Origin of the sequence: Teredinibacter franksiae (assembly GCF_014218805.1) — a bacterium.
GTDB lineage: Bacteria > Pseudomonadota > Gammaproteobacteria > Pseudomonadales > Cellvibrionaceae > Teredinibacter > Teredinibacter franksiae.
This window is the reverse complement of sequence record NZ_JACJUV010000004.1, coordinates 1-57,671: the sequence shown is the minus strand read 5'-3', so window position 1 is coordinate 57,671 and position 57,671 is coordinate 1. Positions and strand designations below refer to the sequence as shown.

53 protein-coding genes, 1 pseudogene and 1 riboswitch (1 of these 55 running past the window's edge) are annotated in these 57,671 nt (G+C 47.4%); of the genes and pseudogenes, 24 read left to right on the top strand and 30 right to left on the bottom strand.

Annotated elements, in window-relative coordinates:
• The 5 genes from H5336_RS19155 to H5336_RS19135 form a co-directional block, all read right to left on the bottom strand.
• Positions 1–525 carry the 5' portion of a response regulator gene (locus H5336_RS19155; RefSeq protein ID WP_185236078.1) on the bottom strand. It extends 129 nt beyond the left edge of the window, so only the first 525 of its 654 coding nucleotides appear in the window; it begins with the start codon at positions 523–525; its stop codon lies beyond the left edge, outside the window.
• A 275-nt stretch (positions 526–800) separates the two neighbouring features.
• Positions 801–1,466: an alpha-ketoglutarate-dependent dioxygenase AlkB family protein gene (locus tag H5336_RS19150; RefSeq protein WP_185236077.1), complete on the bottom strand. Its 666-nt coding sequence runs from the start codon at positions 1,464–1,466 to the stop codon at positions 801–803.
• Complete coding sequence (locus tag H5336_RS19145; protein WP_185236076.1) at positions 1,466–1,696, bottom strand: glutaredoxin family protein; 231 nt, start codon at positions 1,694–1,696, stop codon at positions 1,466–1,468. The genes H5336_RS19150 and H5336_RS19145 overlap by 1 nt, the downstream gene beginning before the upstream one ends.
• Before the next feature lie 63 nt (positions 1,697–1,759).
• Entirely contained in the window at positions 1,760–3,208 is a 1,449-nt protein-coding gene (locus H5336_RS19140; RefSeq protein WP_185236075.1) for a DUF5610 domain-containing protein, read from the bottom strand.
• 176 nt (positions 3,209–3,384) lie between these two features.
• Positions 3,385–4,278, bottom strand: coding sequence for an FHA domain-containing protein (locus H5336_RS19135; RefSeq protein WP_185236074.1), 894 nt, complete (start codon positions 4,276–4,278; stop codon positions 3,385–3,387).
• A 245-nt stretch (positions 4,279–4,523) separates the two neighbouring features.
• On the opposite strand from H5336_RS19135, the gene H5336_RS19130 reads away from it, so the two are divergent.
• The 19 genes from H5336_RS19130 to H5336_RS19040 all read left to right on the top strand — a co-directional run bounded on the left by H5336_RS19130 (position 4,524) and on the right by H5336_RS19040 (position 25,436).
• On the top strand, positions 4,524–5,417 hold the full coding sequence (locus H5336_RS19130) for a PP2C family protein-serine/threonine phosphatase (RefSeq protein WP_313557983.1): 894 nt from the start codon (positions 4,524–4,526) through the stop codon (positions 5,415–5,417).
• A gap of 97 nt (positions 5,418–5,514) precedes the next feature.
• On the top strand, positions 5,515–6,411 hold the full coding sequence (locus H5336_RS19125; protein WP_185236073.1) for a lysylphosphatidylglycerol synthase transmembrane domain-containing protein: 897 nt from the start codon (positions 5,515–5,517) through the stop codon (positions 6,409–6,411).
• Positions 6,412–6,436: 25 nt separating this feature from the next.
• Positions 6,437–7,441 carry a glycosyltransferase family 2 protein gene (locus H5336_RS19120; RefSeq protein ID WP_185236072.1) on the top strand — a complete coding sequence of 335 codons (1,005 nt, stop codon included), beginning with the start codon at positions 6,437–6,439 and terminating at the stop codon, positions 7,439–7,441.
• 28 nt (positions 7,442–7,469) lie between these two features.
• Complete coding sequence (locus tag H5336_RS19115) at positions 7,470–9,101, top strand: ArnT family glycosyltransferase (RefSeq protein ID WP_185236071.1); 1,632 nt, start codon at positions 7,470–7,472, stop codon at positions 9,099–9,101.
• Positions 9,098–11,500 carry a glycosyltransferase family 39 protein gene (locus H5336_RS19110; protein WP_185236070.1) on the top strand — a complete coding sequence of 801 codons (2,403 nt, stop codon included), beginning with the start codon at positions 9,098–9,100 and terminating at the stop codon, positions 11,498–11,500. The genes H5336_RS19115 and H5336_RS19110 overlap by 4 nt, the downstream gene beginning before the upstream one ends.
• Complete coding sequence (locus tag H5336_RS19105; protein WP_185236069.1) at positions 11,493–12,173, top strand: phosphatase PAP2 family protein; 681 nt, start codon at positions 11,493–11,495, stop codon at positions 12,171–12,173. Before H5336_RS19110 ends, H5336_RS19105 begins: the two co-directional genes overlap by 8 nt.
• 86 nt (positions 12,174–12,259) lie before the next feature.
• Positions 12,260–12,408: riboswitch (cobalamin riboswitch) on the top strand.
• Between the two features lie 142 nt (positions 12,409–12,550).
• Positions 12,551–14,407 (top strand): TonB-dependent receptor plug domain-containing protein, encoded by a 1,857-nt coding sequence (locus tag H5336_RS19100; protein WP_185236068.1) that lies wholly within the window; start codon positions 12,551–12,553, stop codon positions 14,405–14,407.
• A 17-nt stretch (positions 14,408–14,424) separates the two neighbouring features.
• Positions 14,425–15,033, top strand: coding sequence for a cob(I)yrinic acid a,c-diamide adenosyltransferase (cobO, locus tag H5336_RS19095; protein WP_185236067.1), 609 nt, complete (start codon positions 14,425–14,427; stop codon positions 15,031–15,033).
• Between the two features lie 46 nt (positions 15,034–15,079).
• Positions 15,080–16,588, top strand: coding sequence for a cobyric acid synthase (locus H5336_RS19090; protein WP_185236066.1), 1,509 nt, complete (start codon positions 15,080–15,082; stop codon positions 16,586–16,588).
• Positions 16,588–17,622 (top strand): FecCD family ABC transporter permease, encoded by a 1,035-nt coding sequence (locus H5336_RS19085; protein WP_185236065.1) that lies wholly within the window; start codon positions 16,588–16,590, stop codon positions 17,620–17,622. Before H5336_RS19090 ends, H5336_RS19085 begins: the two co-directional genes overlap by 1 nt.
• A gap of 4 nt (positions 17,623–17,626) precedes the next feature.
• Positions 17,627–18,400 carry a heme ABC transporter ATP-binding protein gene (locus tag H5336_RS19080; protein ID WP_185236064.1) on the top strand — a complete coding sequence of 258 codons (774 nt, stop codon included), beginning with the start codon at positions 17,627–17,629 and terminating at the stop codon, positions 18,398–18,400.
• Positions 18,397–18,912 carry a bifunctional adenosylcobinamide kinase/adenosylcobinamide-phosphate guanylyltransferase gene (gene cobU / locus H5336_RS19075; RefSeq protein WP_185236063.1) on the top strand — a complete coding sequence of 172 codons (516 nt, stop codon included), beginning with the start codon at positions 18,397–18,399 and terminating at the stop codon, positions 18,910–18,912. The genes H5336_RS19080 and cobU overlap by 4 nt, the downstream gene beginning before the upstream one ends.
• Before the next feature lie 34 nt (positions 18,913–18,946).
• Positions 18,947–19,987 carry a nicotinate-nucleotide--dimethylbenzimidazole phosphoribosyltransferase gene (gene cobT / locus H5336_RS19070; protein WP_185236062.1) on the top strand — a complete coding sequence of 347 codons (1,041 nt, stop codon included), beginning with the start codon at positions 18,947–18,949 and terminating at the stop codon, positions 19,985–19,987.
• The gene (locus H5336_RS19065; protein WP_185236061.1) at positions 19,984–20,601 is read left to right on the top strand and encodes a histidine phosphatase family protein; all 618 of its coding nucleotides are present in this window, start codon (positions 19,984–19,986) and stop codon (positions 20,599–20,601) included. Before cobT ends, H5336_RS19065 begins: the two co-directional genes overlap by 4 nt.
• Positions 20,602–20,607: 6 nt before the next feature.
• On the top strand, positions 20,608–21,372 hold the full coding sequence (locus H5336_RS19060) for an adenosylcobinamide-GDP ribazoletransferase (RefSeq protein ID WP_185236060.1): 765 nt from the start codon (positions 20,608–20,610) through the stop codon (positions 21,370–21,372).
• A gap of 42 nt (positions 21,373–21,414) precedes the next feature.
• The gene (locus H5336_RS19055; protein ID WP_185236059.1) at positions 21,415–22,287 is read left to right on the top strand and encodes a cobalamin-binding protein; all 873 of its coding nucleotides are present in this window, start codon (positions 21,415–21,417) and stop codon (positions 22,285–22,287) included.
• A gap of 483 nt (positions 22,288–22,770) precedes the next feature.
• Positions 22,771–23,625, top strand: a complete 855-nt coding sequence (locus tag H5336_RS19050) for a HupE/UreJ family protein (RefSeq protein WP_185236058.1) — start codon at positions 22,771–22,773, stop codon at positions 23,623–23,625.
• Positions 23,626–23,648: 23 nt separating this feature from the next.
• Positions 23,649–23,999, top strand: coding sequence for a DUF6488 family protein (locus H5336_RS19045; protein ID WP_185236057.1), 351 nt, complete (start codon positions 23,649–23,651; stop codon positions 23,997–23,999).
• 516 nt (positions 24,000–24,515) lie between these two features.
• A complete protein-coding gene (locus H5336_RS19040; RefSeq protein ID WP_185236056.1) occupies positions 24,516–25,436 on the top strand; it encodes a transporter substrate-binding domain-containing protein in 921 nt (306 codons plus the stop codon).
• Between the two features lie 4 nt (positions 25,437–25,440).
• Here H5336_RS19040 and H5336_RS19035 read toward each other — a convergent pair whose 3' ends face one another.
• The 10 genes from H5336_RS19035 to ccmA all read right to left on the bottom strand — a co-directional run bounded on the left by H5336_RS19035 (position 25,441) and on the right by ccmA (position 34,313).
• On the bottom strand, positions 25,441–26,748 hold the full coding sequence (locus tag H5336_RS19035) for a polyhydroxyalkanoate depolymerase (protein ID WP_185236055.1): 1,308 nt from the start codon (positions 26,746–26,748) through the stop codon (positions 25,441–25,443).
• Between the two features lie 169 nt (positions 26,749–26,917).
• Positions 26,918–27,838: a carbon-nitrogen hydrolase gene (locus H5336_RS19030; protein ID WP_185236054.1), complete on the bottom strand. Its 921-nt coding sequence runs from the start codon at positions 27,836–27,838 to the stop codon at positions 26,918–26,920.
• Positions 27,839–27,846: 8 nt separating this feature from the next.
• Positions 27,847–28,869: an agmatine deiminase family protein gene (locus tag H5336_RS19025; RefSeq protein ID WP_185236053.1), complete on the bottom strand. Its 1,023-nt coding sequence runs from the start codon at positions 28,867–28,869 to the stop codon at positions 27,847–27,849.
• Positions 28,870–28,969: 100 nt separating this feature from the next.
• On the bottom strand, positions 28,970–29,488 hold the full coding sequence (locus H5336_RS19020; protein ID WP_185236052.1) for a DsbE family thiol:disulfide interchange protein: 519 nt from the start codon (positions 29,486–29,488) through the stop codon (positions 28,970–28,972).
• Positions 29,485–31,521, bottom strand: a complete 2,037-nt coding sequence (locus H5336_RS19015) for a heme lyase CcmF/NrfE family subunit (protein ID WP_185236051.1) — start codon at positions 31,519–31,521, stop codon at positions 29,485–29,487. The genes H5336_RS19020 and H5336_RS19015 overlap by 4 nt, the downstream gene beginning before the upstream one ends.
• Positions 31,511–31,978 (bottom strand): cytochrome c maturation protein CcmE, encoded by a 468-nt coding sequence (gene ccmE, locus H5336_RS19010; RefSeq protein WP_185236139.1) that lies wholly within the window; start codon positions 31,976–31,978, stop codon positions 31,511–31,513. Before ccmE ends, H5336_RS19015 begins: the two co-directional genes overlap by 11 nt.
• Before the next feature lie 4 nt (positions 31,979–31,982).
• Complete coding sequence (gene ccmD, locus H5336_RS19005; protein WP_185236050.1) at positions 31,983–32,183, bottom strand: heme exporter protein CcmD; 201 nt, start codon at positions 32,181–32,183, stop codon at positions 31,983–31,985.
• 2 nt (positions 32,184–32,185) lie between these two features.
• The gene (locus H5336_RS19000) at positions 32,186–32,929 is read right to left on the bottom strand and encodes a heme ABC transporter permease (protein WP_185236049.1); all 744 of its coding nucleotides are present in this window, start codon (positions 32,927–32,929) and stop codon (positions 32,186–32,188) included.
• Between the two features lie 21 nt (positions 32,930–32,950).
• Positions 32,951–33,640 (bottom strand): heme exporter protein CcmB, encoded by a 690-nt coding sequence (gene ccmB, locus H5336_RS18995; protein WP_185236048.1) that lies wholly within the window; start codon positions 33,638–33,640, stop codon positions 32,951–32,953.
• On the bottom strand, positions 33,633–34,313 hold the full coding sequence (gene ccmA / locus H5336_RS18990) for a cytochrome c biogenesis heme-transporting ATPase CcmA (protein WP_221628246.1): 681 nt from the start codon (positions 34,311–34,313) through the stop codon (positions 33,633–33,635). Before ccmA ends, ccmB begins: the two co-directional genes overlap by 8 nt.
• A 175-nt stretch (positions 34,314–34,488) precedes the next feature.
• Here ccmA and H5336_RS18985 point away from each other — a divergent pair, with 175 nt between their 5' ends.
• From H5336_RS18985 to ppnP, 3 genes are read left to right on the top strand one after another with little or no spacing between them, the layout of a single operon-like run.
• The gene (locus tag H5336_RS18985; protein ID WP_185236047.1) at positions 34,489–36,156 is read left to right on the top strand and encodes a hypothetical protein; all 1,668 of its coding nucleotides are present in this window, start codon (positions 34,489–34,491) and stop codon (positions 36,154–36,156) included.
• Entirely contained in the window at positions 36,153–36,437 is a 285-nt protein-coding gene (locus H5336_RS18980) for an EscU/YscU/HrcU family type III secretion system export apparatus switch protein (protein ID WP_185236046.1), read from the top strand. Before H5336_RS18985 ends, H5336_RS18980 begins: the two co-directional genes overlap by 4 nt.
• Positions 36,438–36,465: 28 nt before the next feature.
• Positions 36,466–36,750, top strand: a complete 285-nt coding sequence (gene ppnP / locus H5336_RS18975) for a pyrimidine/purine nucleoside phosphorylase (protein WP_185236045.1) — start codon at positions 36,466–36,468, stop codon at positions 36,748–36,750.
• Here ppnP and H5336_RS18970 read toward each other — a convergent pair.
• The 12 genes from H5336_RS18970 to H5336_RS18915 form a co-directional block, all read right to left on the bottom strand.
• Positions 36,747–38,180 (bottom strand): PAS domain-containing sensor histidine kinase, encoded by a 1,434-nt coding sequence (locus H5336_RS18970; RefSeq protein ID WP_185236044.1) that lies wholly within the window; start codon positions 38,178–38,180, stop codon positions 36,747–36,749. The two genes, ppnP and H5336_RS18970, sit on opposite strands and share 4 nt — an antisense overlap.
• Before the next feature lie 5 nt (positions 38,181–38,185).
• Positions 38,186–39,433, bottom strand: coding sequence for a cyclic di-GMP phosphodiesterase (locus H5336_RS18965; protein ID WP_185236043.1), 1,248 nt, complete (start codon positions 39,431–39,433; stop codon positions 38,186–38,188).
• A 232-nt stretch (positions 39,434–39,665) separates the two neighbouring features.
• Complete coding sequence (locus H5336_RS18960) at positions 39,666–43,232, bottom strand: PKD domain-containing protein (RefSeq protein WP_185236042.1); 3,567 nt, start codon at positions 43,230–43,232, stop codon at positions 39,666–39,668.
• A gap of 420 nt (positions 43,233–43,652) precedes the next feature.
• Positions 43,653–44,639, bottom strand: coding sequence for an AgmX/PglI C-terminal domain-containing protein (locus H5336_RS18955; protein WP_246439411.1), 987 nt, complete (start codon positions 44,637–44,639; stop codon positions 43,653–43,655).
• Positions 44,623–45,168, bottom strand: a complete 546-nt coding sequence (locus H5336_RS18950; protein WP_185236040.1) for an ExbD/TolR family protein — start codon at positions 45,166–45,168, stop codon at positions 44,623–44,625. Before H5336_RS18950 ends, H5336_RS18955 begins: the two co-directional genes overlap by 17 nt.
• Positions 45,169–45,171: 3 nt before the next feature.
• Entirely contained in the window at positions 45,172–45,684 is a 513-nt protein-coding gene (locus H5336_RS18945; RefSeq protein WP_185236039.1) for an ExbD/TolR family protein, read from the bottom strand.
• Positions 45,685–45,695: 11 nt separating this feature from the next.
• Positions 45,696–46,484 carry a MotA/TolQ/ExbB proton channel family protein gene (locus H5336_RS18940; RefSeq protein ID WP_185236038.1) on the bottom strand — a complete coding sequence of 263 codons (789 nt, stop codon included), beginning with the start codon at positions 46,482–46,484 and terminating at the stop codon, positions 45,696–45,698.
• Positions 46,485–46,544: 60 nt separating this feature from the next.
• A complete protein-coding gene (locus H5336_RS23125; protein ID WP_246439410.1) occupies positions 46,545–46,901 on the bottom strand; it encodes a hypothetical protein in 357 nt (118 codons plus the stop codon).
• Entirely contained in the window at positions 46,898–47,677 is a 780-nt protein-coding gene (locus H5336_RS18930; protein ID WP_221628245.1) for a tetratricopeptide repeat protein, read from the bottom strand. Before H5336_RS18930 ends, H5336_RS23125 begins: the two co-directional genes overlap by 4 nt.
• On the bottom strand, positions 47,664–50,498 hold the full coding sequence (locus H5336_RS18925) for a tetratricopeptide repeat protein (protein WP_185236037.1): 2,835 nt from the start codon (positions 50,496–50,498) through the stop codon (positions 47,664–47,666). Before H5336_RS18925 ends, H5336_RS18930 begins: the two co-directional genes overlap by 14 nt.
• A 3-nt stretch (positions 50,499–50,501) precedes the next feature.
• Complete coding sequence (locus H5336_RS18920) at positions 50,502–52,217, bottom strand: tetratricopeptide repeat protein (protein ID WP_246439409.1); 1,716 nt, start codon at positions 52,215–52,217, stop codon at positions 50,502–50,504.
• Positions 52,218–52,228: 11 nt separating this feature from the next.
• Positions 52,229–52,858 (bottom strand): AraC family transcriptional regulator, encoded by a 630-nt coding sequence (locus tag H5336_RS18915; RefSeq protein ID WP_246439407.1) that lies wholly within the window; start codon positions 52,856–52,858, stop codon positions 52,229–52,231.
• A gap of 263 nt (positions 52,859–53,121) precedes the next feature.
• Between H5336_RS18915 and H5336_RS18910 the strand changes: the two genes are divergently transcribed.
• On the top strand, positions 53,122–53,793 hold the full coding sequence (locus H5336_RS18910; protein WP_185236036.1) for an outer membrane beta-barrel domain-containing protein: 672 nt from the start codon (positions 53,122–53,124) through the stop codon (positions 53,791–53,793).
• Positions 53,794–54,003: 210 nt separating this feature from the next.
• On the opposite strand, the gene H5336_RS18905 is transcribed toward H5336_RS18910, so the two are convergent.
• Both H5336_RS18905 and H5336_RS18900 read right to left on the bottom strand, forming a co-directional pair.
• The gene (locus tag H5336_RS18905; protein WP_185236035.1) at positions 54,004–54,606 is read right to left on the bottom strand and encodes an outer membrane beta-barrel domain-containing protein; all 603 of its coding nucleotides are present in this window, start codon (positions 54,604–54,606) and stop codon (positions 54,004–54,006) included.
• Positions 54,576–55,343: an SH3 domain-containing protein gene (locus tag H5336_RS18900; RefSeq protein WP_185236034.1), complete on the bottom strand. Its 768-nt coding sequence runs from the start codon at positions 55,341–55,343 to the stop codon at positions 54,576–54,578. Before H5336_RS18900 ends, H5336_RS18905 begins: the two co-directional genes overlap by 31 nt.
• Positions 55,344–56,045: 702 nt before the next feature.
• On the opposite strand from H5336_RS18900, the pseudogene menA reads away from it, so the two are divergent.
• Positions 56,046–56,720 (top strand): annotated as a pseudogene (gene menA / locus H5336_RS18895) (1,4-dihydroxy-2-naphthoate octaprenyltransferase); the annotation flags it as partial.
• A gap of 180 nt (positions 56,721–56,900) precedes the next feature.
• Here the strand turns inward: menA and H5336_RS18890 are convergent.
• Positions 56,901–57,671, bottom strand: a 771-nt coding sequence (locus tag H5336_RS18890; protein ID WP_185236033.1) for a glycoside hydrolase family 27 protein, incomplete at its 5' end; no start/stop codon positions are given.

Sequence of the window (57,671 nt, the reverse complement as noted above, 5' to 3'; positions counted from 1 at the left end):
AAAAGATTCTGCAATTCCCTGAACTTTTGATCCGTTGGCTATCATTATGGCGGTTTGCAGCTCGCGTTCAGACAACCTTTCGAAGGGCGAGGAATCGCCTTTATTACCTGAAAAGTTTCTAAGCGCTATTTGCTGAGCAACACTGCTGCTCATGTAGAGGTTGCCGGTTAGCACAGAATGTACGGCATCGACTATTTCGTCGAAACCAGACCCTTTAGTAACGTAACCAGAGGCCCCTGCTTTCATAAGGCGTTCGGGAAATAATTCGTCGGAGAGTGCAGTAACGGCAATAACTTTTGTCGCTTCGCAGGCAGCAAGTATTTTACGTGTTGCTTCCATGCCACCTATACCGGGCATTTTCACATCCATCAATACTATTTCTGGCTTTAATTCACGAGCCAAACTTACAGCTTCTTCGCCCGTTTTAGCTTCACCTACCACTTCAAATCCGTCTACATCCTGAAGCATGCGTACAATCCCCATACGCACTAAATCGTGGTCGTCTGCGACCAATATTCTTGTCACCTATTTTTCCCCGCTTTTATACCGAGTAATACGTGTAAAACGCCCGGTTAATTATGGTATCAAGGAACTGCTTTCGGAAAATAAACAGTGTGCACAACCGGAATTCTGCAAACCGGTCGGTTTGAACCTGTGAGTTGCGACAATCTACCACACGCTTTATTAACTTCCCAGTATTCTCGCGACCGCTGGGCGGGTAAAACGACTATTTGAGCCGCGAGTTTGGCACCAAAATAAACACACTAATAATAAATGCTGAGATCGATTATCATTGCTGATTAGTTTGTGAGTTTCCTCACATTACGGAACGTAAGGTTTATTCTTTCACCTACATTTTTTTGTGTTTTCGGTACTGCATGCTGCCACCCTGCCTGACAGCTTCCGAGCATCGCGAGCAAGTCACCGTGGCCCAGCTCAAGAGTTATTCGAGTTGCGCTTAAATTCGGCTGTTCGCAAACTAACATTTGCTTTGGCTTTAGGATAAATCGACGGCGCTCACCTAAGCTTAGCGAAGCAATAACGGGGTTAGTGCCAAGTTCTTTTTCGTCATCGGCATGCCAGCCAACACTGTCTTGGCCATCGCGGTATAAGTTCACCAGTACGCTATTAAATTTTGTCGCTAATGCGAGCTCTATGCTTTCGCGTATCGTTAACAACGCCGGGTGCCATGGTTGTGGGCAGAAGGCTTTCCCCGAATAGCGCATAACCGCACCCTCATCGCCAAACCAACTTTGCAGCCTGGGTATGGGTAGATTATTGCCCGAAATACGTATGTTGGGTTGCGACCACTGAAGCTCTTCGGTTAATACATGGAACAGCTGAGCTGCTTTTTGTGGTGCTAACCATGCGGGGATATAAAGCGCTTCAGCACCTTCTGAGAGCGCAATACGTTTTTGTTGCGATGCTGGTGTTGGAGGGGTTGTACCGAAAAGGTCTGACTGCATTACGGTGTTTGGAGCCAGCGTTGAAATTCGAGTTGGTTGAACGGCCAGCCAATTTCTTTTCCGTTGGCGCTGTTTTTTACCACGGGTATGCGCACCCCGTAGGTTTCAACCAAGGTTTCATCGTCTGCAATATCGATTAGCTTAAAGGTGGCCTGGGTACGGCCAATAATCGTTTGAGCTTGTTCGCACAAATGGCAACCAAGTGTTGTGTAAAGAATGAGTGCAGGCATGCTGAAAGCAACGACTTTTAAGCTAAGATCGCCATAGTTTACAACACCACACGTACATTAGCGCTATGTGTGAAGGTTACGCAAAGCGCCCATCATGTCGCCAACAAAGGGTTTGAGTTGGTCGAAATGCGGATGCTGTTCGTGCTTTTGCCTTCCCACAAATTCAGCCATTGCCGGGAGTTCGCGCTCTTCGAACCCTTTGCGGTGGGAGTCGTTGCGTAAGTTGTCTAGGTGCTGAATGAAATCACTCATGCGACCAACGGGGTTATCAAATACCGATTCACTGTGATTCTGGCTAACGTTGTCTGCGCGGAGATTGAGCTTTTCGGTATCCGCTTGCGCCACAGAACCGTAAGCCGACTCTATTCTACTGTATTCAACTTGGCTTAAATTCAGTGAAAAACGGGCAATTTCTTCGGCGTTAAACCCTACGTCCTGGGCTTTTTCGTAGGCTTCATAAATATCACCCTCGAAAAATTCATCGGCAACATCGTTAAGCTGTGAGAGTAAATCGGTTATGGCGCTCATCTCGCCCGCATCGAGATCACCGTTAACGCTAATACGGAAATCCTGTAGCGCATCGGTTTCATATTCACCGCCGCCTGCATCATCGCCAGAGCGTTGCAGGGAGCCTTGGTCGGAATAGCTGCGAATGGTAACAACATCGCCATCTTGTGTACGCAAACTTAAGCTGTACAGACGGCTCTCAGACTGCTCCTCTTCCAGACGTGCGTAGAAATCTTGCGAGGGGGCTATGAGCGTGTTGAAGTTTTCGGCTTCTTGATTGGCCGTAAGGGCGTCTACGTATGGCTCAAAGGCCTGTACGGGCGATGTGCTAATAATGGCTTGTTCCGCTACTGGGGCTGCGCCCGATGGATTCGCGGTTTGCGCTGGGGCTTCATAAAGCGCTATGTCTGCAGCGGGGTTTTCTAGCCCGTATTTATCTGCAAGCTCGCCAATGCCCGCTATAACTTGGTTGAACATGTCTTCAATGGTTGTTTTTACATCCCCCTCAAACAAGCCCATTTCGGTAAGTTGATCTACGGCTTCGGTATAGCCCTGTATAAAGCCGTCTAGCCCTGCTTGCAGGCGTGATTGCAGCTCTTCTGTTGTTGAGCCGTCAATCACATCGGTGGCGAGCCGCTGGTCAACAAACGCTACTATGGTTGCTGCACCGGGGTTTTGGCTTTCACCAACGGGGTTTGCTTCAACCGCACCGGTGGAACCCGCAGAAGTGTTAGCACCCGTATTAACACTCTGACTATTGGGCTGTTCAGTCGCAGGTAAATTTTGTGGTGCCTGATAGGTAACCACTGGGTTCGATGATGATGGTGTGTAGCGGGTTTCGGTATAGCTGTATGCGGTAGACAAACGTGCCGTTACGGTGGTTTGCTGGCCACCCTCTTGTTTTACGCTTGTGCTGCTGTATTCAGCACTGGTGCTTATCTGGCGTGTGCTGTAGCTGGCTTTCGCTGGGGCTGCAGGCAAGCCGTTTAAATCTGAATTAACCATGACCTAACTCCGAACCTAGGGTGCGCTTAACCCAGTTTTCGGCCAACAACGTAAGATCTTCAATAATTATTTGTTCTTAGGCGCGGGATGCTTAGTCTTCGGAAGAAGGGTGGCAGGAAGAATGACCGCCAGACGAATTGCCTTTCATAAAGCGACATGAACTTTAGAATGAAGCACTACCTAAGCATGTAATAACCGGCGGCACTACCGGTTAACAATAAAATCACCAAAATTACCGGTACCCATGACCTAGAATCGGTGTTCACTTCGGCGCTGAGCGCCGCTGTTCCACCACTCAAGCTGCTGAATTCGGGGCGGCTACGCACGTGAGCCCCCGGCTCTACGCCGCTTTCAAGGCTACGCTTACCCGATTCCACAGCGCCGGGTTGGCGAACTTTTAGGTCTGGCACTTTTACCACCGGGCGCACGGTGGTGGAGTTTAAATCTGGCTGGGGGCCACTAACGGTGAAGGTGATGGTGTCGAATCGTACCTGGTCGCCAGGCTTTATCACCGCACGAGCAATACGCTGACCATTAACATAGGTGCCGTTGGCGGACTTTAAGTCTTCTATTTCTAGCCCTCTTGGGCCAACCGTCAGTTTCGCGTGACGACGTGAAAGGTGGGCCACACCTAAACGAATATCGCACTCCTGAGAACGCCCGACCACAATGCTATCTAAAACCTCAAAATCTTTACCTGCTAGCGCCGTACCCAAGGGTGTCAATACCCAGGGCTCTATGGGCTGCTGTTCGGCTGTAACCGAGAGCGGGTCTTCCTGCTGACGGCGGGTATCCATTAGGCGCGCTTCGGTGAAACCCAAATTTACGATATCGCCGTGTTTTATTTCACGGCTCTCCAGTACCGGAACACCGTTTATGCGCACCATATCGTCGCCAACCAGGTTTACCAGGGTGGCGGTATCATTTTCGACGGTGATATCGGCGTGGTGGGCGCGAAGATGGGTATCATCAATTGAAATATTGCAGGCTCTAGCTTTCCCTACACTGGTTCGAGGGTCGACTAGCCAAACAGGCTTTATCGCTTTGTTTTTAAATCGTAATTGCAGCATGCAGTCTTCGTATCTGAGGCCATTATTTGGGTAAAGAGTTGTAAAAGTGGTTTCACAATACCCGCCAGATTACCTATTATCCAGTACAGGCCTTTGATCTTCTGCACTGGCTCTTCAAGTTTAGAACGTTTCAGTAACAGTGTAGATCGTTCAAAGCAAATTAGTTCGCCAGCAGTATAACGATAATCTTTATAAGATAAATGAACCAGATCAAATAGTTTTTTCGGTTTGAATTAGGGAAGTTTGTGACTAATCGCCGAATTTACGGCTTTACTCACAACCATTTCAAGACAGCTTATGCGATTTGGTTTAGTCTGGTGCTCGCAGAAGGACATGCTCACCCGAGTGAAATACGAATGCAATTAACCCACTACCACGCCGCTACCGATGTTGGGCTGCAGCGAAGCAATAATGAAGACTGCTTCCTGAGTATGCCTTTTCTTGGTGTGTGGGCTGTGGCCGACGGTATGGGTGGGCACGCTGCCGGTGAAGTAGCCAGTGCCATTGCCTGCGATACAATTAAACGTGAAATTTCCCGAGGTGCTAGCCTCGAACTCGCCATACAAAACAGCCATCACGCCGTTGTACAAGCCGCCGAAAATGGCATTGGTGGCACGGGCATGGGTTCGACGGTGGTGGCCGTACAATCCAACGCAAATGCATTTAAGGTGTGCTGGGTTGGCGACAGCCGAGCCTATAGCTACATACCCGCACCAAATGGCCATGGCGATCAGTTAGAGCTATTAACCCGCGACCACTCGTATGTGCAATTGTTAGTCGACACAGGCGTTATTGCGCAGGAGGAAATGGCCACTCACCCCGAACGTAATATTATAACACAGTGCCTTGGCTCTGCTGATCTCGAGGATGTTGAGGTAGGTAGCGTGGAACATAGCTGGCAACGGAATCAATGGTTGGTACTGTGCAGCGACGGGCTTTCCGATGCCGTCCACGAGCCCGAATTAACACAGATTTTGGCACAATCAGACAGCGTTAAAACCGCAACGGCAGCGCTAATTCAAGCAGCGCTAAATAATGGTGGGCGCGACAACATTACTTTGCAAATAATCTCTGGCCCCGATACTTGGTCCCAGTGGATTCAAAACTCCGTGCGTATGGTTAAAAAAATAATCAGCTAGCGGCTACGATAATGTGGGCCAACTGTGTTATAAAGCGCCGCAACTGCGGCTTTCAACAGCTGTACGCCTTCTATTCTGCTAACGCAACAAGCCATCAATGCCAAAAACAGTCGCCACCTACGTCAAAGTTCTCTTTGCCGCTGCCATGGTATTTGGCCTAGGTTACTGGGTACATTCTGCCTACGGCTGGTCAAACACGCTGGCAAACTGGGTTAAGGTTTCACCTTTTATCGTTTTTGCGACAATGGTGATGGTTTTAATCAGCCATATTGCTCGTGTCGCACGTATTCACTACGCTTACAATAAACAACAACCCACAGCCTTCCGACAAACATTAGCGGTGAGCTTTGTTCACAACACCGTAAGTTTTCTTTTACCTATGCGCCTTGGCGAACTGGCCTTGCCGGCTCTCAGTCGTCACCAATTACGTATTGACGTTAAGTACGCCTTAGCAACGCTGTTTTTGGTACGTCTGTTCGATGCCCATGTATTGCTTTGCCTACTGGTATTTTTCGCCGGTAGTTTGTGGCTAGGTGAATACAGTATTATTGCCCCCGTCGCCCTTATAGCGGCACTGCCTATTGGCATGCTTTTGCTAAAAAGCGCTAGCTCGCGTATCGGCAAACTGAAATTTGCAGGGCCATTACTGGGGAAAAAGCGGGTATGGATCAGCTTATACGCCTACACTCTGGTAATTTGGTGCGTCAAACTCTTTGCGCTTGCAACGTTAGCAGCAGCACTGGGTAATCTACCCATTGACCACGCTTGGATAGCCACTATCATTGCCGATGGCAGTGCCCTATCGCCCGTTACCGGCTTTGCCAATGCTGGTACGTTTGAACTCGCATTTACTCTGCCGCTGCTTCCTTTAGGGTACGAGAGCGAACCGCTGGTTAAAACCGCGGTCAATGTTCATCTGTTTATATTCGTTATTAATATTTGTGTCGGAATTTTGGGATTCCTGTTGCTGACCCCCAAACAAGTTCGCCAATAATTCACTCTAAGGTTTTACTGTCACTATGCATTTACCCAGCCTGACTGTTGTCGTACCGGTTTACAACGAAGAAGATAATGTTCTCCCCCTATTCGAAGCCCTAGATTCAGCTTTAAAAACCTATGCGGGCGACTGGCATGTGATTATTGCCAACGACGGTAGCCGAGACACTACGGCGCAGAAAATTAATGCCTGCTTACCCGATTTCGGTGAACGGTATAAACACATTGAACTGCAACGAAATTTCGGCCAAACCGCGGCTATGCAAGCGGGTATTGATGCAGCCGAAACCGAACTAATCGCAACAATGGACGGCGACCTGCAAAACGACCCTGCCGACATACCGCGCCTCGTTGAAGAGCTATTAGAAAAAGACCTCGACTTATTACAGGGCTGGCGAAAAAACCGCCAAGATGCTGCCGTTTCGCGCAAACTGCCTTCTCGTATTGCCAACAAGCTTATTCAGCGTGTGAGTGGTGTAAAACTAGATGATTACGGCTGCAGCTTAAAGGTGTATCGCGCCGACGTGTTAAAACAAATTCGGTTATACGGTGAGATGCATCGGTTTATCCCCGTATGGATGGCTACCGTTTGCCCGCCACACCGCATTGGGCAAACAGTTGTTAATCATCGCGCCCGCGTTGCGGGTGAATCCAAATATGGCATTACCCGCACCTTTCGCGTACTCATCGACCTGGTAACCGTTTTTTTCTTCCTCAAGTTTCGCGCACGGCCTGGCCACTTTTTTGGTTCCATCGGCCTGTGGGTTGGCATGGCCGGCGGGTTGATGATGACCCACCTAATGTTCGTTAAATTTGTGCTGGGTGAAAACATTGGCGATAGGCCCATGCTGTTGTTCGCCAGTATTTTAATTATTGCCTCGCTGCAATTTTTAACCACGGGTGTGCTGTCAGAAATTCTAAGCCGTATATTTTTCCAAACTACCAACGTAAAAAGCTATAAGGTTAGACAGCCGCTTAGCTATTCACTGGCGGAACAAGCCGAAAAAAATAAAACTGAAAACGTCTGACCATTAACTTTTATAGAACTTTTATTCTGTGCAAAATTTCAGCCTGCAAATTCGTCGACTACTGTCTTCGCCTCTCGCTATTTACATCAGTGTCGGTCTAAGTTTTTTTCTTGGGCTGGGCTCAGTACCACTGTTTGACCTAGATGAGGGCGCATTCACGGAAGCTACCAGGGAAATGCTAGAGAGCGGTGTCTTTTCAGCGACCTATCTCGATGGCGAGCCGCGCTACGATAAGCCAATTTTTTTCTATTGGCTGCAAGCTACTAGCATCAGTCTTTTTGGCTTTAATGAATGGGCTTTTCGCCTCCCATCGGTAATGATGGCCTGTTTTTGGTCCTATGCTGTATTCAGCTTTTCCCGTGAATTTATGGGCAAGCACCGAGGCTTAATCGCAGCACTTTTCCTTATCAATTCTCTCTGGATTGCGTTAATTGCCCGCTCTGCCATAGCCGATGCCACACTGAACGTATTTCTATGCTTGGCCATATTTGATATTTGGCGTTACTTCAAAAGTCCCTCTACCGTCGTAATTCTGCGGGTTTATTTGTGGATGGCTTTGGCGACCTTAACAAAAGGCCCGGTTGGCGTGGTTATTCCGCTACTCACCTCTTTTCTGTATTTGGTCTCTATACGCGCAGACAAAAAATTGTACTTAGCCTATTTAAACCCGCTGGGCTGGCTTGTCTATGTGGGCACGGTAGCGCCTTGGCTGATTGCCGTATACCTGGAACAGGGCTGGGGATTTTTTGAGGGTTTTATACTGGAGCATAACCTAAAACGATTTTCCGCAACTCGCGAAAGTCACGGCGGCAGCTTACTTTATTATATGGCTGTGCTACCCCTACTGGTATTGCCGTTTACCGGGCAGTTAGGCGGCATCTTCGGCAAACTAAAACAGCAGCTGTTAGACCCTTTTAGCCGCTACCTGCTTATATGGTTCGGCGTTTTCTTCGTCATTTTTTCTTTTTCCAAAACCCAATTACCACATTACATTTTGAATGGCTGTGTGCCTCTCATTATTTTGTTTGCGCGTAACAAAGGGTTATTTTCAAAAGCGCGTTGGCACATGGTGTTCCCACTTGCGTTTATGGCAATTCTTCTAGCACTGCCGCACATTATTGCGCTTGCGGCCGAAAGCACCAAAGGCTACGACGGCGCGAGCCTCTCCCGGCATCTCGAGGTTTTTAATGTTGGCTATACGATAACGGCCGTTATTATTTTTGCGCTGATGCTAGCCGTTAGCTTACTGCCAAGCATTAGAACTTGGCAGCGCTTGGTGTTATCGGGCTTATTACTGAATGTTTTTGTTTACACCTCATTTGCTTCTGTGGCTTCAGGGTTTCAGCAAGCACCCGTACATCAGGCAATCGCCTTCCTTAAAAAGCGAACTGAAACTTCTGGTGTTGAGGAACCTATTGTCGCCTGGCGTATGCATATGCCCAGTTTCAGTGTTTACCGACAAAAAATTACCCTGCTGCGGCCACCGCAATTAAACGAGCTGGTGTTGACGCGTGTTGACCGCCTTAACGGGCTTAACAAGTACATTGAAAACACAATACCCCAGGCCCAGGCCGTGCCAGTATGGGCCTTTGGTGGGCTAGTCATATTGAAGGTGCTGCCCTCCTCTTACGCTATGCCGCAAAACGAGGACGGCCAATGAACATTCGAAGGTATTTCTCGTCCATTAATAATCGCCAGCGACAGCTGGTTTTAGCACAGCAAAACATTCATACACCACTTAACATTTCGCGACTCTACCAGCTAACCGGTGTCAGCGGCTGCTTGTTCCTTGTAGCAATTATTGGGTATTTCATTGGTGGCTACCATTTTGGCTTTCACCCTGTTAATGCTATGTCTGCCGACATTCCCGAAGCTGTGCTCCACAATATAACGGTATTTGGTGATGGCACGTTTTTATTGGCTTTGGTTTTGTTATTTAGCACTAAAAACCCGCGTTTTCATTGGGTTGTGTTTCTCACCGCCATTATAGGCGGCCTTGTTTCCAATATTCTTAAAGAGTATTTCGACGCATCGAGGCCCCCGGCTGTACTAACGCCCGAATCATTTAACCTGTTCGGCAAGGGGTACAAACACCACAGCTTTCCTTCTGGTCACACGCTCACAGCCTTTTTAATGGCCACCGTGGTGTATTACCACGCAACAAAACTTTGGCAACGATTCGCCGTAATTGGCGCTGCCGCTCTCGTAGGCCTAAGCCGCATATGGCTAGGCGTACACTGGCCAATTGATACGTTAGTGGGCGGTGGTTTGGGTGTGCTCGCTGCGATTGCGGCCATTGTTGTGTCAACGAATTGGCCAAAAGGCGTTAATGTATTGATGAGCCGTGTTGTGCTTGTACTGTTAACGCTAGCCGCCTTGATTTTACTGCTAGAAAAAAACGACTACACACTAGCATTACCGCTGCTTTATTTAACCGGCATTGCGGCGCTTTATCGAACGATTAAGCACTACCTTCTCCCGCAGTTTAATATTCAACGTTCGCCACTAGAAGCAACACAGATAAAGCTCCCATTTGTACCCGCGTGGGTGAATAGCCATGGACTTTTTTGGTTTTGCCTTTGTGTACTAGTCGTATACCGATTGGCTATTTTATTTCAGCCACACCTTAGCCTGTTTTACGATGAAGCTTATTATTATCACTGGTCGCTCAATCCTGACTTAGGCTACTACTCTAAACCACCCATGGTCGCTTGGAGTATTTTGCTCAGTACGAGTCTATTTGGCGATAGTGTAATCGCCATTAAGTTAATGGCTAACCTGTCGTATGCCGCCAGTGCCGCTGTTATTTTTTATACCCTTAAACGCTACAGCTCATCGACTATAGCGCTAGTCGCATCGCTTATTTTTATCACCATCCCCATGGTGGGCTTTAACAGCGCGTTTATTACCACCGATGCGCCGTTGTTTCTATTTTGGTGTTTATCACTGCATTTTGCCTTAAAAGCTATTGACTCAAACCGCCTAAACCAATGGATATTGTTAGGGTTTTTTACCGGCTGCGGGATGTTAAGTAAATACACCATGGGTGCCCTACCCCTCGCCATTTTTGCGTTTTTGCTAACCAGCACAGGCAAACGTAAATTGCTCATTACGCGCGGCCCATGGGTCGCGGCGGTTATCGCCGGCCTAGTGTTCAGTCTCAACATATACTGGAATTTTGCCCATAATTGGGTAGCGTTACATCATACCCAGGAAATATCCCAAACTAGCGGCCAGTTGTTTAACCTTAAATCACTGCTGGAGTTCGTCGCAACGCAGTTCCTCATCTTTGGCGCAATTAGCAGCTACCTGTTAATCAGAAGCATGCAAGGTTATATAAAACGACCGGTAAATCGCCCACCGATTGCCGTCGATATAAACCGTGAACGGTTTAACCTTTTATTGTGGGTAATGCTGACAATTCTTGGCGTTATCGCCTTGCAAGCATTTCTGTCTCGCGCTTTCCCAAACTGGGCAGGGCCATGGATGGTAGCCGCTACGTTGCTACTGGGCTTCACATGGCAGTATGCCTTTAAAGCAGATCGCTTTTACACTTTGCTCGGTCGCAGCTTGGTACTGAACCTTGTACTACTGTCACTATTTTATCATTGGCCTTCTGTATTACACTGGCTAGACGTTGAGCCCAGCTCTAAAAACGACCCCTACCACCGGGTGGTTGGCTGGCCACAGCTAGGTGAACAACTTCAGCCCGTACTAAAAGAAAACACAAACGTAATTCTTGCCAGTAATTCACGCGACCTACTGGCATACCTAGGCTACTACGCTATGCCTGGCAGTTTTAAGCTCGCACGCTGGAACCCCGACGACGCCAATATTCGTGATTATTACGACCTTAAAGTAAATTTTCGCAACTGGTCTGGAGACGCCTCGCAAGCATTCATATTTATCAGTAAAGCACCGCTGGAACCAACGGTTCTTGCCCAATTCAATACAGTAGCGCTATTACCCTCCCTTTCCTACAGCCCCTATAAAGGTGAGAACCGCTCTGTATCGGTTTATCGTATGACGGGCTTTAAGGGGTACGCTAAAAATGACTGAACCAACAGCATTGGGATTTAAGGTACGCGCTCTATTGCGCCCGGATATAGTAGGTTTTGTTGCGACCATTGCCCTTTTTCTACTCTGGCCCGAATTAGACTTAATTGTCGCAGCCAATTATTTTAATGGCATCAGCTTCACTTATGCCGACAATAGCTTTGTAAGGTTTGTTTATTTGGTTTTCGCAAAAATCCATTTCTTTTATTTGTTACTTTTTATTGGCAGTATCGCTTACTGTGCAAAGAAAGGCTGGGCTAGTGCAAAAAAAAACTGGGTTTATCTACTTATAACACTGCTATTGGGCCCAGGCATTCTAGTGAATATAGTGCTTAAAGATAATTCTGTTGGCAGACCACGGCCGCAACATATTGCCGAGTTTGGCGGTAACATGGTTTATGCGCCCGTATTTCACTATTCAGGTGAATGTAAAAAAAATTGCTCTTTTGTAAGCGGTCATGCCGCCATTGGATTCTATTTGTTAGCGGTAGCCTGGGTAAGACAGCGGCGCGTTTGGTTTGCCTATGGGATAATACTGGGTGGACTGGTGGGCTTCGTTCGTATTATTCAGGGCGGACACTTTTTAAGTGATGTGCTTTTTGCCGGCTGGTTTACGTATTACACTTACTTTGCCATTGCGCAATTAATGAAAATCCCCTTTCCACGCAAACTATAGCCTTAATCGGTTGCGCTGTATCAAACCGTCTGTGCCAATGACTCCTACATCAAACTCCCTAATTGACTTTGGGCGCCATTGGCCCTAGAGTGCGCCCTGCATTTTGGTGCAACGGCCATCTAGTTAGATGGCTCGCTTAATTGGGAAGTTTGGTGAAAAACCAACGCTGCCCCCGCAACGGTAAATGGGCCCTTAGGCCTACGAGCCCGACACCAGCCAAATGTGCGTTCGTTGATGGAGCGGAGGGCTTCCATCCAGGACTGATTCAGGGCGCTATAGCTTTTCTGTTTTTCTGCCCTGGGGCCCACCAAAGCCTTTATCTTCCTCGTGATGCCTCCCTCAATTGCTTATTATCTTTATAGCTATTGGGGCTCAAAGTGAAAAAAACTTTAATCTATTCTGCGGTGGTTGCCGCGCTGTACACTCATCCAAGCTTTTCTCAAGACCTACTAGAAGAAGTTATTATTACCGCTTCTAGAAACGAGACGCCCGTTCGTCAAATTGGTGCGTCTGTTAGTGTCATTAATGCCGAAGAAATAGCGCTCGCAAACTACCCTGCTATAACAGACTTGTTACGAAGCCAAGTGGGTATTTCTGCTTCCAATTCTGGCGGCCCCGGCAAGGTTTCCAGCTTGCGTATTCGCGGTGAGGAAGGCTACCGCACGCTTATTATGATTGATGGCGTTGAAATTTCAGACCCCACAGGCACTCAAATAGGCCCGCAGGTACAACACCTAACCAACAGTGGCGACATTGAAAGAATTGAAATTCTGCGAGGCCCACAGGGCTTTGCCTACGGAGCAGACGCCGGCGGTGTTATTAATATTTTTAGCCGTAGCGTTTCAGAAGGCGTAGCTGGCCAAGTAAGCGCACAGGCTGGGCGTTATGGCACTCAAGACATTGATGGTTTTGTTGCCGCAGGCTCAGATCGCTACCAACTGTTTTTATCGGCCTCCGATAAAAAGACGGATGGTTTTAATGCACGTACCAGCGATGAATCCAACGAGAGTGACGGCTACGAAAACCGTACACTCCACGGAAAACTTGCAGCCTCCAACGCGCAAGAAAACCTGCGTTTTCAAGTGGTTTTCAGGGACGTAAACGCCGAAAGTGAATTCGATAATTGCGGCTACCCCAGCAGCAATGACTGTGTCGGCGAATTTGAACAAACCACGGCTCGTGCAAGCATAGACTACACTGGCGATGACCTAGAACTTACGTTGGGGTCATCTAATACGGCTGTTGAGCGTACTAACTTTACAGACGGTGACAGCAGCTTTGCTACAAAAGGTAAAATCCGCAAGCACGACATTGTTATCAGCTCCGACATCAATGATAGCGTGACCCTGGTAGCGGGCTCCGATTTGAAAGGTGAGACAATGGATGTTGTTGATGGCGATGACCTGAATCGTGATCAAATGGGCTTATTTTCGGAACTACAGCTAGGCTTTAACGACAGCCTATATTTTAGTGCAGGCGCCCGTTATGATGACCACGATGATTTTGGTGAGCATGTAAGCCTGAGGTTAACATCTGCCTATATAGGCGAGCTGGCAGACAGTAGCTACAAACTACGTGCAAGTTTCGGTAACGGTTTTCGCGCACCAAGCTTATCTGAACTGGCCTACAACCAAAGCGATAGCGCCTTTGGCTTGGCTGCAGAAACTGAACTTAACGAAGAACAGAGCCAGGGCTTCGATATTGGCTTCGACTATTTCTTTTCAAACGCCTCTAGCTTGGAGTTTACCTACTTCAATCAAAGTATCGAAAATGAAATATTTTTCGATCTTGTAGCCTATTCGGGTTATTTACAAGGTGATGGTACAAGCCACTCTAGTGGCAAGGAGCTAGCGTTCAATATGCCTTTGGCCGACTGGGTTGAATTCAAACTTAACGGTACCCTCAACGATACAGAAACGAGTAGCCAGCAACAAAGAATTCGTCGACCAGAAAAGGCCGTTAACGCTGGCTTTATCTTTACTTTGCTCGACAACGATTTGAACATTCGCACCAATTACCGAATTTCAAAAGGCTCTGTAAATGAAATATATGAGCTCGGTCGGATTGAGCTAGACGACTATCAACTACTGGACATTAGCGCTAACTACGCTATTTTGAAGGGCCTAAATTTGTTCGGTAGAGTCGATAATGTTTTGAATGAACAATACGAAGAGGTAACAGGTTTCAATACATCCGGCGTGGCGGCTTACGCCGGCGTTCGTTACGAATATTAAACTAACAGGGCACACTAATGACCGATTCGCACAAAAACGATAAGCACAAAGCCGCTATGGAAAAGCAAAAAACCAAGGTGGACAACAATATTGAACGTGCTGACGAGGAACGTGGTGTTGCCCTTCTGCTTACCGGAAATGGCAAAGGTAAATCCAGCTCAGCTTTTGGCATGGTAATGCGAGCCTTAGGTTATGGTCAAAAAGTGGCTGTTATTCAATTTATAAAGGGCGAACAATTATCCGGTGAAGAAATATATTTACGCGAGAAATGCCCTGAGGTCGCCTTCTATCAAATGGGCACGGGTTTTACTTGGAACACTCAAGACCGGAGCGGTGATATTGCTGCCGCCGAAAAAACCTGGGCCTTTGCTAAACCCTTACTGCAAGACCCCAGTATAGATTTGGTCGTACTCGACGAAATTACCTATATGCTAGCCTATAAATATCTCGATGAAGACGAAGTGGTAACAACAATCAACCAGCGGCCTAGAGAGCAAAGTGTTGTGGTAACCGGCCGCGGTGGTGGTACAGCACTACGTGATGTTGTCGATACCGTTTCTGAAGTTAAAGATATTAAGCACGCATTTACCTCCGGGATAAAAGCCCGTAAAGGCGTTGATTTTTAGGGCGCCTTAAACACACATTAGGGCCAATTATCGAGAGAATATTTCCATGACCCCCGGCACACTCATGGTACAAGGCACCACATCGGATGCGGGCAAAAGTACGCTTGTCGCAGCCCTTGGCCGAGTACTTGTGCGCCGAGGTTTAAGTGTGGCGCCCTTTAAACCGCAAAATATGGCCCTTAACAGTGCCGTAGGTGAAGACGGTGGCGAATTGGGTCGCGCTCAAGCCTTACAGGCGTTAGCCTGTCGCGTAACGGCCCACACCGATATGAACCCGGTGCTTATTAAGCCATCTAGTGATATTGGAGCGCAAATTATCGTGCAGGGTAAGGTGTTAGGCAACATGAATGCCGACACCTACCATGCGTATAAACCGACGGTAAAAGCGGCGGTTTTTGACTCGTTTCAGCGCTTACTTAAGCAGTATGATGCAATCGTCATCGAAGGCGCAGGCAGCCCCGCCGAAATAAACCTTCGCCAAGGCGATATTGCCAATATGGGCTTCGCCGAGGAGGCCGACTGCCCCGTTATTATTATTGCGGATATCGATAAGGGAGGGGTTTTTGCCCACCTGGTGGGCACATTGGAACTACTGTCTCCCTCGGAGCAAGCGCGTGTAAAAGGCTTTGTGATCAATAAATTTCGTGGTGACATACATTTACTTAACCCGGGTCTCGCTTGGTTAACCAAGCGAACCGGAAGACCGGTGTTGGGTGTACTGCCCTATATTCAAGATTTTTATATCGATGCAGAAGACGCTATTTCTACCCAGCAGATTGCTGATACAGCAGAACAACCTTTTACCATTGTGGTACCTGTTTTTCCGCGCATCAGTAACCATACTGATTTCGATCCGTTACGCTTACATCCGCGCGTTAACTTACAGTTTGTTTCGCTGTCACAACCCCCTCCCCCGTGTGACCTAATTATTTTACCGGGCAGTAAAAATGTGCGAGCCGATGTGACGGTATTGCTAAACAGTGCATGGCCAGCCGCACTGCGCAAACACCTGCGCTATGGCGGCAAGTTAATAGGCATCTGTGGTGGGTTTCAAATGTTAGGTAGCCAAATTTGTGACCCTCTCGCTATCGAGGGCCCAGCGGGTACAACGGCAGCCCTTGGCCTACTACCGGTATCTACTGAGCTTGCGCCTGCTAAGTCGTTACTCAAAAAAACAGGTTCGTTGCAACTGGATAACAAAAAAGCCGTCGCCAACGGATATGAAATTCACCATGGAATCAGTCACGCACAGACCCCTTTGCGCCCAGCCGTGTTCTTCAACGACGAGAGTACCGACGGCTATATAAGTGATGACAATCAAATTTTCGGCACCTATCTCCACGGCATTTTAGACGAACCCGAAGCGGGTGCATTAATTCTAAACTGGGCAGGACTGACCACTAGCGAAGTTGTTGATATAGACCAGCTGCGAGAAAGCCAACTGGAACGACTTGCCGATATTGCCGAAGAGCACCTGGATATTGACAGTATTCTCTCACTGCTCAACTCAGACACCGATACAGCCAAAGCCGCAACAGAGGGAAGGTGCAGCTAATGCTACTTACCGTTGAAACTTTGCAAAATCATTGGTATAGAATTTTATTTTGCGCATTACTGCTCGTACTGACGGTTGCCCTTCTTTCACTTGCTTTCGGTGCAGTTCCTATTTCTCTGGAAAATCTTTTTGCCGTACTTGCGGGTAAAGCCGACCAACAAACGCAGTTGATTATTGAACGATTGCGCATCCCCCGTACTTTGTTAGCGCTCTCGGTCGGCGCCATGCTTGCTAGCTGTGGCGCGATAACCCAGGGGCTTTTTCGCAATCCTCTTGCAGATCCATCTCTAATCGGCGTTAGTGCTGGCGCATCTGCCGGCGCCGCCATTGTTATTGTTTTATTGAATACAACACAGTGGTCAATTGCCGGACTTTCTCTGGTTACGGTTGGGGCTTTTATTGGCAGCATTCTCACGGTAATACTGGTTTATAGAATATCGACCAGCTCTAGCGGAACCTCTGTGACCACTATGCTTCTGGCGGGTATAGCCGTTACTTTTCTCGCCGGTAGCTTATCTAACATTTTGGAGTTTATTGCCGACAACGAAATGCTTAAACGTATTACCCTTTGGCGTATGGGTGGGCTTGATGCCGCCGACTATACACACGTAGGCATTGTAGCCGCGGTAATGCTGTTTGTGTTTTGCGTTATACCCTTTCAGTATTCTGCCCTTAACGCATTATTACTAGGTGAATCTGAGGCTCGGCACTTAGGTGTCGACGTTAATCGAATCAAAAGAAGACTCATCATTATTGTCGCCGCTGGCGTGGGCACTTCCGTTGCGCTGGCTGGCACAATTTCATTTATTGGCCTTATTGTGCCGCACATTGTACGTATGCTAATCGGTCCTAATCACCGTTATTTGATTCCGCTAAGCGCTGTTTTAGGTGCGTTATTATTAGTGGTGGCCGACACTTTTGCACGCACTGTTATCGCACCTACCGAAATGCCCGTAGGTCTCGTTACGGCACTCATCGGTGCACCTGTATTTATCTCGCTGCTGCGGAAACGCTACCAATACGGGATGCAATAAAATCATGTGCATTCTCGAGTCAAAAAAATTAACCGTAACAGTAGATAAGCTAGTACTCGTAAGAGACATCGACCTTAAAATTCATGCTGGCGAAATCCACGCTGTGGTTGGGCCTAATGGTGCAGGTAAAACATCACTTTTAAACGCAATTATTGGTGATATCCCTACGTATAGCGGCGAGCTGCTTCTCTGTGGCCATAGGCCCAGTTGGAATATAACTGAGCAGGCAAAATCGGTAGCGGTATTACCCCAGCTAAGCCTATTGAATTTTCCTTATACCGTTGCTGAAGTAGTGGCTTTGGGGCGCACACCCCACAGTACTGGGTTCAGGCTTGATCAACAAATCGTGCGCGAAGCTATGTTGGCGATGGACATTAGTCATTTGTCTGGCCGGCTATACACACAATTATCGGGTGGCGAAAAACAGCGTACGCAACTAGCACGCGTTATGACGCAAATCTGGCGTGAAGAGGATGCATCGCAACGGCTGTTACTCCTAGATGAGCCCACGTCTGCCCTCGACCTAGGTCATCAGCAGCAATTAATGGAGGCTGTCCAGCGCTTTGCTGCAGAAGGTGTAGCCATATTTATGGTTGTACACGATATAAATATTGCTGCCCGCTACGCCGATCATACACTTGCACTATTGCAGGGGAGCACCATAGCCCAGGGAAATACCCAAGAAATTCTGACCGAGCCGTTATTAAAAAAATTATTCAGTGCTGACTTGCGTCTAGTAAAGCACCCCGAGACAGGAAAGGTTCACGTAATCGCATGAAGCAACTTATATTAGGTGGAGCGCGCAGCGGAAAAAGCCGTCTCGCCGAAACCCGCGCTAAGGCAACGGGAAAAAAACGAGTGTATCTTGCCACCGGCCAAGCCGGAGATAATGAGATGGCGGAGCGTATTGCCATACATAAACAATCACGCGAAACAGATTGGCAATTAATTGAAGAGCCTACCCTGCTTTCCCGTGCTTTATCGGTGGCCGATAGCCCAGAAACCGCCATAGTGGTTGATTGCCTAACGTTATGGCTGTCTAACTGTGTTGAGCAAAGCTGTTTTTTAAAAGAAAAACAAAAACTGCTAAACACCATCTACACACTTCAAGCTGATGTTTTTTTTGTTAGTAACGAAGTAGGTTCCGGCATTGTTCCTCTTGGAGAATTGTCTCGAACATTCGTTGATGAAAGCGGTTGGCTGCACCAGGCACTGGCTGAACAGTGCGATACTGTGACTCTGGTAGTGGCCGGGCTACCACTTGAACTTAAGGGCGCCTCTAAATCCTAATGTATTACGCTGTTACAAATCGAGTAGATGCACTATGAATGACAATACTAAGTGGCACAGGCAGCCTGCTGCCATAATTGACAAAAATAGTCGAGCGCAAGCTGCAGGGTATCAGAATACGCTCACGAAACCGCCGGGTTCACTTGGCGAACTTGAATCAATAGCTATTTCATTTTGTGGCTACCAGGGCCGCGTAAAACCGCAATTGAATAAGGTCAATGTGCGTGTATTTGCAGGTGATCATGGGGTATGCGCCCAAGGCGTCTCCGCTTTCCCTCAAATTGTAACAACGCAAATGATAGAAAATTTTATCCGCGGTGGTGCGGCTATCAGTATTTTGTCTAAACAGATGGGGGCCGACTTTAAAGTCCTTAATATGGGCACTGCACACAAGCTAATTAGCACTGATGGCGTTGAAGACTGTGCGATTGCACCCTGTACAAACGATTTCACCCAAGGTGCCGCGATGAGCGAGCAGCAATGCATGACCGCTATGGCTTCTGGGCGCGACAGCGTTACTGATTGCGATCTGTTTATAGGCGGCGAAATGGGCATTGGCAATACCACATCGGCTTCAGCACTGTTCAGCGCTTTATTAACACTTACACCGGAGATAACCGTAGGCCCCGGAACAGGGGTAGACACCAAGACATTGCAGCATAAGTGCACGGTTGTGCGTAAAGCGCTTGAGGTTAACCACATCAACGCTGACGATCCGCTTGAAGCCTTACGTTGTTTGGGCGGATTTGAGATAGCCGCGCTAACCGGCGCCTATATTGGCGCAGCACAAAAAGGCATCCCTGTACTGGTAGATGGTTTTATAACCACAGCCGCTGCGCTCATAGCCTGCAGATTAAACCCCAGCGTTTCAGATTGGCTGATTTTTGCGCATCAGTCCGCTGAGCCAGCACACGCATTGGTATTGGAATCACTCTACGCAAAACCCCTTTTGAATCTAGGCCTTCGGCTAGGCGAAGGCAGTGGTGCTGCTGTGGCGGTACCGCTTATAAAATCCGCCCTAGCTTTACACAATCAAATGGCCACCTTCGATGCCGCGGGTGTGAGTGACGCATGAACACCACCATGACCGCGACTTACATCGATATCCTCCGACACAGTGAATGTGAAGGCGGCCATATTTTTCGCGGTAAAACCGATGTTGCCCTGTTACCAAAGGGCCTGCAAGATATGCAGGACCGTATAGCCGCATTAGACCAAAGCTGGGACTGCATCATAAGTTCCCCACTCGTCCGTTGCCGTGAATATGCAGAGCATTTACACGCACAAACAGGCACCACCTTAATTATTGAACCACGTATACAAGAAATGTCGTTTGGTGATTGGGAAGGCGTTAAAATTGATCAACTTATTGCGTCAGCGAACCTATCATTTTTAAAATGGCAACAAAACCCAGCTAATCATTCACCTCCAGGGGGCGAACCGTTAGCTGATGTTAAAGTGCGTCTCGAACAATTTTTCATAGACCTAATGGAGAACCATGCAGGTAAACAGGTTCTGCTCGTTACCCACGGCGGTGTTATTCGCGTGCTCCTTAGTTATTTATTGAATATGCCACTACAATACGCTACTTGTTTCGATGTACCTTACGCCTGTTTTTCTCGCGTAGGCGTATTTGACGATGAAAAAAATAGAGTGATTAAACTGCTAGCGCACAACTTAACAGGTTAAGCAGAAATGACTTTCTTCCAACCACTTTTGATTGCTCTTGCGTTACTCACGCGCATCCCCGTTCCAGAAAAATATTTTCCATCGAAAACAGACACCGCACTATTACAAAAATCAGTGCTCTGGTACCCCGTAGTCGGTCTAATATTGGCTGGCGGCATCTCCTTGATACCGCTGCTATTAGCTAACCAACTTCCGTCTTTACTAACGGCAGCTTTAACCGTGGTGATTTGGGTGCTATTAACAGGCGCTTTACACCTTGATGGCTTATCAGACTGTGTTGACGCCAGTTATGCTGGGCACAAAAACCCCGATGTTATCGATACCGTACTGAAAGACCCCCATACGGGCACAATGGGTATAGTCGCTATATGCCTCACGCTTATTGTAAAAGTCTGTTTACTACACGCACTTTTGGGTTCACAAACGCTGGTTATTAGCGGATTATTTATTGCTCTAATGTGGTCACGTTTTCTCGCCGTCGTATACATACTGGTTACCCCATACGCCAGAGAAACGGGTGCTTCGGCGGGTCTGCGAATAAAAGGCTATCGCTATTTCATAATTATTATGGGGCTAGTACTTGTTGTCAGTACTGTATTCGTCACTACCCTAGCCATTGTGCTTGCACTTGTGTCCACCCTTGGCCTATGGCTATTGTGGTGGCGGCATCAATGGATAAAAAAAATAGGCGGTTACACCGGTGATTGCGTGGGTGCACTGATAGAAATTGCAGAGTTAGTCACCTTGCTTGTTGCCGTACTGGTATTGTGAGCCTATAGCGTTTAACGATTATTAATAATTGGTTTTAGTATAATGAAATGTATTGTCGCTGTTTTATTAGTTCTCGCCGCTTTCCCTTCAAGTGCCAGTATTGTGGTAAAAGATTACCTCGGCCGAGACGTTCGCCTAGAGAAACCCGCACGGCGCATCGTCGCACTTGCCCCTCACATTGTTGAAAATATTTTTGAGGCCGGTGCGGGCGAGTATCTGGTTGGCGCCGTTGATTATTGCGATTACCCCGAGCAAGCCAAGAGCGTGAAACGCGTTGGTGCGATCAGTCGTTATAGCCTGGAGGCAATCGTTGCGTTAAAGCCAGACTTAGTACTTATTTGGCATTCCGGCCACGGTGGACGCGTATTAAGCAAGCTGGAAACACTGGAGATACCCGTGTACGCAAGCGACCCACACACTTTAGAAGATGTTCCACGCTCGATTCGCGACTATGGCACATTAACTGGCCAGTCTACGTACGCTGAAAAATCCGCGTCTCGCTACGAAATACGTCATCAAAACCTTAAACGAGCTTACAGTACGAAACCGATGGTATCGACCCTATACCAAGTATGGAATGACCCAATACAAACCCTGAACGATAAGCACATTATTAGTGATGTTATTCGTTTGTGTGGTGGCCAAAATACTTTTGGTGACTCCCCTTCCCTAGCGCCAAAAATTTCTATCGAATCCGTTATTATGCGTAATCCAGACGTCATAATTGCCAGCGGCATGGGTGAGCAGCGCCCCGATTGGCTCGGCATGTGGGGAAAGTGGACTAGCCTGAACGCTGTTCAACGCAACAACCTTTTTTTTATTCCTCCGGATATTATTCAACGTCACACGGTTAGAATTCTTGAAGGGGCGCAGATGATGTGTGAACACCTTGAAGTGGCCCGCACAAGAAAATAGGCTCTATAACCGTGGTAATTGCGTAGAAACTTAGTGAACCAAAGCTTTCAAGCTTACAGCGTGCACATAAGTGCGGGCGAAAAAAGCCGTAAATCCACCAATAGGTGATACGGTATTAACGAAAAGGTGTGAACAACAAAAGGGTACCGCTAATAATCAATTTTGGTTTGTGCACGGGGCCTGGCACTCCTTAAGTACGGCGGCCTGCACAGCGAAGATCTGTTGCACTCCCGGTTTTCCAGGCACCGCCCTTCGGTGGCTTGTATGCTAATTTTGTAGGACGTTAAAATTTCTCGACGGCCAACCGGCATGCCTGTAATCCCCCCCCTTGAAACCGCACACAAATCCAGAGGCTTAAAGCAAATAATAGAGGCGCCCTAAATGCTTTAATGTTTATAATCCCTTAACCGGTGCGCTGTGTAGATAATACGCGTAACAAGATGTAGACCTTCAACCACCTAAATCCGTCTTCAGAGGCTCTGTATGCTTAGGCTTATTTTACTCGTTTTAATCACCAGCCTGAGTAGCACGGCTTTTGCCCATGGCATGTCTGTAGAAGATCAAGCGCGTATTCTTAACGCTAGCTTCTTTGAGTATATGCAGCTCGGCGCAACCCATATGCTATCGGGATACGATCATTTATTGTTTTTGCTTGGGGTGGTTTTTTTCCTAACCCAATTTAAAGACATCCTAAAATTCATTACCGCCTTTACCATTGGCCATTCGATAACGCTTGTTTTCGCAACATTGCTGGAGATAAAGGCCAATTACTATCTAATAGATGCGGTTATAGCGTTGACTGTTTGCTATAAAGCTTTCGATAATTTAGATGGCTTTAAACGGTATTTTCAAGTGCGATCACCCAATTTAACCTGGATGGTATTTGCTTTTGGGTTGATTCACGGCTTTGGTTTATCTACACGTTTACAACAATTACCGCTCGGTAGTGATGATTTAGTGTTAAAAATTCTTTCCTTTAACGTCGGCGTAGAGGTTGGCCAAATCATCGCTTTGAGTGTAATGTTGTTGGTACTTTCAGGGTGGAGACAAACACAATCCTTCTCTCACTTCAGTAAGGGCGCCAATATCGGGCTGATGCTACTAGGCGGGCTATTATTACTTATGCAACTGCATGGCTACCAACACTCGCGATTTCCCGATGATTTCCCCCTAAACGCCGATGACCATTCTCATATTCACGAAGATATGGAGGTTAATGCATCGCCGCTAACCAACTACCCAAGGACGTTGAATTTTAAAGCAGATCATTCGCAAGCTAATGAAGAGAAAGCCCTTGATGAGCATTCACACGACGGCGAAAACCTGCACTCCCACTAAGCACCCAACTATTAGGTGATCTGATGAAGGCATATATACCGTTTTTTTTATCGTTAGTATTACTGGTTAGTACGCAAGTATTTGCCCATAGCGATCACACGCATCCAGACCTTACAGAAGTACAGGCTATATCTTTAGCCGCCGATGTTGCAAAGCAATTGTCAGAAAAGGATGTTGGTTTGGCGATAGGGAAAATACCTGAAAGCTGGGCTTCCGTTCCAAACGATAATATCGCAATACATATAAAAGGTAATGGGTATTACATTATAGCCGTTGGTAATAAAATTGAAAAACAGACGCTCTACGTACTGATGTCATCCGGTGGCGATGTCTACGATGCAAATTTCTCAGGTGAATTCAAGGGGCTTGAATAACCTTCAACCTCATCTTCAACCTCAACCTCAAGCTCAAGCTCAAGCTCAAGCTCAAGCTCAAGCTCAAGCTCAAACGCGCAGAACGTATACGTTAAACGCTTAATCGCTCTCTCGGTATACGCGCCCTCGATACAGGCAATCAGAACAAAAAAACTATAGCCCGTTAAAGGGTGGAAGCATTGCGCCATTAGGCACAACACCCTTACACCCGCCTTTTGGGGCCGACCCTCAAGTTCTCCGAGCAATACATGTTGTCGTTAAGCGGGTTACAAGTATTTACATGCTCGCCTTCCTAATCTCTGCATTTTATTCCTTAATTAGCAAAAAACGCCCAATAATTCATGTTTTTGGCTGATAAAACACATAATACAATTCATACAAGGCTGATTGACGCTCCAAACGTGTCGTGACATTATGACTATCGCGATTGGTTTACTTAAACGCCAAAGCACTCAATAATAATGAATAAACTGTTTGTTTCACTTATCGCCATGACACCTCGAACGCCACTGAATAATGCCTAGCATGCAATTTGCCATACTGGCCATATTAGCGCTGCTACCCTTTTGCCATGCTGCAAAAGCAGATGATAATGCGCTTAAAGCCGCTTTCTGGGCTACCGGTTTGAGTACCAGCCGTGCTACCTACGAGTCTGTTTTAGCGGAGATTTTACTGCAGCGCACTCAAGTTGATTTTGGTCCCTTTGATTTCAGTGTCAACTACCTAGACGTCAATTATGATCGAGGTAGGCGCGTTGTCGCCAAAGGCCAAGAAGTAAATTTCTTCACCAATCCATTACCCTCGAAGCAAATGGCTTTCGACCGACAGCTCAACGTTATACCACTGCCAGTTATGAAAGGCTTACTTGGGTATCGAGTACTTATTGTGCGTAAAACGGATGTCAAAAAATTTGAGTCTATTCAGAACTATTCAGATTTACAAAATTTTCGTGCTGGGCAAGTGAATTATTGGGCTGACGTGCCCATTTACGAAGAAAATGCATTACCGTTGGTGGTGGGCACAACATTCGACTCACTATTCTTCATGCTAAGCCGAGGTCGATTTGACTATATCCCGCTGAGTGCCGGTGAAGCAAAGCAGACTTTGAAAGAACTGGGTAGCGAGTATAATGATCTCACTATTGTCCCAGACATTATGATTTATTATCCGTTCCCGGTGTTTTTTCAGGTCAGCGATCACTACCCGAAATTATCGGAACGCTTAACCATTGCGCTGGAATTGGCCATTACTGACGGCACCCTAGACAGGCTGTTTAAATCTTACTTTACAGATGTACTCGTTGAGCTTAATTCAGAGAAACTCCGGGTATTTTCGTTAAAAAACTCTTTGTTAGCCGCCCCACATTCGGACACTTCACCGATTTTGGTAACAGCCGGGACAATCATTCCTTCGCCAGAAATAATTGCCACCCGCTAAGATATTAATCGTCAAGGCTACGGACTAAATATTCATTCGAATTTTGAAAGTGCGCTTCCTTTTTTTCATCAAAATGTTTACGCATGAACGCCTGCATTTTTGGCTTAACTTCTGCGCGGAAGGTAGAACCGCTGAAGACACCGTAATGACCTACTCCAGGCTGAATGTAATCTAATTGGCTTTCTTCTGGAATGTTGGGACACAAACTGTGGGCTACCTGAGTTTGGCCAATACCTGAAATATCGTCCTTTTCACCCTCGATGGTCATCAAACCCACTTGGGTTATCTTTTTAGGGTCCACACGCTTACCACGATGATAAAACTCACCTTTGGGTAATTTATGTTGTTGGAAAATGTCCCGTATCGTTTGCAGATAGAATTCTTCGGTTAAATCCAGTACCGCGAGGTATTCATCGTAAAAATTACGGTGCTTTTGTGCGCTGTCACAATCACCTTCGACGAGATGCTCAAAATATTTGCGGTGGGCCATGGCATGCCGGCCCTGGTTCATGGTGATAAAGCCGCTTAGTTGTAAAAAGCCTGGGTACACCTTGCGCATTACGCCCTTATTAGGCCAAGGAACCGTATAAATCATGTTTTCTTTGAACCACTCGTAACTATGTTCCATGGCAACACGATTGGGTAATGTGGGCGACAGCCGTGTATCGATTGGAGACCCCATAAAAGTCATAGTCGCCGGTAAGCTGTCATGCTCCCGTTCAGACATAATCGAAATTGCCGCCAATACCGGTGGGCCAGGCTGGCATATACTTATAATATGGGCATCTGGCCCTAGCACTTCAAGCATTTCAATAATGTAATCGATGTAGTCATTTAGGTCGAACCGACCCCGGCTTAAGGGGACTTCTCGCGCGTCGGCCCAATCGCTGACATAGACTTCATGCTCCGGTAGAAATGCCTCAACGGTGCCCCGCAGTAAGGTCGCATAGTGCCCGGAAAGCGGTGCTACCAGTAGCACACGAGGCTCTGCCTTGGCCTTCTTTTGGGCTTTTTGCAGTTCTGTAGCCGGCCGTTCAAAATGGAGCATTCTACAGAATGGCTTTTCCCAGACGACACGCTCCTTTATGGGTACATTAACCCCGTTAATCGTTGCGGTATGTAAGTCCCAGGTTGGCTTTGCATATCGCCGGGTTGCAGATTCAAAAAGGTCACAGGCAGCAGAGGCCGTTTTGCCAAGCCAAGTGTAGGATGCAGGGTTGTAGGGGGATTCTAGCAAGCGTTTATTCGCTTCAATGGCCTCTCGTAAAGGGGCCATGGCGGCGTGATTAATTTCGTAGGCGTGGTAGAGCATGCTGATTCCTCCGCAGAGGTGTGGTGTGCTGATATTCGAAAAAACGAACAATTGAACTCATTGATCTTTGAATAATAGCACACGAATGCTGCACTGCACCATATTGCGCGCTGTTGGATTTTTAACCAGCCTGAAATACACGCTAAGCACAATTGGAACAGGTAAACCACTACGAGTGATCGTCATCCAGCCATCGTCGGTTCATGTTTTGGTAGGCATCAACACGCCTGTCTCTAAGGAAAGGCCAAACCCTCCTTACCTGTTCGGAACGCCCTAAATCGATTTGAGCAAATAATGCCCCCTCGGCTTCTATTGAAGGCTCTAATAGATATTCCCCTTGAGGCCCCGTAATGAAGCTTGAACCCCAAAACTCAATGCCGTCTGAATCATCTGTAGGCGAAGGCTCGTAACCCGTTCGATTGGCCACTAACACTGGGAGGCCATTGGCGATGGCATGCCCGCGCTGAATCGTGAGCCAGGCATCGCGCTGCCGGTTTTGCTCATCGTCATCGTCGTTAGGATCCCAACCTATGGCCGTGGGGTAAATCAAGCATTCCGCGCCAGCCAGGGCCATTAAGCGTGCTGCTTCTGGGTACCATTGGTCCCAACATATCAGTATGCCCAGTTTACCAAGGCGTGTTTGGACGGGCTCGAAACCATTTAATTTACTAGACTCAGCATCACCTGGAGTGAAATAAAATTTCTCATAAAAACCAGGGTCATCGGGTATATGCATTTTCCGATAGAGACCCACTCGGCCTTGGTCTCCGTCGAAAACCTGAGCCGTATTGTGGTACAGGCCGGCGGCTCGACGCTCAAAGCCTGACATTACAATGACAACATCCAGCTCTTCAGCAAGAGCACCTATCAATTGTGCGGTAACGCCGTCCAATGGTTCGGCGAGATCGAAAACGTCGGTGTCTTCTATTTGGCAAACATAGCGGGTTGCATGCAGCTCCTGTAATACAATTAATTCAGCCCCTTGATAGACTGCATCACGGATGTGCTGTTCTGTTTCTGAGAGATTCACCGACTTTTCGTTGCCGGAAATAGGCTGTTGTATAACGGCGGCAATAAATGTGTTGTTCATTTGCGGGTTCACCTAGCAATTTGCATGGTTGCACAATGGAGGCTGCCATGCTGCTCTAGCAATGCCTCACAGCGAATAGCCACGATTGTTTTTTCGGGAGCTAAGGACTGTAATACTGCAATGGCTTTTTCGTCTTCAGCAACACCGTAAATGGGGACATAAAGTGTGTTATTACAGTGGAGAAAATTAGCGTAGGTTGCGGGTAATATGCGATTATCGACCTGGCTATGTATGACCGGTACCGGTAAGCCCGCAAGTGTCCAACCTTTCTGTTCACAAATGTCGGTTAGTTGTTGGTTGAGCCGCTCGAGCGACTCAGCATCGTGATGTTCTGTATTAGCTTCGCAGGCCACGATGGTGTGATCATTAAGAAAGCGGGCAATCGTATCAATATGGCCGTCGGTATCATCTCCGGTTAATTGTATATTTTCAAGCCAAAGAATTTCACCACTGCCCAAGTCGCTTTTTATTCTCGCCTCTAACGCCGCCATATCAACATTTGGGTTGCGGGTATCGGTGACAATACAATTCTTATTCAATAATAAATGACCCGCGTTGTTTATTTCAATGCCTCCCCCCTCTACCACTAGGTTCAACTTTAAATGGGGGCCAATACCGTAGCGAATCAATTGTTGTGATACTTTATCGTCCGCACTGTAGGCATACTTATTCCCCCAGCCATTAAACGTAAATGTTTTATAACAGGTAGCCGATTGCGGCTTCCCTTTTTCGTTAAAACTTAACGGCCCAAAATCTCTTACCCAGGTATCATCGTAGGCTATGTCACGTATCACCTGTAACTGCTGTAATTGTTTTTCGGTTAATGCCAAACCACTAACCCAATTTTCGACCCGGCTCCGAGGTTGCGTCAACAACAATACATTTATAGCGTTATCACTGCGGATAAAAGCCTCGACCATATCGGTATAGCATTCTAAAGCCGCCGACAGATTTGCATCCCAATCACCACCGGCATAGGGCAGTGCAAGCAGGATACTTTTAACGGGAGAGTATTCAGGTAGCAAACGCATGAGTGTACTGTTCTAGGGTGTTTAATTAAGGCCCACTGAGGAGCCTCGACGCTGTATCAGGCGCGTAGTGCGCCTCCACTTTTTCCAAATAATAGTGCCGTTATTTATTGTAGATTGGCGCGAGCGTAGATCGCCATACGCGTTCGTCCACCACACCAACGTGTTTGTATCGAATGATGCCTTGGGCATCAACAATAAACGTTTCTGGCGCACCATAAACACCTAAGTCGAGCCCTAGGCGCCCTTCTCTGTCAGCTATAATAAGGCTGTAAGGGTCTTTAAAATGCTTCAACCATTCCTTCGCTGCCTCATCTTCGTCTTTATAGTTTAAACCCACTATTTTTACACCCTGCTCTGCAAGCTGGAGTAAATAAGGGTGCTCAACTCGACAACTAGGACACCAAGTGGCCCAAACATTTAACAAGTAGGGTTCACCTAACAATTCTTCAGTTTTTACTAATTGATCTGGCTCGCGCAAGTTGGGCAGTTCAAACGCCGGCACAGGCTTGTCTATAAGCGCAGAAGGCAAATAATTCGGGTCTAAAGATAAACCTTTCCAGAGAAAAGCGGCGAGTACCGCAAATATAAAGAGAGGGATAAAGAGTTTAAGTCGATTCATGACGGCGTTGTGCCTGTAACATTGTTATCCGCAGCGCCAAGCGCCTCACTTACTGGACCAGGGTGTTCCGTTTGGATATCACTCTCTTTCTTGGTCTTCTTTTTGCGAAGTTTATAGCGGCGATCACTGATGGCAATAGCGCCCCCTATTGCCATAAACAATGCACCAAACCATATCCAACGTACAAGTGGCTTAAAGTGTATGCGTATAGCCCAGTCGCCATTGTCCAGTTCTTCACCTAGTGCTACATAAATATCACGAAAAAAACCTACATCGATATCCGCTTCTGTCATTACATTACCGCCGGAAAAATAGCGGCGTTTTTGAGGTCGTAAGCGGCTAATTTCTTTGCCATTGCGCCGCACAATCACGTCACCGACATCCGCGGTAAAATTAGCACCTCGCGTGCGAGTAACATCAAGTAATTCATACTCGTAACCCGCTGCGTATAGCGGCTCACCAATCGATAGGCGCACATCCCGTTGGTCGCTATAGATGGTATTCAGGCTGGCACCCAAAAGCGAAAGAGCAAAGCCGATATGAGCAACGATCATACCGTAGTAACTGAGCGACAATTTAGACATTCCCTCAGAGGGGATTGATGACTTACTGATTTTTCGGCGCACATCCCAAACCGACGATAAAATGACCCAGGAACCCAACGTAATCGCAATGGCCGCAGAAATAGAATACCCGCCGTCGAACACCCCAGGCAAAAATGTACCAATCCACAAGGCGACTAATAGAGGTGGCACCTGCCACCGCTTTATCTTTTGGAAGTCTGTTTTTTTCCAGTTAAGCATTGAGCCCAACCCCATTGTCAACGCAACAACGGCCATGAGCGGTACAAAAAATGTGTTAAACCACGGTTCTCCGACCGAGATTTTCCCCTGCCCTAATGCATCTGCTACAAGCGGGTACAAGGTGCCAAGTAAAATGAAATTGGCGGCAATAATAAAGATAATACTGTTGGCTAATAAGAAGGCCTCGCGAGAGAGAAAACCAAAACCTGAGACACTTTTAACAACCGGTGCTCGCAGTGCAAAAAGTGTTAATGACCCACCGACCACTACACCTAAAAACGCCAGTATAAACACGCCACGGGTTGGATCTGCTGCGAACGAGTGCACCGAAGTGAGCACGCCAGAGCGCACTAGAAACGTACCTAACAAGCTCAGAGAAAAAGTGAATATTGCCAGAAAAAGAGTCCAGTTTTTAAACACGCCCCGTTTTTCTGTCATGGCCAAACTGTGAATAAGCGCTGTGCCCACCAACCATGGCATAAACGCCGCATTTTCTACCGGGTCCCAGAACCACCAACCTCCCCACCCAAGTTCGTAGTACGCCCACCAACTGCCTAGGGCAACACCTATTGTCAAAAAACACCAGGCTGCGTTGGTCCAGGGGCGTGACCACCTTGCCCAAGCCGCATCTAGCCGGCCTGAAAGTAAAGCCGAAATCGCAAAAGCAAATACAACAGAAAACCCTACATACCCCATGTACAGCATCGGCGGGTGAAATATCATTCCAGCGTCTTGTAGGAGTGGGTTTAAATCGCCACCATCATGGGGGATATTGGGTAGTACTCGGTCAAAAGGGTTAGATGTTGCAATCATAAACAACAAAAAACCAACCGAAATCATGCCCATCACGGAAAGAACCCGAGCCAAAATATCGATTGGCAGACGATTACTGAACACGCTCACCGCAAGCGTCCAGCCTGCAAGAATTAACACCCATAACAATAGAGAGCCTTCGTGCCCGCCCCAAACAGCGCTGATTTTGTATTGTACGGGCAACACGAGGTTTGAATGATTAGCAACATAAGCTACTGAAAAATCATCTACGTAGAATGACCACGACAGTATGCCAAAGGATAACGCAACGAATACAAACAAGCCCACAGCTAATGACCGCGCCGATGTCATCCATACCAAACGTCCATTAAAGCTGCCGGCCATAGGTATAACCGAAAGGCAAAGCGAGAGTAAAAAAGCAATAATTAGTGCAATTTGTCCAAACTCAGGAATCATACTTTACCGCCTCACAGGTTGCCGTATGGCCTTCCCCTGTTGTTTTAACTGTTTCGGAAACTTCTGGCGGCATATAATTTTCATCATGTTTTGCCAGTACTTTATCCGCTTCGAAAATACCATCGCTATTGAGCATACCGGTAACTACGGCGGCCTCACCCTCTGCAAATAAGTCTGGAAGAATGCCATGAAAAACCACGCGAACCTCCGCCATTCCATCTGTTATATCGAAATCCACTTGCAAACTATCTTTAGAACGCATTATAGAACCCGGTACTACACAACCTCCACCGCGAATTGTTTTACCTGCAGGAGCCTTGCCCTCTACTATTGCAGAAGGCGGGTAAAATAAGTTCAAATTTTCTCGTAGCGCATAAAGGGTTAAACCAATGGCTAGAGAACTAAGAACAACAACAAAAATAACAAGTATTAGGCGCTGCTTACGTTTCGGGTGCATCATTTTAATGAGCCTGATTTTGCGAAGCCTGACGACGCAATATTGATTGTTGAGATTTAATGAATTTTTTGCGATTAATTACCGGTGCAATAACAAGGCCTAGCAGCCCGGTGATAACAATGCCGTAACACAGCCATACATAAATCCCATGGCCGCCCATAGCAATAAACGCTTGAAAGTCGGCGAACTGAAAAGACAATGACATGTTTAATCGGCCTCCTTCACTAATTCCTGCACCCAGCGAGTTCTCTTCTCACGCTGAAGAATCTCTACCCGCGTATGGAGTAGTAATATCAAGGCATAGGTAAGATAGAAAGTTAGAATCATCCATATAAGAGGGTAAGCCATGCTCGGGTGAATCGTAGATTTTTCTAGCAGTTTTAGCGTGGCTGGTTGATGCAATGTGTACCACCAATCAACCGACTTATAGATAATGGGGACATTTACCATACCAACCAACGCGAGAATGGCGCTGGTTTTATCGGCTGTATCTTGATTTCGATAGGCGCCTTGTAACGCAATCATACCGAGGTATAAAAAAAACAGCACTAGCATGGAGGTTAATCGAGCGTCCCACTCCCACCAAGTGCCCCAGGTAGGCTTGCCCCAGATGGCACCCGAGAACAATGATATAAAAGTTAACACAGCACCAACAGGAGCCGCGCACTTCATCACCATATAAGAGAGTTTAATACGCCATATTAAGCCCACTGCACCACTAATGGCCATTATGTAATAACCCGCCATGGCAAGAAACGATGAGGGTACGTGAATATAGATTATGCGGTAGCTGTTACCCTGCTGCGAATGGATAGGCGCAAACGCTAATCCCCAGGTACAGCCTACTACAAACATGATGAGTGCAATGGCTGCCAACCACGGCATCCAAGGGCTGGTTTTCTCGTAAAACCAACGTGGAGATCCTAATCTATGAAACCACTGCCAACTCACAAATAACCCTCTTTTCGACCTTTAATGATCCAGCCCAATCTTAAGGGCGCCTGCGGCCGCCAATGGCGCCAACAGCAATGAAACGGCTAAAAAAGCACCCAATATAGCCAATAGAGGCCCTATTGGAGAACCGTCTATAGCGTTTCTTACAGCGCCCGAACCAAAGATCAGAACCGGTACGTATAACGGCATGATGATCAGCGATAATAGCAGCCCGCCGCGTCTTAAAGCCACCGTAAGCGCTGCTCCAATAGCACCAATTAAACTTAACGAGCCGGTACCCAACAAAAGCGATATCACAAGGGGATAATAACCCTCAACCGGCAAAGCCATGAGCACACCAAGTACCGGCGCAAGTAGCGTTAGTGGCAACCCGGTTATTAACCAATGAACAAATACTTTAGCGATAACCAGCCAGTACAAAGACTGACCACTTAATACCATTTGCTCAAGACAGCCGTCTTCGTAATCACTTTGAAATAACCGGTCCAACGACAATAGAGTGGCAAGCAGCGCCACTATCCAAATCATTCCCGGTGCGATCCCTGCCAACACGCTACTTTCGGGGCTGATGCCGAGCGGTACAAAGACAATAATACTCAGGAAAAAAATGGCTGGGTTAGCGATATCGCCATGGTTTCTAAATCCGAGCGTTATCTCTCTACTTAAGCTAGCCGCAAGCATTTTGCCCAATGACGGAAGTTCAATCATAAAACGACCTTTGCTCACTGGTGGGTAGGTAATCGGCAATATTGAGCGGCTTAACACCTTCGATGGACAATGTTTGATGCGTTGTTAACAGAACCAAACCCCCTCTTTTTGCATGGGTTTGAATGCACAGCTCCAACGCCGTAACACCTTTGGTGTCGATTGCGGTGAAGGGCTCGTCAAGTATCCATATCGGGGCTTGGCTAAGATAGAGCCTCGCAAGCGCCACCCGCCGCTGCTGGCCCGCCGACATTTGATAACAGGCCACATCTTCGTAACCAGCAAGCCCAACGGCCTCCAGTGCACCCTCAAAAAGGGAGCGTTCAAACACCTGTGGCGAAGCGCTTGGTGCTTTGGCTCCGTTCAAGCCAAAATACCATTGCAAATTTTCCAGCGCGGTCAGAGAAGATTTAACTGCGGGTTGATGCCCGAGGTACAACAGACTTTCTCGTAAAGTTGGGCATTCCACAGTGGCGGATGAAGCACGCCACTCAATACTGCCACTAGAGTGCGGCACTATGCCTATAATTATTTTTGCTAACGTGGTTTTACCTGAACCATTAGGTCCGGCCAACTGCACAATATCGCCCGAACGAAATTCGGCGTTTACCCCTTCAAACAGTAAGCGTTCATCCCGTTCGCATGAAATATTGATGATTGAGAGAGTAAATCCCAAGTGCGTATTTCCTAATACTTATTGTGCAGTGAATATGCAGGCATAAGAAGCATTGCCCCACGCCTTCTCACAAAAGAGGTCTATTATAACGGTACGGGAATTGTTTTGTATTGGATTCGATCTTTTGGCCGATTATTAGACAATTTGAACTCGTTTTACAGCTGCCTTTTTTACCATGGAACTACCACCCATTGGATCACATTTTCACACAACCCGCGCCACGACTACGCGCGATGCACCGCTGATTTTAGAGGGCCTGAGCGAAACGCTTGTTAACACCAAGATAACAGCCACGATTCAAAAAGCCACCTTACTTCAAGAAGCCGAACGACAGGCGCTTATAAAACAACTCGCAGGTGAATTAAAGCCAACAAACAGAGGCGATAATGCTGCGCAACAAAAGCTTGCGCAGCTACTTAAAGCGCCTCGGTTGTTTCTGCTGAATACCACTATCGCCCCTACGAAGCTTCCCGCAGGCGCTAATCTCCCATCAGCACTATCACTCTCCGCGCCTAAAACCCCGGTAATGCTGCCCGCCACTTTACAACTATTAAGTGCGCTTCAGATCCCTCCAAATACCACAATTACCGCGCGTGTATTGAGCGGAGGTAACTTGTCGATAGCGACAGAGGGCATAAATTCTACTGATCCAGTTACAAAACACACTACCGCAAAAACAGGCATCAACAACAACATTAACATTGTCGACAATCGGCAAACGCCAAAGCAGTTAATCGAATCAGGGATGCGTCAATACCTACCGTATAAACAGAGCGCGGCTAGAAGCGACTCTATCATACAAACGCTGCTTTTAAAGCTAGAGGTATTACCAGCGAAAACACGTTATGCTTTAATCGACCAAAATCTACTTTCGCTGTTAACAAAAATAACACCAAATACCACAAAGGCTAACCAACCTTTGCATGCTAACCATATCAAAACGGCAATAAACAACAGCGGTGTATTTCTTGAAGCAAAACTTCAGAAAAATTTAACAACGAATAATCTTTCTATAAAGGGCGCGCCGTCTTTTTCAAACACTGCGAGCACCAGCAGTATCAATAACATTAAAGCCTCCCCTGCAAACATCACAACAGATAAAAAAACACTGCTACTACAGACATTAGACAGTGCTTTCAAGGCTACAGGAGAGGTTCAGCTAAATGCCGCCCGCGCTTCTTCCGAAAAATCATCGACTAACGCGACTATTCAGCGGTTACTTAGCTCTGCGGCAACGCATATTCGCATGACCGAGTCACTGGTTAGCACTTTATCAAACCTCGCTCGCGGACAGCTTGCTGGCCCTCAAAAAATGGGCGAAATACGACAACAGGTTGCACGATTAGTTGCTGCAGCTGCAGCATTGGGTATAGCACACATATCATCCCAGCAATTGCAGAAGCTACTAGCCATTGTGAATGATGGCGCACCCGCACAGCAAAACTCTGCATTTGATTTTTCACTAAAAGTACAAGAACAAATTATGCCTGTCAGCCTAATGTTCGAAGACAGAACCCTCGATAAGCATGAAGAACAAGAAGATACACAACATTCTGAGCGGAAATCTTCGGACACTAAAAGTCAGTGGTTTGTATACCTTGAGGTTGAACTTAATAGCCTTGATAAACTTGCAGCGGAAATTTCAGTATCGGGCAGTTCGGTTAAAACCAAAATCTGGTGCGACAGCGATGGGCTCACCAACAGAGCAATCCACCGAATTGATCGTTTAAAAGATCGATTAGTAAGTGACGGGCTCGATATTGAAAGCATTACCGTAGAGCACGGAAAACCACCAAAACGCGAACAACGTATTCAGCATTCCCTAGTGGACATTCGGACATGAATGAAGACGCAACCAAGGCCGTCGCCCTCTTCTATGATGGCAAGCAAGCACCAACGATATCGGCAAAAGGTGAAGGTGCTCAGGCCGAGGAGATTATTCGCATTGCCCAGGAGTGCGGTGTACCCCTGTGTGATAACGCCCCCCTAGTCGACCTACTAAGCAGTCTCGAATTAGGAGACAACATTCCTGAACAACTGTATATAGCGGTTGCACACATACTCGCCTTCGCCTACGAACTTCAGTTCAACAATGATGGGCATAAAGAGCAAACACCGCTATAATCCGCGGCCAATTTACGGAGGAAAATATATGTTAGATGTAAACGAATATTTTGACGGAAAGGTAAAGTCTATTGGCTTCCAGACGACCTCCCTGCCTGCGACAGTTGGTGTAATGGCCGCTGGCGAGTACACTTTCGGCACAGATTGTCGTGAAGTAATGACTGTCGTTAGCGGCGAATTAATCGTTAAGCTGCCTGGGCGCGACGACTGGCAGACCTTTATTTCAGGACAAACCTTTGAAATTGCAGCCAATTTAAGCTTCGATTTGAAAGTAAGCGTTGATACCGCTTACCTGTGCCAGTACGACCGCTAGTACTGCAATGGCAGAGCGACTATGAAGGTACTTCCCTCCCCATACTCGCTCTGCACATCTACTTTCCCCCCTAACGCTGCTGTTAATTCACTTACCAGCGCCAGACCTAATCCGGTTCCCTGTATACCCCTGTTTTGACTTTCACGCACCCTCTGGTACGCCTGAAACAAACTATCCAACTGCTCCGGCGGTATACCAACACCGGTATCCCTTACCGCCATCAATACAGTGTCTCCCCCGCTACTTTTTCTAGCTTCGACGAAAACCGAACCCTTCTTTGTATATTTAATAGCGTTAGAAATAAGATTAAGCAGTATTTGACGTACTTTTTGTTTATCGCTTTTGATTTCAATCGTTCGGTCACAATGAACCACATACTCTAGACGTTTTGTTTCGGCTAGATAGCGGAGCTGCTCCTCAATATCATCAAAAACTTCGAACAAATGAAAAACTTCTTCGTCCACCGTCATTCTTCCCGCTTCGATCTTAGAAATATCCAGCGTGTCTGAGATCAATTCATTTAATTGGATGCCGCCCATTTTTATCCCCCTTAGAGCCCGAACATCTCTTTCCCCAAGGTTGTCAGCGGAACGTGCTAATACTAGATCTGAATACCCAACAATAGCATTTAGCGGCGTACGCAATTCATGCATCATTTTTGCGTAAAAATCACGCCGAGCTTCAGCCTGGGTTATCTTGGCTTCTTCTTCCGCCCTCTTCAGTGCTGTAGCATCAAATACGTAACCAATAGCCGTTTTTTCAGCTGTGTCTGCGACCGGATAGAAATGCCAGCTATACCATTCTTCACCAACTTGTACTTCTATATGGGTAACGCTTTTATCTTCTATGCAGCACTGACGGCACACTCTATTCAAATCGTGCGGAAATATCATGCCTCTACCTACGTCGTCAAAACCGTAACGTAACAGCAGCTCTTGCATGGCAGCATTTCCGAACAACATCTGCCCTTCAAAATCAAATTCAGCAATTGCTGCAGGGTTCTGCTCAACAAAACTGGCAAACTTTTCCAGCTCGGAAAAATTATGTTGCTGTTGACACGTCTCTTGAAAGTGCAAAAGGAAGCATGTTGATTCAGCGCCCAAAAAAGCGGTAACACGATAATCTACGTTGATGAACTCGCCGTTATTCCCTAACCAATAAGTTGACTGCATACCGCTACTGCTTCGGCCGGTGATTTCCTGAGTATTCGTTAATGGACAGCTGCATAAATCGTGATCTAGCTCTCGGGTTTCAACACATAAGATTTCGTGGGCTCTCAAACCAATTAGGTCGTTGGGCTTCCAGCCTAATATCGTGCAAGCCAATGGAGAAACCCACAAAATTATGCCATCCACATCAAGAGCCACAAGGCCATCAGGCCATTGCTCTAACCACAATTGATACTCGTTAACCAAAGCTTCTACATTCAACTGTTCTATCCTTGCTCGAATACCGCGAACAATTTACGTTCAGGATCGTCTTTTGGGTTTCCAGGCTCAAGCATACGCTGGATTTTTCGCGTTTTCGCCTCGCGCATATCGACCACTACAGGAGCTCGCAGTAACTTGCCATCCTCTCCGTATACAATTCTGATGACGGGCTCAAGATGGGCTTCAGTGAAAACCTGTTCTACAACGGCTTTTTCGCCAGTATCAAGCTCAACGGCACTGGTAACAGGGTAAACGCCAAGGATATTTATCAACGCTGCTACGACTTCTGCATCGTATTTATTCTGTAGTGCCCGCCTGTACAAAATACGCAGCACATTGGTTGGTAGCATGCCAGGCTTATCCTGTAATTGATGAACCGACTCATCGTAATAATCTACTACTGCCAAAATTTTCGAAGCTCTATGTATAGCGCTTCCGTGTAAACCGTTCGGATAACCGCTACCATCCAACAATTCATGATGCTCCGCTATTATTCGAGTAGCTAACTTAGACAGCTGCGATTCAGCGAGAATCTTGAGACCATTGTTCAAATGGCCACGCACCAGCTTTTTCTCTGTCTCAGAGTAAGGTGTTCGTTTGCCCATTAAATGCAACGGTAACTGTAACCAACCGCTATCGTGTAATAGCGTCGCTACACCTAGGTCTGCGCGCTCCTGTTCGGGTACCCCAAGCGTTACGGCGACGTTAAGTGATAAACAAAATGTACTGAAGGAATGACCGACTAACTTTTGTGATTTTCGACTTAGGTGAACGAGATTGAGTAGAGCCTGATTATTACGCTCTAGACTATCAACCGCTTCATCAACAAGCGGCGACAAATCTTTCGTATCCACGGGGTGCCCGTGTTCAAGCTTTTTGTGAAGCCGACTTACAGTGTTGTGTATTTGAGCGCGTATTTTAAAAGCGCGCCCCAGCTCTTTATCGAATTGAATCTGATAATTGGGATGACTTAAGGCCTCTATTTGTACTGTGTTATTCACTCTATCGCCGCAACCATCACCGCTCGCCTCTGGCGCTATAGGTTCATCAGTGGGTGAAAGGCCTTTCTCTAAATCAATGACAAGCTTTTTGACACCCGCTTCTCTAAGCTTGCCGATGTCCGTTGCATTTTTAATCAGTCGCGTGTGCTTCATAAACGGACTGTCGACCCAAGGTATATCGAGTTTAACTACGAACATACCCAAGGTAAGTTGATTGAGGCTAATAACCCGTGTTCGGCGGCTGGTACTCATAATTATCTTTAGGACACCTCAAATATAATGGCGACTATGACGGCTCTATTCAGTATAGGTGTGTAGAAATAATTTGGATTGAACTTTTGGCGTGCTGAACAACAACCCATAAAAAAAGCGCAGCTCTTAGAGCTGCGCTTTTATCTCGGGGCCTTAACAACGGCTAATTTACAAAACGACCTCTGCTGCTATTAGCCGATAATCACTGCCATGTCGTTCTTATGGGTGAGTATCATTCGCAAACCAGTTTAATGCTTGTTTGGAACATAAAGTTTGACTCTACGGTATGACGCTCTGCAAAGAACAAATCAAAATCGTAGCGTCCACCCACCTGGATACCGATGGATTGAGCCAGCTCATCCAAACGGATAGTTTGTTCCTCAGCTCCGTGAACACCACCAATATCGATAACTCGCACGCCATTGATATATAACCAGAGGTCATCATCGCCACGGAAGGTAAACTCCTCGCCACCCGTATAATCAAACATCAGGTGTGTCTCGAGGGTGAAGTGATAGTTGTGGGGCATGCGTCGAGAGTTACCCCAGCCCTGATCGTCAATGGGGAAGAACGAGGTGTCTTCAAATGTCCAGACATCCGTATTACCCGAACGCTTCATGTCAAAGCTCATAGGAATACGTAAGTTCACGCCATCGACATCGTTATACCACTGATTAAAGTTCGAACTACCCGTGGTTGTTCGGGTTCCCTGATCACCATGGGCATATACGGGCTTACCGTCCAACCCAAGCTCAGTTGAGACGATTCCGCGGTCTTTACCCAGCTCGTATTCAAAGTCTGGATGTGATTGCTTAAAGTCGCGGATAACAACTGAGAAACTACGGGTATTTTCTGCACTGGATGTACTGCATTGTCCACCCTCTTCGACCGTAATTGAAACGGTGTCGGGCAGGCTGTCTTGCGTGCCATCGCTCACGATTAGCTGCAATACATAGATACCACTGTGGCTAGCCGTAAATGATGGCGTAACAGCATTGCCCATATCGAAGTCTGCAGTGCTGCCTGTGGGTTCGCTCACTACACTCCAGCTGTATTCAAGGCTATCGCCATCGGCATCGTAACTACCCGAACCGTCTAGCGTTACTTCTCGAGCCGCATAGGTAAACGCATCCACGCCAGCGTCAGCAATCGGCCGAACGTTAGTCGTGGCCAATTCAACGGTGTCTGGCTCACTGTTAACTAAGCCATCGTTCACTATAAGCTGGAACACATAACGGCCCGCTACATCGATGTTGATTTCAGGCGTTATAGACTCTGCATCAGTCAATGTTGCTGCTGAACCGGCCGGTACACTAACCACGACCCAATTGTAGATAAGGGCATCGCCGTCGGCATCGTAACTGCCGCTGCCATCCAGCTGAGCTAACTCACCGGCGCTAACAGATTGGTCTTCTCCAGCATCGGCTACCGGTACAGAGTTGTCTGCGTTGATAATGACGGTGTCTGGCAGGCTATCGTCTGTACCATCGTTAACAATTAGTTCAAAGGTATAGGCCCCCTCGTCTAATGCAACAAATTGCGGTTGCACGGGGTTTCCATTCATCAGCTCAGGTTCACTGGGCCCGCTAACCAATCTCCAGATATAAGTAAGGCTGTCACCGTCGGCATCGTTACTACCGGAGCCATCAAGCGTTACTTGGTCGCCTGGTTGAGCTGATTGATCTATGCCCGCATCGGCAACAGGCACTATGTTTTCTGGGCTTGGTTCAACAGTTGGTTCAACGGTTGGTTCAACAGTTGGTTCAACGGTTGGTTCAGCGGTCGGCTCAACAGTTGGTTCAGCGGTTGGTTCAGCGGTCGGCTCAACAGTTGGTTCAACGGTTGGCGCTACAGTCGGTTCAACAGTTGGTTCAACGGTTGGCGCTACAGTCGGTTCAACAGTTGGTTCAACGGTTGGTTCAACGCTTGGCGCTACACTCGGTGTAACGGTCGGAACAGGCGTAGGCGTTGGAAGAGGGATTACTGTAGGGCCACTGGTAGGTGTAACCGTGGGCACAACCGTAGGCGTTATTGTTGGCGCTCCGGTAGGCGTGATAGTGGGTGCCACGGTTGGTATAACTGTCGGTACCACAACGGGTGGAGCCGTAGGAGGAGTATTTGGGCCTTCCGTAGGCGCAGCCGTTGGTAAAAGCGTAGGCTCTAATGTTGGCTCTGCAGTTGGCTCATAGCTAGGCTCTGGCGTCACCACCACACCGGGGTCGTCGCAAATAATCCGGCTATCGTCGGTATCTGGGCGATACGCTGTGTCGTAAGGCTCAAAAGGAAAATCATTGCCCTGATGAGGCTGGCTTATGGCCAGTTCGGTGTATTGCATGCCCGCCTTCGCACGCACAATAGGCAACCTAGAATCATTAGCCGGGTCGTACATCCATATACCATAAGCATTATCGAGATCGGCGGACTCATCGTCTGATGCACAAAAATCACTTACGCCTTTGGCTGTGGTCGTACATTGCGACCAACTTACAAGAATACGTGAAGAACCATCCCGGTAAGGAGATACGGCGCTGTACCATCCGGCAACGGAAACCTGATTGGGAAACAGGCTTACGTCATCACTGATCACCGGCTTCATTGCCATATTGGAAAATATCGTTCCGCTCGCAGTCCGGGTTGGCTCCGCCAGCTCCATCAGGTTGCCCCCCAGAAACTGGTTGTAGCGGTGCTTAAGTAAAGTAACCAGTCGGCCATTTTCACTTTGAATCAAATCCTGCAGATGAAGCATGCTTTCGTCGGACGCGTGAGTGTCAACAGTTTCGTACAGTTGCTCCAATCCAGAACCATCAGCACTGATGCGAAGCAAGGTGTAATGGTTTGTAGCGATTACCGAACCAAACGGAGTTGCCTGTGCGAACGCACATATTTCACCATTTTCCCAATCGGAGGGTGCGGTAATGCCGTCGGGGTAATCACTTTGAAACAAAGTATCAGCGGTAGGCTTACTTAAACCTGTAGTCGTGCCACATTGAGGAAGCAATTCATAGCTGCGGGACCAGCGCAGGAAAGCAACACGGCCATCGGTAAGGCTGGTTGGCTGAATATCGTGATAATTACCATAGGTTAGCTGAAGAATAGTTTCGCCTTCTTCAGACATGGAATGTAGCAGCGAAGGCTTCTCATTGGCCCCGACTTTGTAACAGTCTTCATCTGGAGAGGTTTTTTCTACGTCATCTACTGCTGGGTGGTTAGGGTTGCCTGCCGCACGGTCTGATGAAAAGACGATGACGCCTTCAAGCGTATACGCTGGGTTTGTGTCCTCACCGCTATTAGCTACTACAACGTCTTCAATAACACGACGAACACTGTTTGACTCAAACGCGTACTCATAGATATTCCAGCTAAAGTCAGTGGGATGGTTATCTGGCCCATGGGCGGCAAAAAGTACGAGAGCACCATCGTAGGAAACACTGAGGTCTTTTACATCGTAGTCTGAAGAGCCGAAATAGTCGTTTAGCAGCTCATCGTTTACGCCGTTAACATCTAGGCTTGATCGACGAACCAACTTTGCACCAGGGCTAAACTCATAAGGAGAGTAAACATCTAAGGGACTTTGGGCTGAATCGTAGAGGGATGCCGTTAGCTTTTGCTGATTTTGGGCAACGGATTGCTCTGTATTGCGCTCAACGAAAAGAAATGGGGTGTCTGTAGTGATCGAATTCTGGACGGCAGAAACGGTTGCTGCCGCCTGCTCGTCACCGCTGCCGCCACAAGCGGCCACCGTCAGCACAGTTGACAACAGAGCGATACGACTTATCTGCGATCTGATATTCTGGTACATTTTGCTTACTCCAAATGTTCTCAATCTGCACAAGTTCTCCATTAGCCAGCGTACCCCAATGCGATTGGTTACAAGTGAAATTCGACTCTTTGGTCGTTGGGCTTTCACTCCAATCCTCACAGCGTCCTGCTTACGCACTTGCAGCCAAAGCTGCTTACAACCTTAGAATGGCATTTACTGATCTAATCCGCTGGCACAAACCCCCAAACGTGTTAGTTTTTTCCATCAAAAGGTCTATTTTTACTTAATTTGTGGCCTGGAAAACACTTTTTATGTGAACTGTTTTATGAGTACTTGTGCTAATGGGCTTTTAGTTCTGGTACTCGAGCATGAATTTCTAGGCAAGATCGGCCAGTATAACGAATTAGCCATGCCATTCGCTACGCATACGCTCCGGCAAATTATTGTTTTGTGAAGCGGTTAACTCGGAAGGAAGACAAACTTGTATTCCACTATCGTCGGTGACACCTCTTTCGCTCCAAAATTAACAACCCTAATGCGCTCAAGAATGTTGGATTCCAACTGTGAAATACCTAGCTCACTTGCAAGTAAATTCAACTTTGAAATGGAGCCATCGGGCTCTATCACTAATTTAAAGGTGAATTTGCCCGCAAGCTCAGGATGATCCTGCAACGCCTGCTGGTACAGGCTGTGAACACTGCTTTTGGTACGCTCCAGCGTTCTACGAATACTTTCCATATCACGCTGGCCTTTTTTATATGAACTGTGACTCGCCAAGGTACTCACCGGCGAGTCTCCAAGACCCAACCCATCTACCGCTGTTGCTTGATAGGCCGCAAGCCCATCACTGTTGCTACTAAGCATGTTTTCATCAACTTCAATGCCGTCGCTTCGCTTTACCGCACCATCGGTGCCCAGAAACTCTCGGGAGCTACGCTTTACCTCGCCCTGCGTACTACTCGTAACGTTTCGATTTTGTAGACGCTTAACATCCAAAGTACCGCGCAAAGCCGCTAACTGTGACGACAGTTCATTCAAACCCTGACTTTGTTTTAAGGCGTTCTTGCTATCCTGTTTTATCTTGGGTGTTTTTTTCTGGGCCATTTTCGGGCTTGGCTTGGGCTGGTCCGGGGTTACATTGGCAACCGCTTTGGGCTTTGCAGCGCGAACGGGTTTCTCTTCTATAGGTGGAGGCGCTATTTGCTCGAGTGGAGCGAGCATAACGGTGGTTACCACCTCGGTAGATTCTTTTTCTTCGTAACTTAGATCAAATACGGGAAGCCACGGGACAAAAAATAAAAATATTAGCAGGGGCAGCAAAAAACGTTTTAACAGTTTTTGAAACTTTTGCTCCTGAGCCTCGTCTTCTTCCCACGGCAACCGCAGGTCCAGCGCAAGCGGTTCTGAATGATGAACGACAGACTGCATTTCACTGCCCTCCTGCATTCGAAGCTACCGCGGGTAGCGCAGGTGCAGTACCAAGCTGAATATCAGCTGCAACACGGTTTACCGCCAGCGAGATATTGCGGAAACCTTGCTCACGACACGTTGCCATAACACTGCGCACCAAGCTGTAAGGTACATCGCGGTGGCCGACAATAGTGAGCGATAAACCGTTATCTTTTTCGAAGGGTGTTAGCTCTCCCATCTTTTCTTTGTGTAGCGTTAATGCTGCCTGCAAGGGTGCTATTAACTTATCAGGATCACCAATAATGGGCTCTACCGTTGTGATCGATTCTTCTCCTACCCAGAGTTGCTCATCACCCACGACTACCATTAAATCGGCGTGTGGAGCTTTCCCCGAACTGGAGTCTGGTAGCTTTACAAATTGAGCCTGCTCTACATTTTGACTATCGCCGGAATTCAAAAGCAAGAAAAAGACAAGAATAGTAAAAATATCCATGAGAGCAACCAAGCTTAATTTAGCCGATGGCCCTTGATTTCCGCGATTATAAAATACAGTTTGACCAATCATGGCTTAACTCTCGTCACCCAGGGATATTTCCGGGAACAGTTCAACTTCAACCATGCTTGCTGCGATAACTGTCTGATACGACTTTACGGCTTGCATGGTAGAAATTAAATTTTGATAGCTCACACCGGCATTAGCTTTTACCACCGCATCACGTTTTTCGGGTAGTTGTCGTTTTACTTCCTGCAATACTTTGGACAGCATTAAATAATCCAGATTTTCGATTTCTTCACCGGACTCCAAAGTTTCCATTTTCAAGGGGATGGCTTTAATAACAACATTCGCCGGGTACACCACCTGAAATCCTTGATGATCAACCACCACTTCCAATTGCGATTGCGAGTCTTCACTGTTGTATGCACCACCGGTAAGGTCCGGCAGCTTTACATCCAACACCGTTACTTGGGTAAAGGTCATGCTCAGCAATAACACCGGTACCAATACAATCATGAGATTCATGAACGATGTAACGTCCAACTCTTCGTCGTCGGTACCTTTGTATGAAAATTTGAATTTCATCAGTTAGATACTCAAGCCGGAACCATGGTTCCGTCATCGGCCTGATCGGGGCCGGCCTCTTTAGGTGCAACCCCCGCTTCTACCTGTGCGGCGGGGTAAGGTGTTTCAGCAAAACTTGCCTGAGAGCCAGCCGGAGCCAGTACACGAGGCATGCTGGCCTCAATAAAGCGATGCAAGGTCATAATGTTTAAAAACTTTACAGCCGACATTTCGATACTCGTGATGATCGATTTGGCCTTGTTCTGGATTATTGCGTTAAGAACCAACAGCGGAATAGCGGCGATCAAGCCGAATGCCGTAGTATTCATAGCCACGGAAATAGATGTAGATAGCAACGTAGATTTTTCGGCGGGGTCGGCGTTAGCAACGGCGGTAAAAGCGCCAATAAGGCCGATAATGGTACCGAGAAGACCAAGTAGCGTGGCAACATTTGCCAGTACGGCCAAGTAGCCAGTGCGCTGCTCCAAGCGTGGCAATGACTCTAGCATGCCTTCATTCATCGCATTTTCAATATCGGCGCGCTGACGTGTAACCTTCATCATGTCGAGCCCGCAACCAATAATACGCACAACTGCGGCTGTATTTTCCCGCGTATACATGTGCATTTTTTCCATTTCAGTCGAGCGCAAGAGCGGTACAAATTCGGAAAAAGCTTTTTGATTGCGAATTTTTTCACGTGTGAGAAACATCCATCTCTCAACAGAAATGGCGAGGCCGATAAACAGCACTATGCCAATGGGCATAATAAAAAACCCACCCTCTTGGAAGAACTTAACAATGATACTGTATGCGTCTGTCATAACCCTGTCTCTCTTTTGCCGGTAGCAAAGCTGCCAACTGTTACCTAAAACTATTTGCGTTTATTCGCTCACAGGAACCGTAGCGGCCTGTGGCGTCTCCAAATTCATTTCGTCGTAAATATTCATAGACCGAACAACAACTTCACGATCAATTAAATTTAACGTCTGGTCGTATTTCACATCCAGGTTCCACTGCAGTTTGTCTGGCGTAGACGTGCCCTGCCAGGGAATAAAATAACTGACCGCTGGCTGCTCTTTATCACCCACAAAGGTGGATTCAAGTTTGTAATAGGCATTAGGCTCTTCATCATCGGCCGTAGCGGTTTTTTTTGCTTCATCGTCCGCGGCCATTGCGCCAACCGTCACCAAAGAGGCGAACACAACAACCCCGTATGCGGAGCCATACAACTTAATCATTCAGCACCTCCTGCGACGGAGAGCTGAGGTTCGTTCTTAGCGGCCTGTACCGACTTCTTTGCACCCGCATCAATTGAATATTCAACACCTGTACGCATTCGAATTTCGGAAAGCCACGCCTTTACCTGCTCGTTCTTGCCATCGGTTAAAAACTGGTAGCTTTCCATGTGCTGCTGAGCTTGCAGAGGTTTATTCATGTATAGATCGTAGAGTATGGCCAAATTAAGATGGCCCTCAGGGAAATCGGGCCAGATTGCCAACGCCTCGGCATAAACATTCTGTGCGTCGATATACTCACCCTTTAACCGTAACAGCCTTGCCAAACGGAGCTTAGCGTTAATATTATTGGGGTTGACGGAGATAGCCTCACGGAAATGTAGCTCAGCCTTGTCGGCGTCCTCCTGTGCCAAGGCAATATCACCTAGCATTACCCAGGGGCCTGACAGGCTCCTATCTTCGCTCACCAGCGATTCAAGGTTAGCTTGTGCAGAAGCGTAGTTATTAGCTTTAAAAGCACGGCGAGCTTCAATATAGCGCGCTACAGACTGCTTTTTTATGCGCCCGCCCTTTTCAGCATAGGGGTTGGGCCTCGGCAGGTATGGCAGCAGATTGCCGTCCTTATCGAAACTATCGGTAGGCAGATATACAGCAGTATCCACAACCTGGCGTTCAATGCCCTGCTGTGCATCGTTTTTGGAGAGATTGGAAGCACCACAGCCCGCTAGCAGCGAGACGATTGCCAACAGGCCAACTACCTTGCATTTAACGGATTTCATCACCATAGCTCACAATTAATTCGTCTTTGTTAAATCTTGCAGGGTTTAACACCCGCATCGCATCAAAACTTTGTGAAATCCATTCATTAAAGCCACCATTCCATGCGCGGCTGACATTTGCCGTGTGTACCTCAGTTGCCAAAGAGTCAAACGGAAACGCCTGCTCTTCAATAATTTCCCTGTACAAGCTCACTTCATTTTCGGCCATTCCAGCCGGAATGGGGGAATCACGAAGCGCCTTAGCGAAGGTTTGGTACAGGCGTCCTATTTTAAAGCTCGACTCCGTCACAAACTCAAGAAACCCGTAGTCTGCTGCAGCTTGATAGCGCTGCAAAGCGCTTTGTAGCTTCTCGTTCTTCCTCGGCAAGCTTTTTACCAACGGCAGCCTTAACGACACTTGCTCAAACTCCTCAGCAAAGTAGTTGGCGTACTCCATATTGGCCCAAGCGGCTAACCAACGACTGCGATCTGTCTGCTGACTCCCACTCTTTTTGTCACCGTCAACAATCCGACGTAACCAGTACAGTTTCTTGCCTATTTCACCGATTTTTTCATAATTTGTCGCCAGATGAAAACGCGCTTCCATTCGTGTGTCAAATGGCTGTTCGTAGTTGTAAGCGTATCTTTTAAACAGCGTAATTGCCGTGGTGTGGTTCTTGTTTTTTTCATACATGGAGGCCGAAACGAATAGTGCTTCACGTTTTACTTCCGCCTCTGGGTCGTTTTTACTGAGCGCCAAATATTCGTCGGCAGCAAGCTGCCATTGCTCACTTTTTTCGTAAGCAAACGCAAGCTGCCTCGGAAACTCTACAGCCATTTTGTGATTGGAATAGTTAGCGATCAAATCCTTCAATTCTGGAATAGCGCGCAACCATTCTTCCAAGGCAAGCAACATCGCTACAGCATCATATTGTGCGGTGGCGCGCACAACGGAACCCGGCGCCAACTGTTTAATTCTGAGAAAGCTCTCAGCAGCGGCAGCCTTATCTCCCGTGTCAGCCAAACCTTCGGAGTGCTTATATACGGCTGTCGCGAGACGTTCGGATATTTCACCGTACTCTTCCGTTCCAGGGGCAACTAAGCTGCGCTGATTGCTGTAGGCATTTTCGGACTCAACAAATTCATCCAACTTAAACCATGAGTGCGCCATAATCCCGTAGGCGGTTTTCTTTAGGCTCGCATCCAGATTAGTATTGTTAGCAATCAGCTGGCTGGTAATGGCTACTGCCCGCTGATACTGATTCAAGCTAAACATGTAATCCGCAGCGCTGGTCAGTACGGAAGGTGACCGCTCATCGCTGTCAAATTTTTCAGAGAATCGCAACATGCTTTCTATCGCTTGCGACTGCCAATGATTTTTCTCCTTGCTGCCATCCACTTTTAAATCAATGACTTTTTCATAGCTCACAATCGCAGCATACCCGGCATTTGCAGCGTGCTCTTTGGCGCTGTCACCTAAGGGCTGGTAAGCAACCAATTCGTACTCTGGAATGGCCTTTTCAAACTTACTCGCCTCAAATAGCACTTCAGCCTTCATAAAGCGCATCTCATCAACGCGCACATCAGCAGGGAAGGTATCGATAAACTGCTGATAATAATCGGCAGCTTTTGCCAAAAATACCGCGGCCTTCGATTCGATATTGGCTATTTTCCTGGCGCTAACCTTTTCTTGCTTTTTCTTTTCAGCGCTAACGAGGAAATCTTGTCCGCCGGAGTGGTTGTGTTGCGCCAGCTCTTCCAGATAAGTTTTTAGCGTGATCTGAATGTCCGCTCGAATTCCATCAGCATTACCCAGATAACTAGCGTTAATTCCGTAGGCCTTCACATAAGATTCTTTTTCTTCAATGGCCTGCGTGGGGAACCCACCCGTCACATAGGTTTCTACCATCTTTTTGTGCAACCTAGGCGCAACCTCACTCTGAGGGTATAGCGTTACAAATTCTCGAAATGATTCGGCGGCATACTCGTAAAATTCTTTTTCGAGATAATGTCCTCCAAGATCATCGTATACCCGCCACACGTAGGCTTTGTTATTAAAGGCTGAAACCGTTTTGATTGTTTCTGCTCCACCCACTTTATCTACAGCTAGGCTGATTGAATGTAATGTATCGCCTACCATCGACTGGTGGGCTTTGCTCAAGCTATCAACATCGCTTGTTTCAGAGAGCAGGGAATCCATTACATAAGCGAATGCATTTAGGCTTTTGCGATAACTCATTTGCTTATATTGGGCCCAACCCAGCATGTAATAGGCGTTAACCGCATATTTCGCTTCTGTTAATCGGGCAACCTCGCTATAGGCATGCTCGGCTTTAGCATAGCGCTGGTAGCCAAAATAGATGTCCCCCATGCGAAACCACGCCTCGCCAATATTGCCGTAGTATGGATGCAGCCTGGTTAACTGCTCAAGCATTCGCAAGGCTTCATCCTGCTCACCTTCCATGTCGTAGGCTTTTGCGAGCTGATAAAGAACCTCTGCGTTATCGGGAGAATTAGGGTACTTCTCCAAAATATCCCGGTACGATTTTATAGCCTCAACGTAGTGACTCTTAGGTTTGCCCTGTTCACTGTTTTGTTCCTGCACGCCTTCCATCATGTAAACATCGGCGATACGACGCTCTATTTGCTCCCTTAGCAGCTTATCTTCAAACAGGTCCATCAGCTCGCGGTATTCTTCACGAACCTGCTGATGATCCATTTGAGTTACGGCAATCTCCGTCTCTTGCTCGGGCTCGTACTCTAGCTGTCCAAGTGTTTTGTGCTTGTTCGAACCACCGCAAGCCGATAGCAGAATTACAGTCATTAATACGGAATATCTCATAGGTTACCTCTGACTCTCCGCGGGGGCCTTGTTGTTTTCAAGTTGCAGCAAGGTACTATCAAATAAACGCGCTTTCGCCAAACGCGATTGCGCCCAGTAATATCGCATTCTCTCTTCATGCTTATCCAGCTCTACGCGCACTAATTTGCGCACTACAGGCTCTAAACTGGCGATGTAACGCTGGGTTATCGAGAGTTGCTTGGTAATTCGTTGATGATTAGCTTTTACTAGGCTTTTGTGCCCTTTTGGCTGCACGTAGGCTTTTTTATCCTTTCGCAATTGACGAATTTTATCTTCGAGTATTACCAAGTCATGTTCTGCATTTTCTATCAGTACGTCAAAACGCTCTCTTTCTTCGTCTTCGAGAGTTAGCGTTAGCAATTGAATTTCCGTTTTTTGGTCACGCAGCCGCTCGTTAATTCCTTCGCTGCGCGCCAGTAATTCTGCCATATCCGTTTCCACGCTTTTGTCGGCTGAATTGGCCAAAACTAATTGATGCTCTGATGTTTGGGAGAGCCAGTAGTTTAGGTTGTCTTCTAGCGCGTACAGCGCGATTAAATCTTTAAGGGTTTCGTTAAAGGGGTGACTTGCCATCAAATCGATGAGGAAAGGCGTTAGTTTCCGGTAATCCACACTGGCATGGGCGCTGTACCAGTCGGTTTCGTCCATGATCGATTCTAAGTTTTCAATAAATTCGCGCGGCACATCGCGCATCGCTATGATACGGCGAGCTTCCGAAAGGTCCGCTAGCCCTTGCTTAAACGCCTTCTCCGCCAAAACATTGCTTTTCAGCGCTTTGCGCGGAGAACCCTCCTGCTCGTATAGGTGGGCTAACAGTACTTTGCCTTCCTGCACCTCAGGGATGGCTATTGAGCGCTGATCAAGAATTTGCAGCGCAGGAATTGCTTCCTGAAACAACTTCATATTGATAGCCGTCCATGCGTAGGATAATAGCGCACGGTTAGAATAAAGCCCTGTTGTGCGAATGCCGGTGAGGTATCGCCATGCCCTAGGTAAGTCCTTAGCCTGGGTGGCCATTTGCGACAAACCATGCTTTGCCCGGTCGGCAAGGGCCAACATTTCGCGATTTGTGCCACTGTACCCGGCCAACTGCTCCAGTTTCATTACGGCCTCAAACACATTGCCCCCCCGTAACTGGGTGACGGCGAGGTTGAACAACAGGTAGGAGTACTCGGGTGATTCGTCGGCATAAAGCAAAGCGGCTTCACTTACGCTCTGAAGATGGCTGCCATCGTTTTTGATTAAGGAAGCCAAATAATGGTAGTCAACGTGCAGGTCACGCGGTAGTTCACCGGTAATTTGCCCTAAAGCTCGATTGGCGTTGGTGCGGTCTGAGCGGTTGTAATAAAGCCGTGCCAGGTGATACCAGGCCCTGTTGCGAATATCGCTGCTTTTAGTATTGGATAGCAACCGGGTGAAAATGGCTTCTGCCTGCTCTGGCAGCGCATAACGCAGCATCATGCTGCCGCCCAACAGCCTTGCTGAATTCGACCCCGCGACGCGGTTACCGCTGGCAGCCAAGGTAGCATCTTCAACTAAACCATAGAAATAGTCTTGCTGGTAAAACTCGAACAGTACGGGCCCGTACTCCAAGTCTTCGGACGAAACCACATGAGATTTTAACTGTGCCGCAGCTGGCCAAGCCAAAACTAAGCCTAGCAAGGTAGCGTACAGTTTTAATTTACTGGCATAACGCATGGTAATAGCTCCTACCAGCGCTTCAGCTCAAATACGGGTTCCTGGGTTGCTCCGTCATCCATTATTGCAAGCTCCAGAAATTCACTGCCAATACTCTTTTCAAACTCTAAATTTGCAGCCCGCTTGTAGGGGCGGCCATCATCGCCTATACCGGTAAAAAACGCGGTAACGGTATGCAATCCCTCATTCAGATTGGTAACGTAAAGCTTGTGAATACCGCCACGCGCCAAGGCCTGACGCTGCTTGTCTGAGTATATATGGGTGGCTACCAGCTTATCGTCCAACTTCAACTTTACGCTTTCAAAGGTGAAAAACTGGCCTGTGGTAAGCGAAACAAAAATAGAGAAGCGCGTATTAGAGGGGAAGAGTAGTTTTTCTTCCATTTTCCTGAGGTCTTTGTTGAGCTCTATCACATCAACCTTAAGTGCTTGGATGTTTTTTGCGATGGCCTTCAACTCATCCAAACTCTTTGCTTCGCCTTCGGGCTGCTGTTCTTTAAACTGCGCGGCATCGACGTTCTCGGCCCAGCTGGCGTCTTTCGAATTATCGGTATTTGTTGCGTCTTGCGCGGAAACCGTCGACACAGAACACATAACCGTAAATGATGCTGCCAGTAGCAGCGAATAGAAGGTTCCAGACATCGTACAAACTCTAAAGGGATTCGTATTTGAGTAAGATGTAACCGGCCAAATTCCTTTTTAACCAATTCTCGTGGTCAGTCGCTAAGCGGATTACAAGGGCAGCGACCAACACAACATAACATAAAGTATGTGAGTCAAACATACTGGAATTAGTAATAAATTCCTACTATCACACCCCTCGGGGTGTGTGAGATGAGAACCAGATAACACCACCTTTGCGACCACTTTTCTATTATTGCGCTTCAAACTACCGGGGAAACCTCATGTATAGTCTTAAGATTACACCGCCTTCTTTGGCTGCCTCAGCACTGGCGCTACTTTTAACGCCCTCTCTAGTACTTGCTCAGGGCGGAACCATAGGTGATATCAACAAACCCGCCAAAGAAGTGATCATCGAACCGGAGAAAAAGCCCATAGAGGCCAAAGCAGCCGAAATTGACACCGAAAGGTTCGAAATAGGTTTGCATCTCGGGGTTTTAAACGTCGAAGATTTCAATGCCAACCTTTCCACGGGGCTGTCTTTCACATGGCGCCTGATGGATGGGGTACTTGCTGAGCTGCGGTACACACAAGCTACGACTGAGCGAGCCACGTTCGAAGAGCTGGCAGACCAGGATTTCTTAGCGGATTCCGATAGAAAATTCAGTGCAATTGAAGTGCTCGGTGGATACCGAGTGCTAAATGGTCGATCATTCTTTGGCCGAAGCGCTAAAATTGACTCGGAACTCTACCTGTTAGGCGGACTGGGCCAGGCAAGCTTTGCCGGTAACGACTCAGTTTCGTTTGTTTTCGGGGCTAGCTATCGCACCGTTTTCACTGATTTCATCACTGTAAATGTTGATATTCGCGACCATATGTTTAATCGCGAATTCATAGGCGACGACAAGCTAACGCAGAATATCGAGTTTTCGCTTGGTGTTAACTACCTATTTTAATGGGGGTAACTCGTTTTAGAGGGCGCAATTAGGCTAATAAGGCCGCGGCCCCCGCAATTCGGTAATGGCGTCGCCCCTCGCTTGAGGGGAGCGGCCTAGTAAACAGCCATGCTAGACCAGAAGGCAGCGAGCCTTCCGCTGCACGCGGCCCACCTGATACCAAGGCCTGCCGGTTAGCGCAGAGGCTAAAATCAATTATTAGCGGTGCCCTTAAAACAGATAGTTCACGCCGAGACTGAAACCACCGTTATTTACCGTCTTATCATCGTCACTCAAATTTGAATCGTAGGTGTAATTGCGGTAGTCCAGCTTAACAATATAGTGGCGATTGAATGCCACTTGGTAACCCGCACCCAACGTGTAGGTAAAGCTTTCTTCGCCGCCAAAGGCCGTATCACCCACACCACCTACAACGTAAAACGATGCCAAGTTTGCGTCGCCACCTTTAAAGGCAAATTCGGATTGAAATATATTCAACCCAACGAGCAAGTCAAAATGGCGGAAGTCTCTATCGGCCCCGCCGAATAATTGACCCTGACTTTTTTCAAAAGATGACAAATCTGAGGTAGCCTGAAAGTAGTTCACCTGCAGAAAAAAATCTTCCGTCGCCTTAAAGCTACCACTCACACCAAACGTTAGCTCGCTGCCAAAATCTTCTATATTGATCATGCCTGCGTTCACACCAAGCTCAAATACCTCGTTATCCACGGAGCGCAAGCCCCCAGCAAACACTGACGCACTGACAATCGTTGAGGCCAGTAAACAGGCTTTAAACTGTCGACCTAAAAGAAACTGTTGAATCCAATTTTCCATGTAGCAAGCTCCACGTCGTTGCTGTCTGTGGTTACCGTATACGAACGGTATTCAAGGCGAATAATAAAGTTGCGGCCCAAATAATAGTTCCCGCCGAGCCCCCAGTTGGTGTAATCGGATTGTTCAATATCCAATGGCACCAATTTGGGCTGTGAATCAATTTCCATACTGCCTGCACCCAACAGTAAGTATGGTGAAAGCCGCCATTGTGAAAATGGTTCCAACATTGCGTTTAAGCCGTAAAAATCTCCGCGAATATCTTCACCGTATACTTTACCGTACTCGCCTTCTGCGGCCAGCCAACTTAAAAAACGGTAACCGGCGTTAGCACTCCAAAAATCAGAGCCCTCTAGCTCACCCTCGGCAAAGCTGCCAAACGAAAAGCCTACCTGAACACTGTTTTCTAGGTAATCACCAAAACTGACGCTGGGTAGATCGGCGGGCTCACCGGTTTCCTGCATCGTACGAGAGATTTGAGCCGCACTTACCCAGCCGGTTCGCCCGTTCTGTAAACGTATTTCATACCAATCAGGGCGGCGCGCAAGAATATCGACCGTTTCGCCCTGCTCAATGGCGTAAAATACGGGGTATCCACGACCGGGGCCAGAGTGAACGTCGGCATAGGGATCTATAATCGTGAGTCGATGGCCGGCATCCTCACCCTGCTCTGCCATTACTACGCTTGAGCAAATTAGAAAGCAGAAGCAAGCAGCAATTAGCTTAGGTAAATCTTTCATCGATGGTCCTTGTAATAAAGGGCTATAAAGTGCCGCCATTGTAGGCTTACCGGCACTTACGATCACGAAGCAATGCTTAGATTTGTGACTTATTTTTGTCAACCGCCCCCTGGCCGTAAAAGAGCATGGCCGCCTATTGTGAATTTCCTATGTGAATCTCCAAATTGCCTACTAACAACGGGCCACATTACCAAGAGATAACCCCTAGTACCTCTAACCCACAAAACGCCTGCAACGGCTGAAAAGGTTCACGGTTTGTCAAGATCGGCTCTCGCTCAGCAAATCCAGCATTGAAAGCCCAGTTCATTGCGGTATCTCCGGGACATTATTAAGGACGGCTATTTCAACGTGTACCTGTTGGCCATTGGTGATTCGAATAAGCATTTTTCGCTATTGTCTTTTCATAGACGATATAATTTGACGGCCCGTTAGGCGAAATCGAGCGAATCATTCAAATTGGACAAATACATGACCGATAACCCAGCGCAATTTGGACGAAGCTTTTGGCTAGCCATTCGCCCAAAAACCCTGCCAGCGTCCTTAGCCCGGTGATATTGGGCACTAGTTTCGTGCCCGCAGAACAACTGAATTGGCTGCTGGTTTTTTGTGCTCTGGGTTGCGCACTGTTTTTACAAATAACGGTTAACTTAGCGAATGATTTTTTCGACGCAAAAATGGGGTTGATACAACGCACGGCTTGGCCCCATTCGGGTAACCCAAGCCGGTTTGGCTTCGCCATCAATGGTTGCCGCCGGTATTGGCTTTTTTGTGGTGTTAAGTATTACCTGTGGGCTGATTTTGGTTGCCCATAGTGACCTTTTACTTCTGGGTGTTGGAGGGCTCTGTATTTTGGCCGCGCTAGGCTACAGTGGGGGCCCAGCCCCGCTGGCCTCAATGGGGCTTGGGGAAATAGCCGTATTAATATTTTTTGGCTGGATAGCGGTACTGGGTAGTTTTTATGTGCACACACAAACCTTGAACCTGCAGCTGTTTTTGCTCTCAAGCTCCCTTGGCTTAATTTTGGCGGCGGTCATGCTGGTAAACAATATTCGTGACATCCCCACCGATGAGCAAGCCGGAAAACGTACCCTCGCGGTACGACTGAACGACCGCAATAGCCGATTCCTGTACCTAGGCTTATTAACACTGGCTTATATTTTACACATTTGTGCATTTACGACATTGAATACAAAAACAAACCTGATCAGCGCACTTATTCCCTTAGCCGTACTTTTGCCATTTGCTCTGAAAGCAGCAAACAATATTTTGCGTTTTCGAGGGAAAGAATTAAATGGTTTGCTGGCGGACACCGCACTTCTTGGGCTCATTTACAGCCTCACAACCAGCGGAGCTTACCTCATAGGTCCTTATCTATAATCCAAAAAGGGGGTTCTCGATGAATTATTATCGAATGATGATATGTGCCATACGCAGTCGCGCGAAAAAAAACAGCTCCGATAATTTTACGCGCTTCACAAGCGTAAACTACCCGCCAAATCGATTAGTTATCTAGACAAAAATTGGGGCAGACGAAGCCTGCCCACCCTACGTTAGATATTAATGCTTCCACTCTTTGTCAAACTTCAATTTAACCATGAAAACATCGTGTGGCTTTAAGGTTACGAGCAAGTCATCGCGCGTTGTACCCGAATTGGATTTAGCCCAAAGGTCCTGCCAGCTATAAATACTGCTGTTAAAATCTATTTCCCGGCTAGAAAGCTCATCTTTCACTTCCTCATGACGCCAGCGGAACTTGAACTTTGTTGACTCTTTGTTGCGGTTTAGTGCGACCATTGCCCACTCATCATTGGCCAACGGTTTAAACCAAACATCTACACCCTTCACACTTTTTTTGCCTGAGTACTTAAATCCCTGAATGCCCAACTTATCTTGGTCCACGTCTATAACGGCCTTATTCGTCAATATATCTCGTGTAACATCGGACATATTGCGCAAATCGTTACCGGCGATAAGCGGTGCAGCAAGCATGGCCCACATAGAGAAATGTGCACGATCTTCTTCGGTGGTCATACCATTGCCGACTTCCATCATATCGGGATCATTCCAACGACCTGGTCCGGCATGTTTTCGCAATCCATCTTGCATATCCAAAATTTGTAGTACACCCCATGACGACCAAGTTCCGTGGTCATACTCACAATCAAAGCAAGCGTAGATATCGCCGGTTGTTCTCCATAACTGCCCCAGTGGTGGAGCCCAATCCCACGGGTCGTTGTCACCCCATTCACAAATACTGAGGACAATCGGGCGGCCCGTTTGCTTCAAGGCTTTTGCTATTGTCATATAGGCACCCTCTGCCTTCAGACC

Coding starts and splice junctions, on each gene's coding strand:
- H5336_RS19150 (WP_185236077.1), bottom strand. CDS start 1,466: ATGCAGTCAGACCTTTTCGGTACAACCCCTCCAACACCAGCATCGCAA.
- H5336_RS19145 (WP_185236076.1), bottom strand. CDS start 1,696: ATGCCTGCACTCATTCTTTACACAACACTTGGTTGCCATTTGTGCGAA.
- H5336_RS19140 (WP_185236075.1), bottom strand. CDS start 3,208: ATGGTTAATTCAGATTTAAACGGCTTGCCTGCAGCCCCAGCGAAAGCC.
- H5336_RS19135 (WP_185236074.1), bottom strand. CDS start 4,278: ATGCTGCAATTACGATTTAAAAACAAAGCGATAAAGCCTGTTTGGCTA.
- H5336_RS19125 (WP_185236073.1), top strand. CDS start 5,515: ATGCCAAAAACAGTCGCCACCTACGTCAAAGTTCTCTTTGCCGCTGCC.
- H5336_RS19120 (WP_185236072.1), top strand. CDS start 6,437: ATGCATTTACCCAGCCTGACTGTTGTCGTACCGGTTTACAACGAAGAA.
- H5336_RS19110 (WP_185236070.1), top strand. CDS start 9,098: ATGAACATTCGAAGGTATTTCTCGTCCATTAATAATCGCCAGCGACAG.
- H5336_RS19105 (WP_185236069.1), top strand. CDS start 11,493: ATGACTGAACCAACAGCATTGGGATTTAAGGTACGCGCTCTATTGCGC.
- cobO (WP_185236067.1), top strand. CDS start 14,425: ATGACCGATTCGCACAAAAACGATAAGCACAAAGCCGCTATGGAAAAG.
- H5336_RS19090 (WP_185236066.1), top strand. CDS start 15,080: ATGACCCCCGGCACACTCATGGTACAAGGCACCACATCGGATGCGGGC.
- H5336_RS19085 (WP_185236065.1), top strand. CDS start 16,588: ATGCTACTTACCGTTGAAACTTTGCAAAATCATTGGTATAGAATTTTA.
- H5336_RS19080 (WP_185236064.1), top strand. CDS start 17,627: ATGTGCATTCTCGAGTCAAAAAAATTAACCGTAACAGTAGATAAGCTA.
- cobU (WP_185236063.1), top strand. CDS start 18,397: ATGAAGCAACTTATATTAGGTGGAGCGCGCAGCGGAAAAAGCCGTCTC.
- cobT (WP_185236062.1), top strand. CDS start 18,947: ATGAATGACAATACTAAGTGGCACAGGCAGCCTGCTGCCATAATTGAC.
- H5336_RS19065 (WP_185236061.1), top strand. CDS start 19,984: ATGAACACCACCATGACCGCGACTTACATCGATATCCTCCGACACAGT.
- H5336_RS19060 (WP_185236060.1), top strand. CDS start 20,608: ATGACTTTCTTCCAACCACTTTTGATTGCTCTTGCGTTACTCACGCGC.
- H5336_RS19055 (WP_185236059.1), top strand. CDS start 21,415: ATGAAATGTATTGTCGCTGTTTTATTAGTTCTCGCCGCTTTCCCTTCA.
- H5336_RS19050 (WP_185236058.1), top strand. CDS start 22,771: ATGCTTAGGCTTATTTTACTCGTTTTAATCACCAGCCTGAGTAGCACG.
- H5336_RS19045 (WP_185236057.1), top strand. CDS start 23,649: ATGAAGGCATATATACCGTTTTTTTTATCGTTAGTATTACTGGTTAGT.
- H5336_RS19040 (WP_185236056.1), top strand. CDS start 24,516: ATGCCTAGCATGCAATTTGCCATACTGGCCATATTAGCGCTGCTACCC.
- H5336_RS19035 (WP_185236055.1), bottom strand. CDS start 26,748: ATGCTCTACCACGCCTACGAAATTAATCACGCCGCCATGGCCCCTTTA.
- H5336_RS19030 (WP_185236054.1), bottom strand. CDS start 27,838: ATGAACAACACATTTATTGCCGCCGTTATACAACAGCCTATTTCCGGC.
- H5336_RS19025 (WP_185236053.1), bottom strand. CDS start 28,869: ATGCGTTTGCTACCTGAATACTCTCCCGTTAAAAGTATCCTGCTTGCA.
- H5336_RS19020 (WP_185236052.1), bottom strand. CDS start 29,488: ATGAATCGACTTAAACTCTTTATCCCTCTCTTTATATTTGCGGTACTC.
- H5336_RS19015 (WP_185236051.1), bottom strand. CDS start 31,521: ATGATTCCTGAGTTTGGACAAATTGCACTAATTATTGCTTTTTTACTC.
- ccmE (WP_185236139.1), bottom strand. CDS start 31,978: ATGCACCCGAAACGTAAGCAGCGCCTAATACTTGTTATTTTTGTTGTT.
- ccmD (WP_185236050.1), bottom strand. CDS start 32,183: ATGTCATTGTCTTTTCAGTTCGCCGACTTTCAAGCGTTTATTGCTATG.
- ccmB (WP_185236048.1), bottom strand. CDS start 33,640: ATGATTGAACTTCCGTCATTGGGCAAAATGCTTGCGGCTAGCTTAAGT.
- H5336_RS18985 (WP_185236047.1), top strand. CDS start 34,489: ATGGAACTACCACCCATTGGATCACATTTTCACACAACCCGCGCCACG.
- H5336_RS18980 (WP_185236046.1), top strand. CDS start 36,153: ATGAATGAAGACGCAACCAAGGCCGTCGCCCTCTTCTATGATGGCAAG.
- ppnP (WP_185236045.1), top strand. CDS start 36,466: ATGTTAGATGTAAACGAATATTTTGACGGAAAGGTAAAGTCTATTGGC.
- H5336_RS18965 (WP_185236043.1), bottom strand. CDS start 39,433: ATGAGTACCAGCCGCCGAACACGGGTTATTAGCCTCAATCAACTTACC.
- H5336_RS18960 (WP_185236042.1), bottom strand. CDS start 43,232: ATGTACCAGAATATCAGATCGCAGATAAGTCGTATCGCTCTGTTGTCA.
- H5336_RS18955 (WP_246439411.1), bottom strand. CDS start 44,639: ATGCAGGAGGGCAGTGAAATGCAGTCTGTCGTTCATCATTCAGAACCG.
- H5336_RS18950 (WP_185236040.1), bottom strand. CDS start 45,168: ATGATTGGTCAAACTGTATTTTATAATCGCGGAAATCAAGGGCCATCG.
- H5336_RS18945 (WP_185236039.1), bottom strand. CDS start 45,684: ATGAAATTCAAATTTTCATACAAAGGTACCGACGACGAAGAGTTGGAC.
- H5336_RS18940 (WP_185236038.1), bottom strand. CDS start 46,484: ATGACAGACGCATACAGTATCATTGTTAAGTTCTTCCAAGAGGGTGGG.
- H5336_RS23125 (WP_246439410.1), bottom strand. CDS start 46,901: ATGATTAAGTTGTATGGCTCCGCATACGGGGTTGTTGTGTTCGCCTCT.
- H5336_RS18930 (WP_221628245.1), bottom strand. CDS start 47,677: ATGAAATCCGTTAAATGCAAGGTAGTTGGCCTGTTGGCAATCGTCTCG.
- H5336_RS18925 (WP_185236037.1), bottom strand. CDS start 50,498: ATGAGATATTCCGTATTAATGACTGTAATTCTGCTATCGGCTTGCGGT.
- H5336_RS18920 (WP_246439409.1), bottom strand. CDS start 52,217: ATGCGTTATGCCAGTAAATTAAAACTGTACGCTACCTTGCTAGGCTTA.
- H5336_RS18915 (WP_246439407.1), bottom strand. CDS start 52,858: ATGTCTGGAACCTTCTATTCGCTGCTACTGGCAGCATCATTTACGGTT.
- H5336_RS18910 (WP_185236036.1), top strand. CDS start 53,122: ATGTATAGTCTTAAGATTACACCGCCTTCTTTGGCTGCCTCAGCACTG.
- H5336_RS18905 (WP_185236035.1), bottom strand. CDS start 54,606: ATGGAAAATTGGATTCAACAGTTTCTTTTAGGTCGACAGTTTAAAGCC.
- H5336_RS18900 (WP_185236034.1), bottom strand. CDS start 55,343: ATGAAAGATTTACCTAAGCTAATTGCTGCTTGCTTCTGCTTTCTAATT.